This is a genomic window from Pseudomonas sp. GW821-FHT05D12 (genome assembly GCF_059419825.1).
In genome coordinates this window covers 1-56,083 of sequence record NZ_JBWKSN010000016.1, presented here as the reverse complement: position 1 = coordinate 56,083, position 56,083 = coordinate 1, and the positions used below count along the sequence as shown (strand labels likewise).

The 56,083-nt window shown below is 59.2% G+C and carries 52 protein-coding genes, 1 tRNA gene and 2 pseudogenes; 30 read left to right on the top strand and 25 right to left on the bottom strand.

The genetic code is table 11. The annotated features are described in order from the left end of the window. Positions 1–183: 183 nt before the first annotated feature. From AC07SI_RS25950 to AC07SI_RS25885, 14 genes are all read left to right on the top strand, one after another. On the top strand, positions 184–933 hold the full coding sequence (locus AC07SI_RS25950; RefSeq protein ID WP_016973648.1) for an electron transfer flavoprotein subunit beta/FixA family protein: 750 nt from the start codon (positions 184–186) through the stop codon (positions 931–933). A 2-nt stretch (positions 934–935) separates the two neighbouring features. After that, entirely contained in the window at positions 936–1,865 is a 930-nt protein-coding gene (locus AC07SI_RS25945) for an electron transfer flavoprotein subunit alpha/FixB family protein (protein WP_065909352.1), read from the top strand. 117 nt (positions 1,866–1,982) lie between these two features. After that, complete coding sequence (locus AC07SI_RS25940) at positions 1,983–2,801, top strand: substrate-binding periplasmic protein (RefSeq protein ID WP_495006773.1); 819 nt, start codon at positions 1,983–1,985, stop codon at positions 2,799–2,801. A 9-nt stretch (positions 2,802–2,810) separates the two neighbouring features. Further along, complete coding sequence (locus AC07SI_RS25935; protein ID WP_065909356.1) at positions 2,811–3,173, top strand: DUF4398 domain-containing protein; 363 nt, start codon at positions 2,811–2,813, stop codon at positions 3,171–3,173. Then, positions 3,170–3,985 (top strand): OmpA family protein, encoded by an 816-nt coding sequence (locus AC07SI_RS25930; protein ID WP_065909360.1) that lies wholly within the window; start codon positions 3,170–3,172, stop codon positions 3,983–3,985. The genes AC07SI_RS25935 and AC07SI_RS25930 overlap by 4 nt, the downstream gene beginning before the upstream one ends. A gap of 273 nt (positions 3,986–4,258) precedes the next feature. Beyond that, the gene (locus AC07SI_RS25925) at positions 4,259–5,698 is read left to right on the top strand and encodes an aminotransferase-like domain-containing protein (RefSeq protein ID WP_017527404.1); all 1,440 of its coding nucleotides are present in this window, start codon (positions 4,259–4,261) and stop codon (positions 5,696–5,698) included. Positions 5,699–5,802: 104 nt separating this feature from the next. Then, complete coding sequence (locus AC07SI_RS25920; RefSeq protein ID WP_495006772.1) at positions 5,803–6,294, top strand: translation initiation factor 2; 492 nt, start codon at positions 5,803–5,805, stop codon at positions 6,292–6,294. A 162-nt stretch (positions 6,295–6,456) separates the two neighbouring features. After that, positions 6,457–6,711 carry a YkgJ family cysteine cluster protein gene (locus AC07SI_RS25915; protein WP_065909363.1) on the top strand — a complete coding sequence of 85 codons (255 nt, stop codon included), beginning with the start codon at positions 6,457–6,459 and terminating at the stop codon, positions 6,709–6,711. 41 nt (positions 6,712–6,752) lie between these two features. Next, the gene (locus AC07SI_RS25910; RefSeq protein WP_065909364.1) at positions 6,753–7,358 is read left to right on the top strand and encodes an START domain-containing protein; all 606 of its coding nucleotides are present in this window, start codon (positions 6,753–6,755) and stop codon (positions 7,356–7,358) included. Between the two features lie 103 nt (positions 7,359–7,461). After that, a complete protein-coding gene (locus AC07SI_RS25905; protein WP_065909365.1) occupies positions 7,462–7,698 on the top strand; it encodes a hypothetical protein in 237 nt (78 codons plus the stop codon). Positions 7,699–7,911: 213 nt separating this feature from the next. Further along, on the top strand, positions 7,912–8,253 hold the full coding sequence (locus AC07SI_RS25900) for a ribonuclease E inhibitor RraB (protein ID WP_015885395.1): 342 nt from the start codon (positions 7,912–7,914) through the stop codon (positions 8,251–8,253). 433 nt (positions 8,254–8,686) lie between these two features. Continuing rightward, entirely contained in the window at positions 8,687–10,096 is a 1,410-nt protein-coding gene (locus AC07SI_RS25895; protein ID WP_120449513.1) for a circularly permuted type 2 ATP-grasp protein, read from the top strand. A gap of 3 nt (positions 10,097–10,099) precedes the next feature. Continuing rightward, positions 10,100–11,050, top strand: coding sequence for an alpha-E domain-containing protein (locus AC07SI_RS25890; protein WP_282397955.1), 951 nt, complete (start codon positions 10,100–10,102; stop codon positions 11,048–11,050). Then, complete coding sequence (locus tag AC07SI_RS25885; protein WP_495006771.1) at positions 11,047–11,850, top strand: transglutaminase family protein; 804 nt, start codon at positions 11,047–11,049, stop codon at positions 11,848–11,850. The genes AC07SI_RS25890 and AC07SI_RS25885 overlap by 4 nt, the downstream gene beginning before the upstream one ends. 318 nt (positions 11,851–12,168) lie before the next feature. On the opposite strand, the gene AC07SI_RS25880 is transcribed toward AC07SI_RS25885, so the two are convergent. Then, positions 12,169–12,975, bottom strand: coding sequence for a c-type cytochrome (locus AC07SI_RS25880; RefSeq protein WP_065909373.1), 807 nt, complete (start codon positions 12,973–12,975; stop codon positions 12,169–12,171). A gap of 649 nt (positions 12,976–13,624) precedes the next feature. Between AC07SI_RS25880 and AC07SI_RS25875 the strand changes: the two genes are divergently transcribed. From AC07SI_RS25875 to AC07SI_RS25865, 3 genes are all read left to right on the top strand, one after another. Next, positions 13,625–14,830, top strand: a complete 1,206-nt coding sequence (locus AC07SI_RS25875; protein ID WP_495006770.1) for an acetyl-CoA C-acetyltransferase — start codon at positions 13,625–13,627, stop codon at positions 14,828–14,830. A gap of 16 nt (positions 14,831–14,846) precedes the next feature. Next, on the top strand, positions 14,847–16,991 hold the full coding sequence (locus AC07SI_RS25870) for a 3-hydroxyacyl-CoA dehydrogenase NAD-binding domain-containing protein (protein ID WP_495006769.1): 2,145 nt from the start codon (positions 14,847–14,849) through the stop codon (positions 16,989–16,991). Positions 16,992–17,085: 94 nt separating this feature from the next. Next, complete coding sequence (locus tag AC07SI_RS25865) at positions 17,086–17,811, top strand: amidotransferase (RefSeq protein WP_065909379.1); 726 nt, start codon at positions 17,086–17,088, stop codon at positions 17,809–17,811. Here the strand turns inward: AC07SI_RS25865 and AC07SI_RS25860 are convergent. From AC07SI_RS25860 to AC07SI_RS25850, 3 genes are all read right to left on the bottom strand, one after another. Further along, the gene (locus tag AC07SI_RS25860) at positions 17,808–18,779 is read right to left on the bottom strand and encodes a magnesium and cobalt transport protein CorA (RefSeq protein WP_065909380.1); all 972 of its coding nucleotides are present in this window, start codon (positions 18,777–18,779) and stop codon (positions 17,808–17,810) included. The genes AC07SI_RS25865 and AC07SI_RS25860 overlap by 4 nt on opposite strands. Positions 18,780–18,905: 126 nt before the next feature. Then, positions 18,906–19,646, bottom strand: a complete 741-nt coding sequence (locus AC07SI_RS25855) for a lysophospholipid acyltransferase family protein (protein ID WP_495006768.1) — start codon at positions 19,644–19,646, stop codon at positions 18,906–18,908. 221 nt (positions 19,647–19,867) lie between these two features. Then, positions 19,868–20,560 carry a crotonase/enoyl-CoA hydratase family protein gene (locus tag AC07SI_RS25850; protein WP_201145717.1) on the bottom strand — a complete coding sequence of 231 codons (693 nt, stop codon included), beginning with the start codon at positions 20,558–20,560 and terminating at the stop codon, positions 19,868–19,870. Between the two features lie 336 nt (positions 20,561–20,896). Here AC07SI_RS25850 and AC07SI_RS25845 point away from each other — a divergent pair. Continuing rightward, positions 20,897–20,986, top strand: a tRNA-Ser gene (locus AC07SI_RS25845). A 244-nt stretch (positions 20,987–21,230) separates the two neighbouring features. Then, the gene (gene gapS1, locus AC07SI_RS25840; protein ID WP_495006767.1) at positions 21,231–22,820 is read left to right on the top strand and encodes a GapS1 family protein; all 1,590 of its coding nucleotides are present in this window, start codon (positions 21,231–21,233) and stop codon (positions 22,818–22,820) included. Between the two features lie 105 nt (positions 22,821–22,925). On the opposite strand, the pseudogene AC07SI_RS25835 reads toward gapS1, so the two are convergent. After that, positions 22,926–23,832, bottom strand: a pseudogene (locus tag AC07SI_RS25835) (tyrosine-type recombinase/integrase); the annotation flags it as partial. On the opposite strand from AC07SI_RS25835, the pseudogene AC07SI_RS25830 reads away from it, so the two are divergent. Beyond that, a pseudogene (locus AC07SI_RS25830) lies at positions 23,829–24,128 on the top strand (phage portal protein); the annotation flags it as partial. The pseudogenes AC07SI_RS25835 and AC07SI_RS25830 sit on opposite strands and share 4 nt — an antisense overlap. Before the next feature lie 158 nt (positions 24,129–24,286). Here the strand turns inward: AC07SI_RS25830 and AC07SI_RS25825 are convergent. From AC07SI_RS25825 to AC07SI_RS25780, 10 genes are all read right to left on the bottom strand, one after another. Further along, complete coding sequence (locus tag AC07SI_RS25825; RefSeq protein WP_495006766.1) at positions 24,287–25,204, bottom strand: hypothetical protein; 918 nt, start codon at positions 25,202–25,204, stop codon at positions 24,287–24,289. After that, complete coding sequence (locus AC07SI_RS25820; RefSeq protein ID WP_495006765.1) at positions 25,204–26,958, bottom strand: ORC-CDC6 family AAA ATPase; 1,755 nt, start codon at positions 26,956–26,958, stop codon at positions 25,204–25,206. Before AC07SI_RS25820 ends, AC07SI_RS25825 begins: the two co-directional genes overlap by 1 nt. A 10-nt stretch (positions 26,959–26,968) precedes the next feature. Beyond that, positions 26,969–28,210, bottom strand: coding sequence for an N-6 DNA methylase (locus AC07SI_RS25815; protein WP_495006764.1), 1,242 nt, complete (start codon positions 28,208–28,210; stop codon positions 26,969–26,971). Between the two features lie 963 nt (positions 28,211–29,173). Further along, positions 29,174–29,551: a c-type cytochrome gene (locus AC07SI_RS25810; RefSeq protein WP_495006763.1), complete on the bottom strand. Its 378-nt coding sequence runs from the start codon at positions 29,549–29,551 to the stop codon at positions 29,174–29,176. Positions 29,552–29,623: 72 nt separating this feature from the next. After that, complete coding sequence (locus AC07SI_RS25805) at positions 29,624–29,959, bottom strand: hypothetical protein (RefSeq protein WP_065909457.1); 336 nt, start codon at positions 29,957–29,959, stop codon at positions 29,624–29,626. A gap of 101 nt (positions 29,960–30,060) precedes the next feature. Next, complete coding sequence (locus AC07SI_RS25800; protein WP_495006762.1) at positions 30,061–30,414, bottom strand: gamma-glutamylcyclotransferase family protein; 354 nt, start codon at positions 30,412–30,414, stop codon at positions 30,061–30,063. A gap of 17 nt (positions 30,415–30,431) precedes the next feature. Beyond that, entirely contained in the window at positions 30,432–31,091 is a 660-nt protein-coding gene (locus tag AC07SI_RS25795; protein ID WP_106802921.1) for a M24 family metallopeptidase, read from the bottom strand. Positions 31,092–31,224: 133 nt separating this feature from the next. Then, positions 31,225–31,803 (bottom strand): DUF4337 domain-containing protein, encoded by a 579-nt coding sequence (locus AC07SI_RS25790; RefSeq protein WP_495006761.1) that lies wholly within the window; start codon positions 31,801–31,803, stop codon positions 31,225–31,227. Positions 31,804–31,886: 83 nt separating this feature from the next. Continuing rightward, positions 31,887–32,243 (bottom strand): DUF2784 domain-containing protein, encoded by a 357-nt coding sequence (locus AC07SI_RS25785; RefSeq protein WP_106802922.1) that lies wholly within the window; start codon positions 32,241–32,243, stop codon positions 31,887–31,889. A gap of 28 nt (positions 32,244–32,271) precedes the next feature. Next, a complete protein-coding gene (locus tag AC07SI_RS25780) occupies positions 32,272–33,168 on the bottom strand; it encodes a LysR family transcriptional regulator (RefSeq protein WP_201145715.1) in 897 nt (298 codons plus the stop codon). A gap of 98 nt (positions 33,169–33,266) precedes the next feature. On the opposite strand from AC07SI_RS25780, the gene AC07SI_RS25775 reads away from it, so the two are divergent. Then, positions 33,267–34,115, top strand: coding sequence for an oxidoreductase (locus AC07SI_RS25775; protein ID WP_262133419.1), 849 nt, complete (start codon positions 33,267–33,269; stop codon positions 34,113–34,115). 105 nt (positions 34,116–34,220) lie between these two features. Next, positions 34,221–34,910: an HAD-IA family hydrolase gene (locus tag AC07SI_RS25770; protein WP_106802925.1), complete on the top strand. Its 690-nt coding sequence runs from the start codon at positions 34,221–34,223 to the stop codon at positions 34,908–34,910. 86 nt (positions 34,911–34,996) lie between these two features. Here AC07SI_RS25770 and AC07SI_RS25765 read toward each other — a convergent pair whose 3' ends face one another. After that, positions 34,997–35,743 carry a 3-oxoacyl-ACP reductase family protein gene (locus AC07SI_RS25765; RefSeq protein WP_106802926.1) on the bottom strand — a complete coding sequence of 249 codons (747 nt, stop codon included), beginning with the start codon at positions 35,741–35,743 and terminating at the stop codon, positions 34,997–34,999. Positions 35,744–35,849: 106 nt separating this feature from the next. Here AC07SI_RS25765 and AC07SI_RS25760 point away from each other — a divergent pair, with 106 nt between their 5' ends. Next, positions 35,850–36,773, top strand: coding sequence for a LysR family transcriptional regulator (locus AC07SI_RS25760; protein WP_495006760.1), 924 nt, complete (start codon positions 35,850–35,852; stop codon positions 36,771–36,773). Positions 36,774–37,099: 326 nt separating this feature from the next. Here AC07SI_RS25760 and AC07SI_RS25755 read toward each other — a convergent pair whose 3' ends face one another. The 3 genes from AC07SI_RS25755 to AC07SI_RS25745 all read right to left on the bottom strand — a co-directional run bounded on the left by AC07SI_RS25755 (position 37,100) and on the right by AC07SI_RS25745 (position 40,520). After that, a complete protein-coding gene (locus AC07SI_RS25755) occupies positions 37,100–37,828 on the bottom strand; it encodes an aspartate/glutamate racemase family protein (RefSeq protein ID WP_201145713.1) in 729 nt (242 codons plus the stop codon). A 13-nt stretch (positions 37,829–37,841) separates the two neighbouring features. Continuing rightward, complete coding sequence (locus AC07SI_RS25750) at positions 37,842–39,368, bottom strand: NCS1 family nucleobase:cation symporter-1 (RefSeq protein ID WP_495006759.1); 1,527 nt, start codon at positions 39,366–39,368, stop codon at positions 37,842–37,844. Positions 39,369–39,785: 417 nt separating this feature from the next. Next, the gene (locus tag AC07SI_RS25745) at positions 39,786–40,520 is read right to left on the bottom strand and encodes a phosphoadenylyl-sulfate reductase (RefSeq protein WP_495006758.1); all 735 of its coding nucleotides are present in this window, start codon (positions 40,518–40,520) and stop codon (positions 39,786–39,788) included. Positions 40,521–40,673: 153 nt separating this feature from the next. Between AC07SI_RS25745 and thrH the strand changes: the two genes are divergently transcribed. Continuing rightward, positions 40,674–41,291, top strand: a complete 618-nt coding sequence (gene thrH / locus AC07SI_RS25740; RefSeq protein WP_106802930.1) for a bifunctional phosphoserine phosphatase/homoserine phosphotransferase ThrH — start codon at positions 40,674–40,676, stop codon at positions 41,289–41,291. 74 nt (positions 41,292–41,365) lie between these two features. Here thrH and AC07SI_RS25735 read toward each other — a convergent pair whose 3' ends face one another. The 6 genes from AC07SI_RS25735 to rloA all read right to left on the bottom strand — a co-directional run bounded on the left by AC07SI_RS25735 (position 41,366) and on the right by rloA (position 46,791). Next, positions 41,366–41,722, bottom strand: coding sequence for a helix-turn-helix domain-containing protein (locus AC07SI_RS25735; protein ID WP_106802931.1), 357 nt, complete (start codon positions 41,720–41,722; stop codon positions 41,366–41,368). Further along, positions 41,722–42,024 (bottom strand): type II toxin-antitoxin system HigB family toxin, encoded by a 303-nt coding sequence (locus AC07SI_RS25730; RefSeq protein WP_065909487.1) that lies wholly within the window; start codon positions 42,022–42,024, stop codon positions 41,722–41,724. Before AC07SI_RS25730 ends, AC07SI_RS25735 begins: the two co-directional genes overlap by 1 nt. Before the next feature lie 208 nt (positions 42,025–42,232). Then, positions 42,233–43,576: an aminodeoxychorismate synthase component I gene (pabB, locus tag AC07SI_RS25725; protein WP_495006757.1), complete on the bottom strand. Its 1,344-nt coding sequence runs from the start codon at positions 43,574–43,576 to the stop codon at positions 42,233–42,235. Positions 43,577–43,733: 157 nt separating this feature from the next. Further along, positions 43,734–44,720: an alpha-L-glutamate ligase-like protein gene (locus tag AC07SI_RS25720; RefSeq protein WP_106802933.1), complete on the bottom strand. Its 987-nt coding sequence runs from the start codon at positions 44,718–44,720 to the stop codon at positions 43,734–43,736. Continuing rightward, positions 44,720–46,252, bottom strand: a complete 1,533-nt coding sequence (gene rloB / locus AC07SI_RS25715) for an osmotic stress tolerance membrane protein RloB (protein WP_065909494.1) — start codon at positions 46,250–46,252, stop codon at positions 44,720–44,722. Before rloB ends, AC07SI_RS25720 begins: the two co-directional genes overlap by 1 nt. A 5-nt stretch (positions 46,253–46,257) precedes the next feature. After that, entirely contained in the window at positions 46,258–46,791 is a 534-nt protein-coding gene (rloA, locus tag AC07SI_RS25710; RefSeq protein ID WP_065909496.1) for a retropepsin-like aspartic peptidase RloA, read from the bottom strand. Positions 46,792–47,061: 270 nt separating this feature from the next. On the opposite strand from rloA, the gene AC07SI_RS25705 reads away from it, so the two are divergent. The 6 genes from AC07SI_RS25705 to prpD all read left to right on the top strand — a co-directional run bounded on the left by AC07SI_RS25705 (position 47,062) and on the right by prpD (position 55,516). Further along, positions 47,062–47,766 carry a GntR family transcriptional regulator gene (locus AC07SI_RS25705; protein ID WP_065909498.1) on the top strand — a complete coding sequence of 235 codons (705 nt, stop codon included), beginning with the start codon at positions 47,062–47,064 and terminating at the stop codon, positions 47,764–47,766. Positions 47,767–47,769: 3 nt separating this feature from the next. After that, positions 47,770–48,663 carry a methylisocitrate lyase gene (gene prpB, locus AC07SI_RS25700; protein WP_065909500.1) on the top strand — a complete coding sequence of 298 codons (894 nt, stop codon included), beginning with the start codon at positions 47,770–47,772 and terminating at the stop codon, positions 48,661–48,663. Between the two features lie 93 nt (positions 48,664–48,756). Next, positions 48,757–49,884: a bifunctional 2-methylcitrate synthase/citrate synthase gene (prpC, locus tag AC07SI_RS25695; RefSeq protein ID WP_120449478.1), complete on the top strand. Its 1,128-nt coding sequence runs from the start codon at positions 48,757–48,759 to the stop codon at positions 49,882–49,884. 138 nt (positions 49,885–50,022) lie between these two features. Continuing rightward, positions 50,023–52,617, top strand: a complete 2,595-nt coding sequence (acnD, locus tag AC07SI_RS25690) for a Fe/S-dependent 2-methylisocitrate dehydratase AcnD (protein ID WP_495006756.1) — start codon at positions 50,023–50,025, stop codon at positions 52,615–52,617. An 11-nt stretch (positions 52,618–52,628) separates the two neighbouring features. After that, entirely contained in the window at positions 52,629–53,819 is a 1,191-nt protein-coding gene (prpF, locus tag AC07SI_RS25685; RefSeq protein ID WP_065909506.1) for a 2-methylaconitate cis-trans isomerase PrpF, read from the top strand. 212 nt (positions 53,820–54,031) lie between these two features. Next, a complete protein-coding gene (prpD, locus tag AC07SI_RS25680) occupies positions 54,032–55,516 on the top strand; it encodes a 2-methylcitrate dehydratase (protein ID WP_495006755.1) in 1,485 nt (494 codons plus the stop codon). The last annotated feature ends 567 nt before the right edge of the window (positions 55,517–56,083 follow it).

Sequence of the window (56,083 nt, the reverse complement as noted above, 5' to 3'; positions counted from 1 at the left end):
TGGCGCGCAGTTTACACGCTGCGATAAAGAATGACCTCTCAGTCACCACTGACGAACGGTCGTCACTTCCCGTGAGCAAGGTCACTCGCCGAGGTTTTTGGAGGTGCCCTTGTGTGCCGATGAGCATCAACCGCCAGGTTCGCCTAGGCGACTTTCTTTTCACCGGAGAGTAACGAGGAATCCATGAAGGTTCTTGTAGCTGTCAAACGCGTTGTCGATTACAACGTGAAAGTTCGCGTCAAGGCGGACAATTCCGGCGTCGACCTCGCTAACGTCAAGATGTCGATGAACCCTTTCTGCGAAATCGCCGTGGAAGAAGCCGTACGCCTGAAAGAGAAAGGCGTGGCGACTGAAATCGTCGTGGTTTCCATCGGCCCTACCACTGCTCAAGAGCAGTTGCGTACCGCACTGGCACTGGGCGCCGACCGCGCCATCCTGGTTGAATCCGCTGAAGAGCTGACCTCCCTGGCCGTGGCCAAGTTGCTCAAAGCCGTTGTCGACAAGGAACAGCCTCAGCTGGTGATCCTTGGCAAACAGGCCATCGACAGCGACAACAACCAGACTGGCCAGATGCTGGCTGCACTGACCGGTTACGGCCAGGGCACCTTCGCCTCCAAAGTCGAAGTGAGCGGCGACAGCGTGGCTGTGACCCGTGAAATCGACGGCGGCGCACAGACCGTTTCGTTGAAACTGCCGGCCATCGTCACCACCGACCTGCGTTTGAACGAGCCGCGCTACGCGTCCCTGCCAAACATCATGAAAGCCAAGAAGAAGCCGCTTGAGTCGGTGACTCCAGACGCTTTGGGCGTTTCCACCGCCTCCACCAACAAGACCGTCAAAGTCGAAGCGCCTGCTGCACGCAGCGCGGGTATCAAGGTCAAGTCGGTGGCTGAACTGGTCGAGAAACTGAAAAACGAAGCGAAGGTAATCTAAACATGACTATCTTGGTAATCGCTGAACACGACAACAAGGTGCTGGCCCCGGCTACCCTGAACACTGTGGCGGCCGCTGCGAAAATCGGTGGCGACATTCACGTATTGGTAGCAGGTCAAGGCGCTGGCGCCGTGGCTGACGCCGCTGCGAAAGTGGCTGGCGTGAGCAAAGTATTGCTGGCCGACAACGCCGCCTACGCGCACCAACTGCCGGAAAACGTTGCCCCGCTGGTCGCGGAACTGGGCGCTGGCTACAGCCACATCCTGGCTGCCGCTACGTCCAACGGCAAAAACATCCTGCCACGCGTTGCTGCGCAGCTGGATGTTGACCAGATCTCCGAGATCATCTCGGTAGAAAGCGCTGATACCTTCAAGCGCCCGATCTACGCCGGTAACGCCATTGCCACCGTGCAATCGACCGCTGCCATTAAAGTGATCACCGTACGTGCCACCGGTTTCGACCCGGTTGCTGCTGAAGGGGGTTCGGCTGCGGTTGAAGCTGTTGCTGCTGCCCACGACGCTGGCACTTCGAGCTTCGTTGGCGAAGAGCTGGCCAAGTCCGATCGTCCTGAGCTGACCGCTGCCAAGATCGTCGTTTCCGGCGGCCGTGGCATGCAGAACGGTGACAACTTCAAACACCTGTACGCCCTGGCCGACAAGCTGGGCGCTGCGGTCGGCGCTTCCCGCGCTGCCGTCGACGCAGGTTTCGTACCCAACGACATGCAGGTCGGCCAGACCGGCAAGATCGTTGCGCCACAGCTGTACATCGCGGTCGGTATCTCCGGCGCGATCCAGCACTTGGCCGGTATGAAAGACTCCAAAGTGATCGTCGCGATCAACAAGGATGAAGAAGCACCGATCTTCCAGGTGGCTGATTACGGCCTGGTAGCGGACTTGTTCGAAGCCGTTCCTGAGTTGGAGAAGCTGGTCTAATCCAGTCGCTTCACTTATAAAGAGCCCGGTCCTTGTGACCGGGTTTTTTTTTGCCTTTGTAGATACCGACTTGCCGGCGCCTACAAGGGATGCGTTTTGTGATGGGGAGAGTCTGTGATGGAATTGCGTCGTTGGGTGGTGCTGTTGCTGGGTGTGTCACTGCTTCCGAGCCTGACGCTGGCGGCGGGCAAATGTGAGCGCCTGGTGATCACCGGCAGCCCGGACGCACCGCCGTTGCTCTGGCGTGATCCCCAGGACCCCACGCACCTGATCGGCGCCACCGCCGATGTGTTGCAGCAAGTCGCCAAGGACCTCGGCTTGAAGGTCGACCTGCTCTACGGCGGCAAACGTTCCCTGGCCCTGGATGAAGTGCGCAGCGGGCGCATGGACATCCTCGCCGACGCACCGCTGAACCTGGGCGAGCTGGAGACCCTCGACTACATCCACCCGGCGCTGGTGCAGACCGACTATCTGGTGTGGACACGCAAGGACTCGGCACTGGTCTACAACACGGCCGCCGATTTGCAGGGCCACAAGGGCGCAGTGTCGGAGCGGGCACGCTTGAGCCGTGAGTTCGAAACCCTCGCCGATCAGCAACTCACCCTGCAACGTCTACCGAGCCTGACGCCGGCTTTCCAGAAACTGTTGCTGGGCGAGGTGGATTACGTGCTGGCCGGGCGTTACTCGGGCATGGCCATGGCCCAGACATTGGGCATGAGCAATGACCTGGTCGCTCGCGAAACGCCGATCGATCAGCCCGGCCTGTACCTGGCGATTTCCCACAACTCGGCCTGCAATGATCCGTGGTTGCGCGGACAGCTCGCCAAAAAGATGACAGAATTGCCCGGGTCTGGTGTGGCGGAAGCCGCGCTGCAGCGCAATCTCGAGCGTTGGAAAGCGCAATTGCAACAACCCGTCGGCACCCCAACAAAGTAGGGATTTTCAGTGACTCTTCGACCTCTTTTCGCGGCCCTCGCCGTTGTCGCTCTGGCGGGATGTGCAGCCGATCCTGCGCCGAATGAACAAATACGCCTCACCCAACAAGCCTTGGAACAAGCCAGCGCCGTGGGCGCCAGTACTGATGACTCGCCCGAATTGAAACTGGCCGAAGACAAGTTCGCCCAGGCCAAGGCCGACATGGCCGATGAATCCTACAAAGATGCGCGCATGCAGGCCGAACAGGCCGAGCTGGACGCGCGCCTGGCTGAAGCCCGGATATTGACCCGCAAGAGCCAGGAACAACTCAACGTGCTCAACACCCGCATCACGCGTCTGCGCAAGCAATTGCAGTTGGGAGAAGCCCAATGAGCCCGATGATCCGTGCCGTGAGCTGTGTGTTGCTGCTGGGCAGCGCCGTGTTGGGCGGTTGTGCCAGCCATCCCAATGGCGAGCAGGCGCTGCAACAGGCCGGCAACGACTTCCAGAAGGTAAAGGAAGACGCCAATGTGCTGCGCTTCGCCCCCAAGGACGTGATCCGCGCCGGTGAGTCCCTCGCGCGTGCCGACCGCTTGTCCAGCTACTGGGGCAGCGGTGCTGACGTGGTGCATTACGCCTACCTGAGCCAGCGCTACAGTGCCATCGCTCGCGAGCACACTGAGCAGGCGCTCAACCAGGAGCGTGGCGCCAAGCTTGAATTGGAGCGCCAGCGCCTGCAGTTGGCCCTGCGTGAAAACAAGCTGATCAGCGTGCAGCAGCAGGGCAAATGGCTCGAAGAGCAGATCGCCAGCCTGGCCACCACCCAGACCGATCGCGGCCTGGTGATGACCCTGGGCGACGTGCTCTTCGATACCGGTGACGCCGAGCTGAAAAACTCGGCCAACCGCACAGTGCTGAAAATCGTGCAGTTCCTGCAACTGAACCCCAAGCGCGTGGTGCGCATCGAGGGCTACGCCGACAACACCGGCGGCGAGCAGGAAAACCTCAAGCTGTCGCGTGACCGTGCGCAATCGGTGGCCGATGTACTGGTCGACCTCGGCATCGATGAAAAACGTATCCAGGTCGAAGGCTACGGCGACCAGTATCCGGTCGAGGCCAACGCCTCCGAGCGCGGCCGCGCGCAGAACCGTCGAGTGGAAATTGTATTCTCCGACGAGAAGGGCCAACTGGGCGCCGCCCGATAAGGCGCCAGCGCTGATCAAAATGTGGGAGCGGGCTTGCTCGCGAAGGCGGCGTATCAGTCACCCTTTAAGTGGCTGATGCACCGCTTTTGCGAGCAAGCCCGCTCCCACATTTCGTTTCAGTGCAGAGCTGAAATTCTATTCCCCCACCCCTACAGTTTTTACTGTCACTCCCGCCCGCGCTCGACTATTGTGGCAACTGTCCCCGTACACTTCTAAACTGTGCCGGTATGTTTCACACAAAAATAAAATACCCGTGAAATCGAGTGCTGCGTCATGACCAATCTGTTGCTTTACCAACGTATCGCCCAGCAACTGGCTGAGGACATCCGGCGCGGTGTCTATCAACCGGGTGAGCGCGTGCCTTCGGTGCGCAAGATGAGCTCCCAGCTCAACGTCAGCCATGCCACGGTGTTGCAGGCCTACGCCAACCTGGAAGACCAGGGGCTGATCCGGGCGCGGCCGCAATCGGGCTACTACGTGCACCAGACGCCGGCGCTGACGGCGCCGACGCCGGACATTGCCCGTGTCGAGCGTCCCGGGTTGGTCACCCGCAGCAGCATTATCCAGCAGGTATTGGGCGAGTCGCGCCGTGAAGGCGTGTTTCCGCTGGGCGCCGCCGTGCCGAGTGTCGACTACTTGCCGGTCCGCGCGCTGCACCAGCAGCTGGCCAAGGTCACCCGCTTCCAGAGCCCGCGTGCGTTCAGCTACATGTTCAGCCCGGGTTTCGAGCCGTTGCGCCGCCAAGTGGCGATTCGCATGCGCGACGCCGGTGTGGTGGTGGACCCTTCCGAGGTGGTGATCACCCACGGTTGCGTGGATGCGTTGCAGATGTCGCTGCGCGTGCTCACACGCCCAGGCGACCTGATTGCCGCCGAATCACCGACCTACTATGGCTTGCTGCAACTGGCCGACCTGCTCGGCCTCAAGGTCATCGAGATCCCCAGTGACCCGTCCACCGGCATGAGCCTGGAAGCCCTGCAATTGGCGGCCAACCAATGGTCGATCAAAGCCCTGGTGTTGACCACGCGCCTGAGCAATCCCCTGGGCGGCACCATGCCCGAGGAGCGACAGAAACAATTGCTGCGACTGGCCTCGGACTTCGATATCCAGATTGTCGAGGATGATATCTACGGCGAGTTGATGTTCGAACTCGGTCGCACCAAGGCCCTCAAGGCCTATGACCGCCTCGACCGGGTCATCTACTGCTCGAGCTTTTCCAAGACATTGTCGCCAGGGGTGCGCATTGGTTGGATGATCGCCGGCAAATACCAGCAGGAAATCCAGCGCCTGCAGATGTTCAGTACCCATTCCGCCTGCAGCGTGACCCAGATGGGGGTGGCGGCGTACCTCGAGAACGGTGGCTACGACCGCCACCTGCGCTACATCCGCCAGGAATACCGCAAGAACCTCAGCGCTTTCCAGCTGGCGGTGCAGCAGTATTTCCCGGAAGGCACCCAGATGACCCGCCCGACCGGCGGCTTCATCCTGTGGGTCAGTTTGCCCGGACGGGTCAATACCCAGGAACTGCACGTGCGTGCCCTGCAACAGGGCATCAGCATTGCGCCGGGGTTGATCTTCAGCAATACCGAGCAGTTCAACCACTGCATCCGCCTCAATTGCGGCACGCCGTGGAACCGCGAGGCAGAGAGGGCGCTGATGACGTTGGGGATGCTGGCCAGCCAGTTGTGCCAGGAGACGGCAGCCGGCTTTTGAGCGGCGTATTGGGGACAACTCCGATAGCTGGCTAATCACCGCGCTTGTCATGCCGCGCACAACAAGCGAGCATATGGCCCTCTGCCGTTAATGCTGTAGGCGATATGACCTCAATTGTTCGTGCTGCTTTGGTGATTGGCCTGTTAAGCCTGTGTAACGTCAGCCCCGTGCTGGCGGCCATGCCTGTGACTGACGCCCAGCCCGCCGCCAGCAACCAGCAGAAAACGCCTGCGAAAAAACCGGCACCGGCGCAAAAAGCCGCCGCGACCAAGAAAAAAGCCGCCACGGTGAAAAAGCGTGCACCGGTAGCGAGCAAGTCAAAATCGGCCCGCGAAGTCGCCCAAACCCAACTGGCACCGGCACAGTTGGACCTGACACTGCCTACGGACATGGTCCGGCACCTGCAGCCCCTGGGCACCATGCCCAAGCCCAAAAGCGTACCGCTGCTGCCGCCGATGTTTGGTGACAAGCCCACTGACAACAGTGCCTTCCAGATCAACGGGCGCCTGCTCAGCAATGAAATGAAACTGCAACTGCGCAACGAAGAGCGCCGCGATGTTGAAGGCGCGGCCTTGGAGTTCGAGTTCAAGCAATAAACTTTTCGCCCTAACGTGACGTCACCCCTCGACCATCTGTCGCAGACTGGTCAGTCACTTTTGTTTTCTGCGAAAAACCCCTGTTAGACCATTTTAAAACGGCTGTTTAAGGGCGTACTCTAGCCCGGCCATCCACATTGAGTCGTCGAGGACCTTTTGGTCATGAAATGCCGTGAAGGCTGTGGCGCGTGCTGCATCGCCCCCTCCATCAGTTCGCCATTACCGGGCATGCCACACGGCAAACCGGCCGGCGAACGCTGCCTGCACCTGTCGGTCGAACAGCTATGCCAGCTGTTCGGCCGGCCGGAACGCCCGGCGGTGTGCAGTGATTTCAAGGCCGATATCGAGGTCTGCGGCACCGACCAGGCCGATGCAATCCGGTTGATCGGCTGGTGGGAGCAGATGACGGCGGCTTGATGGGCTTTACTATCGGAACTTCAACAATAAGGAATACAACAATGGGTTCGCTGAAACGAATGGCTGTGTTGTGCGGTTTTACGCTGGTGTTTGCTGCCACTGCCCAGGCTGAGGATTGGCAAGTCGCCAAGGACGAAGACGGTATCAAAGTGTCCCTGAGCGAAATTGCCGGCTCCAAGTACAAGGCCTATCGCGGTGTGACCGTGATCAAGGCGCCCGTGGCCAAAATCGTCGCCCTGCAGGAAGACGTGGCCGGTGCCTGTGCCTGGATCCACGAGTGCAAGTCCCAGAAGCTGGTAGACAAGAAAGGCGACGAGAGCTGGACCTACACCCAATTCAAGGCCCCGTTCCCCGTGACGGACCGCGATTCCTACCTGCATATCACCACGACCAAGGCGGCCGACGGCACGCTGACCCGTAAGCTCGAGGGCGTCCCGACCTACAAGCCTGAAGAAAAAGGCTACGTACGGGTTGCCCAGGTCGATGGCTTCTGGAAACTCGTGCCAAAAGGCGACAACCAGACCGAAGTCACTTACCAGGTGCACACCGAGCCAGGTGGCAGCGTGCCGTCGTGGTTGGCCAACAAGTTTGTGGTGGACGCGCCGTTCAACACCTTGAAAGCCTTGAAAGAACACGCTGAAAAATAAGCGCAGTTGATCCGGTGCCTCCTGACTTGAGTGGAACGTTTGGCGAACCCTCAAGGTCCAGATAGTGGTAAGCCCACACACGGGTTTTATCGAGGAGGCACCGATGCAAAAGTGGCAGATTACCTTCGTTGATGATCACGGCGTTCAATCCGTCGAGCAGTTCACCTGCGATCAGAAGCCCAGCCTCGAAGATGCGGCACACATGATTCGCAACAAACTGGTGCCCATCGCCGCTGAACTGGACCTCAATGACCTGGAGGGCCGCAAGCCTGAGCCTACGGTCAAGATCCTCAAAGACCAGAACAGTATCCAGATCCTCGACATCTCTCCCGCCGCCTGAATATTCCCTGTACACACTTAAAGCGCCTCTGGTGGAGGTGATAGCTTCGCGCTACTCTGCAAGTGAGATCAGCGAACGAATCGCTAAGGTCTGGTCTTGTCAGCTACATGCTTGTTTTCCAGCGGTGATGTTTTTGCCGTAGCTCCCACGCCAGTACGGCGTGGGCTTCGGGAAGCACGGAAAGTCTATCCATCAATTCGAGGAGCACTTTTCATGAGCACAGCCTATCAAGAAGACATCAGCACCAACGTTCTGCGCCGCATGAAAGAAGGCGGCTTCGACTTCTCGCGTTTCCACCCCATTGAGTTCTACGCCATATTCCCGGATGAGGAACGGGCGCGCAGGGCTGCGGGTGAATTTCGTGGGGAATCCCTGAATGCCCAGGTCAGCGCGCGCGACGATGGCGCCTGGTACCTGGAACTGAGCAAAATCATGTTTGCAACCTACGACGGCATAGGAGACTTCGAGCAGGACTTCGAGGCGGTGGTCGAGCCTCTGGGCGGCATCATCGAGGGATGGGGCGTCAAGCAGGAGGTGCGTGGGTTACCCATGTAGCAGTATGAGAAACACAGCGTATCGGCTGACCTTCGGGTCGGCCGATTTTGTTTGTGGCCAGCCCTAATCGCTGTCCGGTTCGGCAACCTCACTATCACCCCACCTACACAGCATTTCTCCAGCCAAAAAAAAGCCACCCGAGCAGGGTGGCCTAAAGGGAAGAGCGTTGCGCTGAAGCGGTAGGACGCACCCTGTTCAGCAGATGGTTGCGATTATCCGCAAGCGCGAACGGGCAGTGAAATCAACTCTGACTATGCTGTTGATAGCCAAAGCGCGCATTGCGATGAAGCGTGCGCCTGTGCGCGGGGCATTCTGCGCACCAGGACGGTGCGAGCAGATCCCTTTGGTTATTCAACGCACTGATTTTTAAGTGTTTATGCCGCTGGCACGGGCCTTGCGAAGGTTCAAGCGTCCGGGTGACAAGGAGTTCGGCATGATCCGCACTTATTACGACGAAATGTACGACGGGGCAGGGCAGGTTCGCCCCCATTACCGCGAGTTCGCCCGCTGGTTGGCTGATACCCCTGTTGAACTGCTGGCCCAACGCCGGCGCGAAGCCGATTTGCTGTTTCACCGCGCCGGGATCACCTTCACCCTGTACGGCGACGAGCAGGGCACCGAGCGCCTGATTCCCTTCGACACCATCCCGCGCAGTATTCCCGCCAGCGAATGGCGGATGGTCGAGCGCGGCTGTATCCAGCGGGTCAAGGCGCTGAACATGTTTCTCGCCGACCTGTACCACGAGCAACGCATCATCAAGGCCGGCATCATCCCCGCCGAGCAGGTGCTGGCCAACGAGCAATACCAACTGGCGATGCAGGGGCTGAACCTGCACCGCGACCTGTATTCCCACATCTCCGGGGTCGACCTCGTACGCGATGGCGACGGCACTTACTACGTTCTCGAAGACAACTTGCGTACACCGAGCGGCGTCAGCTACATGCTCGAAGACCGCAAGATGATGATGCGCCTGTTCCCCGAACTGTTCGCCGCCCAGCGCATCGCACCCATCGATCATTACCCCAACCTGCTGCTCGATACCCTGAAAAGCTCCAGCCCCCTGGATAACCCCAGTGTGGTGGTGCTGACCCCGGGCCGCTTCAACAGCGCGTTCTTTGAACACGCTTTCCTGGCCCGCGAAATGGGGGTGGAGCTGGTGGAGGGCGCCGACCTGTTCGTGCGTGATGACCGTGTGTTCATGCGCACCACCGACGGCCCCAAGGCCGTCGATGTGATCTATCGCCGCCTCGACGATGCGTTCCTCGACCCGCTGGCGTTCAACCCGGACTCCATGCTCGGCGTGCCCGGCCTGCTCGCCGCGTATCGCTTGGGCAATGTGGTGCTGGCCAACGCGATTGGCACCGGAGTGGCGGATGACAAGTCGGTGTATCCCTTCGTCCCCGAGATGATCCGTTTTTACCTGGATGAGGAACCCATCCTGCAGAACGTGCCTACCTTCCAATGCCGTAAGCCCGACGAATTATCCCACGTGCTGGCCAACCTGCCGGACCTGGTCGTCAAGGAAACCCAAGGTTCCGGCGGCTACGGCATGTTGGTCGGCCCGGCTTCGACGGCGGCTGAAATCGAAGCCTTTCGCGCACGCATCAAGGCCAAGCCCCACGCCTATATCGCCCAGCCGACCCTGTGTTTGTCCACCTGCCCGACCTTCGTCGACAACGGCATCGCCCCGCGTCATATCGACCTGCGCCCATTCGTGCTGTCCGGCAAGGAAACCCGCGTGGTGCCTGGCGGGCTGACCCGCGTGGCGTTGCGCGAAGGGTCGTTGGTGGTCAACTCGTCCCAGGGTGGCGGCACCAAAGACACCTGGGTGGTCGAGGATTGAATTATGTTGAGTAGAACTGCCTCGGATTTGTACTGGATGTCGCGCTACCTGGAGCGTGCGGAAAACCTCGCGCGCATGCTCGATGTCAGCTATTCGCTGTCGTTGATGCCCCAGGATGGGCGCGGCGATGGCCTGCACGAATTGGCCATGCCGCTGTTGATCACCGGCACGCTGGAAGATTACCGCGAGCGTCACGGCGAACTGCACGCCGAACACCTGCTGCATTTCTTCGCCCTCGACGCGGCCAACCCGGCGAGCATCTACAGTTGCCTGGGCTCTGCGCGGGCCAGCGCCCATGCCGTGCGTGGGCGAATTACTGCGGACATGTGGGAAAACATCAACGCGACCTGGCTGGATATTCGCGATATCGCCCAGCAGGGCTTGAGCCGCTACGGCATGAGCCGGTTCTGCGAATGGGTCAAGGAGCGCTCCCACCTGTTTCGCGGGGCGACCTACGGCACCATCATGCGTAACGATGCCTTCCGGTTTATTCGCCTGGGGACGTTTATCGAGCGTGCCGACAACACCCTGCGCCTGCTCGATGCACGTTATGAAATGGCCGGCGACCGCGCCGAAGCTGTCACCGACGGCACGGCCCACGCCTACTATCAGTGGAGTGCCTTGCTGCGCGCGTTGTCGTCGTTCGAGGCCTACACCGAGATTTACCGCGACGCCCCCGGCGCGCGGCAAGTCGCGGAACTGCTGCTGTTGCGTGCCGATGTCCCGCGTTCGCTGCGCGCCTGCAGCGAAGAGATCGACCAGATCCTCGCCAGCCTGCCCGGTCTCAACGGCCGCCCGGCCCAGCGCCTGGCCGCCGAAATGGACGCGCGCCTGCGCTTTACCGCTATCGATGAGATTCTCGAGGAAGGCCTGCACGCCTGGCTGACCGACTTTATTCCCCTGGTCCGCCAACTCGGCGACGCCATCTACAGTTCCTACCTGGAGGCCGCATGAGACTCTCCATCAGCCACGAAACCACCTACCGCTATGAAGACCAGGTGCGCAACAGCATCCAGTACCTGCGCCTCACGCCCCACGACAGCGAGCGCCAGCATGTGCTCAGCTGGCAGTTGGACCTGCCACGTCCAGTGCGTGCGCAGGTGGACCCGTTCGGCAACATCCTGCATGTGCTGACCCTGGACGAACCCCACGACGCCATCATCATCGGCGCCCGTGGCCAGGTGGATATCGACGAACTGCGCGAGGCCGAACATGAGAGCCAGTCGGCCTTCCCATTCCTGCGTTGCACACGTCTGACCGAGCCCGACGAGGCCTTGCGCGGTTTTGCGCAACAGCATTGCCATCAGCGCCGCGATCGTACGGCGCTGATCGACCTGATGCACGCCCTGCACCAGGCGATGGTCTACACGCCGGGCTCCACCGAAGTCGACACCTGCGCCGCCCAGGCCTTTGCAGGGCATGCGGGTGTGTGCCAGGACCACACCCACGCGTTCCTGGCCTGCGCGCGCAGCCTGGGGATTCCTGCGCGTTATGTGTCGGGATATTTGTACACCGAAGACACCGCGCACCTGGCCAGCCACGCCTGGGCCGAAGCCTGGCTGGATGACGCCTGGTACAGCTTTGATGTGACCAACCAACTGACCCGGCCGGAGCGGCACTTAAAACTCGCGGTGGGCCTGGACTACCTCGACGCCTGCCCGGTGCGCGGCATGCGCCGTGGCGGCGGGCATGAGCAGATGCATGCCAAGGTGTTCGTTGCGCCGACGCCGGTGATTTCCGTCCAGCAGCAGTAAACGACTGCTCGAAGCTCTGCTGCTGATGTTTGTGGTGAGCGGGCTTGTTGTGGCAGGCGGGCTTGTTGTGGTGAGTGGGCTTGTTGTCGTGAGCGGCTTGTTGTGGTGAGCGGGCTTGCCCCGCGTTGGGCTGCGCAGCAGCCCTAAAACCCTGCACTGAGGAGTGCCTGACACCGTGCATTCTGCTTTATCGGGGCTGCTGCGCAGCCCAACGCGGGGCAAGCCCGCTCGCCACAACAAGCTAGGTTGACACAACAATTTCAGTTACCACAGCCAACTCAGTTGCCAGAACAAGCCCACCTACCCATCACCCAGCATTCACGGCTGCTGCTTACGCCCCGCCATATGCTTCAAATAACCCACCAATAAATCCAACTCGCTGTCTGGCAACACGCTGGCGGCGAATGCTGGCATCTTTGCCTGTGGCCAATGCCGCAGGCTCTGTGGGTCGCGGATATAACGCTTGAGGAAGTCGGCGCCGAAATACTCGGTGGGGTTGTAGGGAATATTCAGGTCCGGCCCCACCTGCGCATCGCCGGCGCCATTGAGGCGATGGCAGGCCAGGCAGTTTTTCTGGAACAACGCGAAGCCCTGATTGACCGGGTCATTCGCGGCCAGCGCCGGGTCGGGCAGCAGCGCGGGGAAGCGCTCGGCCACCGTCTTCAACTGTTTGATTGTGGAGATCTGGAACGGCCATTGCTCAGGGCTGATATGCCCGGCTTGCGGATCGGTCCACACCAGGTAGAACGGCCCCGCACTCGGCTTGCCGTCGGCCAGCGCGGGCCAGGGGTGAGCCGGGTCTTCCACGGCCAGCCAGGCGCGGGCGCCGCGAGTTTGCAGCAACGGCGCCGCCGCCAGTTCGGCGGCAAACCCATCCAGGGCAACGGCTTGCAGATGAGCTTCAGGCGTGAGACCCGGTAGGAGCACGGCCAGCGGTACCGCGCGATAAGTCATATTGCGCTTGTAGGACACGTCGTCGACGATCTGCACGGTCTGCGCGTCCGGATGCTTGAGCAGGTCGGCGGTCTGCCAGGTCTTGCGCGTGTGGTCGAGTTCGATGCTCAACGAGGCTGCCGTGGCAGGTACGGCAATGAACAAGGCGAGAAGGGCGAGAATCAATTTCAACGGATAAGCCCGATGCGAGGGGACGATGGGGCTCACGATATCGCAAATTCGCACGCAAAACGGCAGCGCCTGCAACAGGACCGCTATACGCAATGTCCCGGCAGGTGCTGCCAAAAACTGCAGTCCTGGTGCTGTGTGTGCACGGAATGTGGGGAGTGAGTGGTCACCCAATGACCTTGGTCAGGTTGGGCAGGATCAGAATCAGTGTGGTGGCGAAAAGAATAAGTCCCGCCTGACGTACTTTCGAATGTTTGAACATGGCTGACTGCCTTTTGTTGTTATTCCTGAGCGTCAAATGCGTGCCGGTAAAATCTACTATGCCGTTATGACGTGTCGCTTTTCTTACAGTTGCTCCAGCAAAACCCGGCAGCAACTTCCTACTGATTGAACCTTAGAGCCCTCGTTCTGCGTGGCTTAGATCCATTTAATATCAGCTAATCAGGATTTCAGCTTAAAACGCTATGAGGCCTATCGCCATCTTGGCGCCAATGCCTTGGCTAGACAGCTAAAACGATTAATCAAGCAATACGCGCGTAAGCCTACCGTTCGTCCGAGCGTGGTGGTCAAAAGCAATGAGCGCATCCGTCATTGAAACCGTGTCAATCGGGCCTAAGGTAGGGGCACACATGCACAGCGGTTCGAGGATGTCATGACCCAAGCTTTGATCTTTGATGCGATACGCACGCCCCGGGGCAAAGGCAAGGCCGATGGTGCCTTGTACAGTGTCAAACCGGTCGACCTGGTGGCCGGTCTGCTGACAGCGCTGGCGCAACGCAGCGACCTCGACACGCACCAGGTGGATGACATCGTGCTCGGCTGCGTCACGCCCGTGGGGGACCAGGGCGCGGACATCGCCAAGACCGCCGCGCTCGTCGCGGACTGGGCCGTCAGCGTCGCCGGCGTGCAGGTCAACCGCTTCTGCGCCTCGGGCCTGGAAGCGGTCAACCTCGGCGCGATGAAAGTGCGTTCCGGCTTTGAGGACCTGGTGGTGGTCGGCGGCGTCGAGTCCATGTCCCGCGTGCCCATGGGCAGTGATGGCGGCGCCTGGGTACTCGATCCGCACACCAATATGCACAGCCACTTCACGCCCCAGGGCATCGGCGCCGACCTGATTGCCACCCTCGAGGGCTTCACGCGCGAGGACGTCGATACCTTTGCCCTGCAGTCCCAGCAGAAAGCAGCCAGGGCGCGCGCCGACGGTTCCTTCAGCAAGTCGCTGATCGCAGTGCAGGACCAGAACGGCATTGTGCTGCTCGACCAGGATGAATTTATCCGCGGTGACTCCACCCTTGAAGGCCTCGGCAAGCTCAAGCCGAGCTTCGAAATGATGGGCCAGATGGGCTTCGACGCGACCGCGCTGCGGGTCTACAGCCATGTGGAGCGCATTCACCATGTGCACACGCCGGGCAATAGCTCCGGGATTGTCGACGGCGCTACGCTGATGTTGATCGGCTCCGAGGCCAAGGGGCGCGAGCTGGGCCTGCAGCCGCGGGCGCGAATCATCGCCACGGCGGTGACCAGCACCGATCCGACCATCATGCTCACCGGCCCGGCGCCGGCTACCCGCAAGGCCCTGGCCAAGGCGGGTTTGCGCGTTGAAGACATCGACCTGTTTGAAGTCAACGAAGCGTTTGCGTCTGTCGTGCTCAAGTTCATCAAGGACATGCGCATCGACCCCGCGCGGGTCAACGTCAACGGCGGCTCCATCGCCATGGGCCATCCGCTGGGCGCCACCGGTTGCGCGATCCTCGGCACCCTGCTCGACGAACTGGAGGCGCGCCAGCAACGTTACGGCCTGGCCACCCTGTGCGTGGGCGGTGGCATGGGCATCGCCACCATTATCGAACGCCTCTGAGCCGAAGGAATTTGTCATGACCGAAGCCATTCGTTACGAAAAAGGCCAGGACCAGATCGTGGTGCTGACCCTCGATATGCCCGGCCAGAGTGCCAACACCATGAACGGCGTGTATCGCGAGGCCATGGCGGCCACCGTCACGCGCCTGGAAGCGGAAAAGGAGCAGATTGCCGGCGTGATCATCACCTCGGCAAAGAAAACCTTTTTTGCCGGCGGCGACCTCAATGAACTGATCAAGGTCGACAAGGCCCACGCCAAGGATTTCTACGACGGCGTGCGGGTGCTGAAGGCGCAACTGCGACGCCTGGAAACCCTGGGCAAACCGCTGGTCGCCGCGATCAATGGCGCCGCGTTGGGCGGCGGCTGGGAGATTTGCCTGGCGTGCCACTACCGCGTCGCGCTGGATGACAAATCGGTGCAGCTCGGCTTGCCGGAGGTGACTCTCGGCCTGCTGCCGGGCGGCGGCGGGGTGGTGCGCATGGTGCGTATGCTCGGCCTGGAAAAAGCCCTGCCGTATCTGCTGGAAGGCAAGAAAGTCCGCCCACAACAGGCGTTGCAGGCTGGTTTGATCCAGGCGCTGGCGCTGAACCGCGATGAGCTGCTGGCTAAATCCCGCGCGTGGATTCTGGCTAATCCAGAGGCCAGGCAGCCGTGGGACACCAAGGGCTATCAGCTTCCAGGCGGCACGCCGTCGAACCCCAAGGTTGCGCAGATGCTGGCAATAGCGCCGTCGATTTTGCGCAGCAAGACCCAGGGCTGCTTCCCGGCTCCGGAGAAAATCCTCTGCGCCGCCGTCGAGGGCGCCCAGGTGGATTTCGACACCGCGCACCTGATCGAAACCCGCTATTTCACCGAGCTGGTCACCGGGCAGGTGGCGAAAAACATGATCGGCACCTTCTGGTTCCAGCTCAATGAGATCAACGCCGGTCGTTCCCGACCCGAGGGCTTTGCGCCTTATGTGACGCGCAAAGTCGGCGTGCTCGGCGCCGGGATGATGGGCGCAGGCATCGCCTATGTCAGTGCTTGCGCCGGCATTGAGGTGGTGCTCAAGGACATCAACCAGGCGGCGGCCGACAAGGGCAAGGCGCATTCGGCGGCGTTATTGGACAAGAAGGTCAGCCGTGGGCAACTGACCCCGGATCAGCGCGAAAGCACCCTCGCGCGCATTCATCCTACGCAGGATGACGCCGACCTGGCCGGTTGCGACCTGATTATCGAAGCCGTGTTCGAAGACCGCGAACTCAAGGCCAGGGTTTCTGCGGCTGCGCAACAGGTGGTCGGTGCCGAAGCGGTGATCGCCTCCAACACCTCGACCTTGCCCATCAGCGGCCTGGCCACGGCGGTGCCCGACCCAGGCAAGTTTGTCGGCCTGCATTTCTTCAGCCCGGTGGACAAGATGCCCCTGGTAGAAATCATCAAGGGCGCGCACACCTCGGACGAAACCCTCGCCCGGGGGTTCGATTTCGTACTGCAGATCAAGAAGACCCCGATTGTGGTCAACGACAGTCGCGGCTTTTTCACCTCGCGGGTGTTCGGCACTTTCACGAATGAAGGCATCGCCATGCTTGGCGAAGGGGTGGCCGCCGCCATGATCGAGACCGAGGCGCGCAAGGCGGGGATGCCGGTGGGACCGTTGGCGGTATCTGACGAAGTGTCTCTCAGCTTGATGAGCCATATCCGACAGCAGGCGGCCAAGGATCTGCAGGCGGAAGGTAAAAGCGTGCCGAGCCATCCGGCGACGGTGGTGATTGACCTGTTGGTGAACGAGTACAAGCGCGCGGGCAAAGCGGCGGGGGGCGGTTTTTACGAGTACCCGGCGGGCGGGCAGAAGTATCTCTGGCCGGAATTGAAAAGCCGCTTTGAACAGCCCGGGCAACGGATTTCGGCACAGGATGTACGCGACCGTTTGCTGTTTATCCAGGCTATCGAAACCGTGCGTTGCGTGGAGGAGGGCGTGTTGCTGTCCACCGCCGACGCCAACATCGGGTCGATTTTCGGCATCGGCTTTGCGGCCTGGAGCGGTGGCGCGTTGCAGTTTATCAACCAGTACGGCCTGAACGACTTTGTCGCCCGCGCCCGTTATCTGGCCGAGCAATATGGCGAGCGGTTCTCGCCGCCGGCGTTGTTGCTGGAGAAAGCGGCACAGAACGCGACGTTCTGACGGTTTTGGGTATGCGCGGGGCTTGCCTTGTCAGGGTATTTCAAGGCAGGCTCTGGGGTGTGCATTATTCCCATCACCGTGTCAGGTATTTTTTATGTCGCTACGCGTCTGTATCCTGGAAACCGATATCCTGCGTCCAGGCTTGATCGATCAATACCAAGGGTATGGGCAGATGTTCAAGCGCCTGTTCTCCAAGCAGCCGATTCCCGCCGAGTTCGTCGTGTACAACGTGGTGCAGGGCGAATACCCCGCGGACGATGAAGTGTTTGACGCCTATCTGGTGACCGGCAGCAAGGCCGACTCCTTCGGTACCGACCCGTGGATCCAGACCCTCAAGACGTACCTGCTCGAACGCTACGAGCGTGGCGACAAGTTGCTCGGCATTTGCTTCGGCCACCAACTGCTGGCGCTGCTGCTGGGCGGCAAGACCGAGCGTGCCGGCCAGGGCTGGGGCATGGGCATCCACGACTACAAACTCGATGCCAAGGCGCCGTGGATGAGCCCTGAAGTGGAAGAGCTGACGCTATTGATCAGCCACCAGGACCAGGTCACCACGTTGCCGGACAACGCCACGGTCATTGCCTCCAGCGATTTTTGCCCGTTCGCCGCGTACCACATCGGCGACCAGGTGCTGTGCTTCCAAGGCCACCCGGAGTTTATCCACGACTATTCCCGTGAACTGCTGGAGATTCTTCAGACGACCCTGGGCGAAAAGGTCTACACCAACGGTGTGTCCAGCCTGGAGCGTGACCACCACGGCGTGACCGTGGCGGAATGGATGATGCGCTTTGTGGCGCACAAGCCCGAGGCCCGGGTTTAAAGCCAGCCCGAGCGCTTGAAACTGGCCCACAGGCTGGTGCAGCCCACCGCGATAAACCCGAGCACGGCAAAATAGCCGTAGTGCCATTGCAGCTCGGGCATGTTCTGGAAGTTCATCCCGTAAATCCCCGCCACCGCGGTGGGAAACGCGAGAATCGCCGCCCACGCGGCGAACTTGCGCTGCACCACGCTCTGGCGCGACGCCTCCAGCAACACCCCGATTTCAATGGTCTGGCTGGCGATGTCGCGCAGGGTGGTGAGATCTTCCATCTGCCGCGTCACGTGGATTTGCACATCACGAAAATACGGGCGCATGTTCTTGTCGATAAACGGGAAGCTCAGCTTCTGCAGCTCCTGGCTGATCTCCACCATCGGCGCCACGTAGCGCTTGAGCCGCAGCACGTCGCGGCGCAGGCCGTGGAGGTTCTGGATATCGACTTCACTGAGGGAGTTGCACAGCACATTGCGCTCCAGCTCATCGATCTCGGCATGGATCGCCTCGCTCACGGGCTGGTAGTTTTCGGTGACGAAATCGAGCAGCGCATAGAGGACGAAATCTTCGCCATGCTCCAGCAACAGCGGCCGCGCCTCACAGCGCTGGCGCACATAGCCGTAGGACGCCGAGTGGCCGTTGCGTGCGGTAATGATGTAGCCGTTGCCGGCAAAAATATGTGTCTCGATAAACTCCAGCTTGCCGTTGTCGCGCACCGGTGAATAAGTGACGATAAACAGCGCATCGCCGAAGGTTTCCAGCTTGGGGCGGCTGTGTTTTTCCAGGGCGTCTTCGATGGCCAATTCATGCAGGTTGAACTGGCGTTGCAGGTTGGCCAGCTCCTGTGCGCTGGGTTCTTCCAGGCCGATCCACACAAAGTGGTCGGGTTTGGCGGCCCAGGCCGCGCCTTCGTCGAGAGTGATGTCAGTGACTTTCTTTCCGGCGCTGTAGACAGCGGCCGCAACAACTCTACCCATGATACTGATCACTTCTTATTGGGAGGACAGGTGTTGGGCAGCTTAGCCTGAATGGCGTTCCCTTGTGGCCGTTGGCGCAGCGTGCATTTTTATCCGCAGCATGGGGGGCGGGGTGGCCCCACAAAATCACAAAGGCGCGGGTGTCCAGGCGGTTTGCAGTTCGCGGTCCATCCCTGCAATGCATTCATCCATCTGCGCCTGGCAGGCCTGCATCAACTGCGGGATGTCGTCTGCAGTCAGGCCTGTCGTAGGAATCGGCGGCAGCGAGCGTATGAGCACATCACCGCTGTTCCAGCGATTGAGCTGCATGTGGGTCACGTAATTGCTCACGCACACCTGCACGATTGGTACACCGGCGGCAATCGCCATATGGAACGCGCCTTTCTTGAACGGCAACAGGCCTTTGCCCAGGTTGCGCGTGCCTTCCGGAAACACCCAGATCGACGTGTCCTCATGCTGCAAGGTGTGAGTAGTGGTAAGCATCGCGCGGCGCGCCTTGTGCGCGTTGCCGCGATCAATCAGCACATTGCCCGCCAGCCAGAACAGCTGGCCGAACAGCGGCACCCACTTGAGGCTTTTCTTGGCGATACACACCGTGCGGTGCGGCACCACGGTGCCGAACACAAACAGGTCATAGTTGGACTGGTGGTTGGCAATGATCACGCACGTACCGGGCTTGTTGCGCAGCGAGTCCACCTCGGTCTTCACATTCAGGCGCAGGATCCACATGGCTGGCAGCGCGTAGAGGCGAGCACATAAACGGCTGTTATCCGGGTTGAACGGCCGGCAGACACCGATCAGCATGCCCAGCACGCCGGCGACCATAAAGTGCAGGCCCATCAACAACATACGCAACAGAAAAAGCATCGAAACAGCCCATCGGGACAAAAGGTGGCGCAGTGTACGGTTGTGCACTGTATTCGGCAATTACCCCTGTAGAGGGTGGAGATAGGCGATGTTTAAGTACATGTTTCAACATCTGCTGACATCTGCTGACATCGGCAGGCTAGAGCGGCTGAGGATGATTCGAATTTATCTGTAAGAAAAAGCCCGACTCAAGGTCGGGCTTTTTTATGCGGCTGCAGGCTTTAGCTGAGGATATGGCCCTGGTCCTGGATGATCGCATCGTCCAGCGCTTCCAGCAGCGCTTTGCGCACCTTCAACTTGGTGTGCTTGTGGGCGTTCATATTCAGCTTCTTCAACTGACGGGCCGCTTCCAGCGCTGCAGCATGCAGCTCTTGCGGTGCGACCACCTTGTCGAGGAAACCTGCGCCCAAGGCGCCTTGCGGGTCGAACATCTCGGCGTTGATCACCGAACGATGAAACGCGGATTTGCGCAGCCGATCCCGCGCCAACTCGATCCCGGCGTGGTGCATGGTCATGCCGATTGCCACTTCATTCAGGCCAATGCTGAACGGCCCTTCCACACCAATCCGGTAATCCGCCGACAACAACAGGAACGCGCCCTTGGCGACGGCATGCCCAGGGCACGCCACAATCACCGGAAACGGGTGCGACAACAGGCGACGGGCCAACGTCGAGCCCGACGTCACCAGGCCGATCGCCTCTTTAGGGCCGGCCGTCATCACTTTCAAATCATAACCACCCGACAAAATCCCCGGCGTCCCGGTGATGATCACCACCGCGCGGTCCTTCTCGGCCTGGTCCAGCGCTGTATTAAACGCACTGACCACATCGGGAGAAATGGCATTCACCTTGCCGTTGCTCAAGGTCAGGGTCGCGATACCGTCTTCGAGGTGGTAAGCAATCAACTCACTCATGACACGGTTCCTTGTAGGACTTGTTATAGATAGGCTGTTTATAGAAGCGTATGCACAGACGTTACCCACCACGCCCGCCCCGGTAAAGCGCCGTGACTGACTACCCAGTCAGACTTTTCCGGCATGCCGGTCGCCCAATAGCCTAGGGCAGGGCGCAATCGCCATTCCAGACGCGTGCTGCCCATGCCCAAGAATGGCAGAATCACCACCCGTTACCGGGCACCTCCCGATATAGCGGTCTAAGCGCATGAAAATTCTGAAAAAAACCTTTGCCATCAGAAAGGCTTTCGACTACATTAGCGCGCCTCGACAGACTGAACTGGTTTGACGAGATACGGTGAAGTGTCCGAGTGGCTTAAGGAGCACGCCTGGAAAGTGTGTATACAAGAAATTGTATCGAGAGTTCGAATCTCTCCTTCACCGCCACATTAAGTAAACACAAACCCCCGGTTTTCCCAGAGAAAACCGGGGGTTTGTGGTTTCTGGCGTCTGAAAAAGGGCGATATGGGAACATTCATGGGAACGCCACGGCGACTCCAAATGACGAGTCCGACGGGGAAGGATCCGGAACCCAGAAGCCTGTTGTATCTGGGATAACGGTGTTGCTGACCAAATAGGTGCACGCCTCCCATCCTCTAAGCATTTGTTTTTTCTTTAAGGGACTATGAGAATGACGGCAGAAAAATATGACGCGCAGATACAAAAAATAAGACGTGAGATAAGTGTTTATAAGCCGGACTCTGTTCTTCAGTGTGTGATTGATCACCTTCACTGGTCCCAAACGCTTGAGCGCCCTGCCAGTGGTATGCCGTGGATTTGTCTGTTCTTACTAAAAATCGCCATGCAGGAGTGCGGTGGCGGTTACCGAGACATGTCGAAAGCTGAATTCGGTGTGCTTGCTAACAGATTATTCCGTATTCAGCACTTGGCTTGCCCAATCGGGTTGGGTGATGTGCATTTAATGGTCCGTCCGATGGTTCTACAGCAAGCCTGGTATCAGGGGCAGATATTTCCCGATATTAAAGCCATGACTCGACAGATGATTTGGTATTCAGGTGAAGAAACTCCGTTCGCTGAGAAGTTTTTAGAGTTGTATGGACTGTCTCTCAAAAATTTTTATTTGATCAGTTTGTATTTGGATGTTTGTGTTGCGGATGGTGCTAAGGGGGTTGTTGGAATTAATTTATATCACATGATATTTTTTCTAACTCCTAGTATTTCCTTAAAAAGCATAATCCAATATTTTTTATTGGTTGCTGTTCGAAGCCAAGATCTCCCGGTCTTTTTTCAGGACCATAAGGTTAACGGTGATTTGCATCAGCAGAGTGAGTATTTCCAAACTACTCCTCTCAGAAAAAAGCCAGTCTTGTTGGATGGCGATAATCTTTTTATTTATAATTCTAAATTGTTCTCCAGATCGGTTGGGATGCTAGTTCCAGATTTGTTTAAGAAAGTTAAGGGATGGAGGTATAAAGATTTTTTTGGTCCTACCATGGAGCAATATATAGGTAGCCTGCTCGCGACCTCAGGACTCCCTTTTCATACGGAGGAGGCCCTTAAACAGTGTTGCCGAGACAATAGTGTCGTCAGAGGTAAGATGTCTGATTTCATGGCTACTGGTGACGTAAACGTTATTTTCGAATCTAAAGCCATTGAACCTGGTGATATTGTCTCGTCTGTATTTGATCCGGAAGTGCTGAAAAAAATGTTGGCTGATAGCTTTATAAAAGGTATAGAGCAGTGCCAGGAAAGTATTTATAGATTAAGAATGACTAAAGAATATGCCAATGCAAGCTTCGCTTGCATTGTTGTTACACATGAGGATTTTTGGTTTGCCTCAGCTGAGGATGTAGTTAGGGCTATTGATCCGGAGCTTGAAGCTAGGGTGGCTGCTAAGTATGGTAGCGTTCCGGTGCCTTTCGAGACTATTTTGTTTGTGACTATTGATGCCGTAGAAAATATTTTGCAGGCTGTAGCTGAAGGCGAGATTCGGTTAGGTAATTTTGTTGTGGAGTGCGCTCAAGCGCTTCAAACGCCTGAAGGGAAGCGCTTTACAATGGATCATATGATTCAAGATAAGCTCGCTGGAAAAGTTAACGGGAATCCGGTCATCACTAAGAAGGCAGATGAGTGGTTGACTTTCTTTCAGACAGAGATAGACGCTAATAAAGCCGCCTGGCAGGGTTTGTCAGCAGAGCTGATTCGTCAGCGTATGTTGGTAGTAGATGCATTACGTAGAAAGTTTAATCAGCTAGTTTGATAGTAGCGTGGGAATATGAGTCGGTTTGTGATATGTCTCAAGCGCATTGTTAATCGGCTAAAAACGTGAATGGAGTGGACTCTGTCATTAGAAGGTCAATTTTTCCTATTGTAGGATGTTGGTATTTGCGGATTTAATCATAGGTTGTAGGTTGAGCGCGATTTGTAGCATGGCAACAACGTTCGGTCCGTCCTCATTGATCCACATTCCGTAGTGCTGTCGGATCATGTTTGCGCTGGTATCGCGCAACTGCTCGGCAATCCAATCCACTGAAGCCACGCCTGTGGTGAGCAACTGGCTGGCGTAGGTATGTCGGCACTGGCCAGGACCGCGACAACGAACGCTGGCCGCTTTCAAGTGCGTCTTGAAAAATCTGCCCCTTACGACAAAGTCGCTGACATGCGGCAAGCCGCGCTTTGTGTTCAGGAACACGAAGTGCAGCTTGTGCCTGCGGATGGTCTTGTTGTCTCGCTCGACGACATCCACAGTGTCCACCGTCTTAAGCTGGTTGATTGCGTCCAGCCTACGTAGGGCATTCCATGCCGGCTCCAGCAAACTCACTTTGCGCGTAGAACGCCGGGTTTTGGTCACGCGCTAGGCATCGCGTACCTTGGAACGCCTGAAAGTCACCATCCCCTGTTTCAGATCGAAGTCCTCCCAAGCCAGCGCGATGGTCTCCGACACCCGTGGCCCTGACCAAATCATGAACTGCGCCACCAGTAGCTCCTGGGTGCGGCTTGTTCGTGTCGAGGACCTGCTTGATTTCCGCCCTGGTGAACGGTGAACGAGTACGGTGCCTCTGGATTAAGCAGACGAACGAATAACCCGTGGGTCGGATCGTGGGCGAGCTTCTTCCGGGTGCGGTACAGCCGGAACACCTGGCGCACGTTGCTTATGATGTCGCAGATGGTCTTGTATTTAGACGTTTCGACAGCGGCCCCTGAATCCATTCTTGCAGGTCCAGGTGGTCAATCTGATCTATCTGAATGTCACCCCAGCGCGGCCGCATATGCGCCCGCCGGGAAGAAGGATGGCATTCAACTTATCCCGGCCAGCGAAGTGGCGGCCAAGGATGAATTCAGCTCGATCAAGAACATCAGCCGTGACGGTCTGCTCGCAGCATTACGCATTCCGCCGCAATTGATGGGAATCGTGCCGCAGAACGCGGGCGGGTTTGATTCGTTGCGGGAGGCTGCTGAGGTTTGGGCGGTCAACGAACTGGAGCCGTTACAGGGGAGGCTGGCCCAGGTAAACGAGTGGCTGGGTGAGGAAGTCGTCAGCTTCAAAGAATTTGACCTCCCCACGGGGGGAAACGAGGCGCCGAGCTGGTGCGATAACACCCGCTCGGCGCTGAATCACTCGAACATCCACATGACTTCATGCAACGCCTAGTCCCCAATGTGAGGGGGGTAGAAAGGCCGGTTTGATTAAACTAGGTCAGATGAATATATATCATGAAAAATGATTTATCTTTTTTGGGGTTTTGAGTCGTGATCTTGTGCAAACGCCAAGAAAGCATTGTACACATCCTCAATTAAAGATGATTTCAATGGTCCTTCACTAGCGGAAAAAATGGAGTAGTAACTCTTAAAACGTGTGAAGTCGGCGTCAAAGTCCATTTGCCAGCTTTCAGTATAAAGTTGCTTCTCTCGAGAGCCTGGTCCTGCTGTGTGAGTTCTTCTTATTATGTCGTTGAAGCAATAGGAGTTGACTGCTCTGATAAGAGCTTCTATTGCCTCTGCGATATCTTGTAGCTGTATCACTGTTAGTTTTAGAGGCTTCTCGAGCAGTGGTCCATGTGTATCCATGCCGAGTTTTAAGGCTTGTTGGCTACCAAGTTTTCCGAATCTATGAATTCCGCAGTGCCTGATCTGGCATATGGCTTCGAAATTGTCAAAAAGAGTTTCAAGCTGAGGAGGGACACCTCCCTCCTTTGTCATTTTTGTGACGCTGCATAGCGTTTTTAGCTCTACCGCGACATTTCTCTTTGACGCAAAAGAAGCATTTTCGAGTAATGCCTCAGGTAAAAGATTTGCTTCGTGATGAACAGCTGCGCCGTATGTCACTAGGCGGCTGGAGGCATTTTTTGCGCACACGTCGTCTACAAGAATTAGTCGCCGTAGAAGAGAGCGAAAATAGCTTTCCGCAGCTGAGACCATACCTAGATACGCGAGCGATCCTAATATTGGTACGTATTCACCGCTGTTGTCTGCGCCCAAATACAGCCTGTTGATAGCGTAGAGATTATCAACGAATTCGTCGATCGGTGAGCGCTCAGTGTATGGGTGCGCACTATCAAACCACGCCGCAGTATCCAGTTTTGAGGTGGAAGGAGCTCCGGCGGGAGTGAGTGTTGTTAAAAGTACCTCTTCATCATTAGTCATTATGAAAGATACTCTTCCAGATAGGATTCAACGGCATTGATTACGGTCAGTGCACGAGCTTCGCCAATTCGGTGGATTGTCCTCAGTGCTGTGCCTCTATCTTGCAATGCTAAGAACTCACCGATGGTTTTCGGTACCGAGGTAGACTGGCTGATTTTTCTACGTTGCCAATTAGTTAGTCCAGGTACGTCAGCGAGTGATGATTGCATGATGCGATCATAGGAGGACTCCTCCGTAAGTTTTGCTCCACATGAAACACAGTATTTCGCTCCTTCGACTCGCTTGCTACCACAATTGAGACAGTTGGGAAGATCTAGCCCCAAATCTTCAAGGATCCCTGCAGAGAGTGTTGTAGCAATAGAGCGTCGCACTGGATGCTTGGAATCTGGGCGCTGAATCATTTCGACTGAAAGCTTAGGCGAGTAGGCGCCTTTGTTCGTAAAGGCGCGTTTTCTCTGAAGCTCTGCGAGATGCGGCACATAACGCAAGTAATCTCGATCTCCATGAGAAACCGTGGAGTACTTGTAGATCATTCCGACCTCCTGTAGAAGACGCAACATGCGTTCTACATAGGGTTTTTGATCAATACCATCTGCCTGAATACCAATGAAAATCTGACGATACTTTTTCAGGGCCAGTTCTTGGCTTGCGCCCGCTACTTCTGTAACGACAGAGTTAAACCATTCCGCTCCGGCGGAAATTATTGTCGCTAGTTGTGGCTTCTTTTCACGCAAACTTAAGTATTCGACCATTTTTTCAGAGCAAAAGTCCTCTATAACTTTGTTGAGCGTGCTCTGACCTGTAGTTTTTGTAGAGGATGTTTTTCTTAGTTTATTGTAGTTGCGTGCTAAAGACATATACGATCTAGGTACTCCGAAAGCCGCGTATGCCAAAAGCTTTTTGGTATCCTCTGGTATGTCTTCAAAGTCGGGGAAGCGCATACTGCCAATTTGCTGCATGTATGCAAGGTAGTTCTCATCAGTGACTGCTTTCCACACAAAGACAGAATCTGCTTCATGCGCGGCGTGAAAACTTGGTCCGTACTCTGTAGTTCCTGGATATACCGAGGCTTTCGGAGAGATACGTGCGGATTTTAGCGCTCGAAAAATATCAAAAAAGTGCGCTAAATATTCTGGAGTCAAAGTAAGTGCAGCGTCGTCTAGCAGTAAGACGGACTTTTTTCGGCCTAATGCATCTGTAGCTCTGACAATGAGAACCTTGATTCTATCCAAAGTGAGAAGCGATGCAAGGGTGTCTTCATCGTCGCCTAACGTACGTGACTGTTCTAGTGTACCTATAAGATTTCGAACGTCATCCACCTTAAACTCAAGGAGAGTGTCAGTGTCAATCGCGAAACTTACCTTGCTTGAGAAGTCCTTTAAGGCATCGTGTAGCCCAACAAATATATTTGACATGATCCATGTGTAAAACATGGTTATAGCGTCGGGCCGTTTTCTTAAAAGTGGTTCAAGCCTGTAGTATCTATTTAGGTTGGTGTATATGGAGAAGGGCTTGTCATCAATTTCTTTGCACTGGGAATACGCAAAGCGCATTAAGTGAGTTTTTCCACAACCGCGGGGGCCAACTAATAATTTTGCACCTGGGCTGGTCAGCGCACTAACCCAATCTTCTGTGTCTGTGGTTAAAACTGTGTTGTTCGCGAATGATTCAGCTTCGAGGTGGTCGGCTCGCTCCTCGTAAAACTGGGATACTTCTTGCTCTTCAGTCTGAGTTAGCTTTTCATTAACGTTCACGGCGGTTATCTCATTCGTAACTCAGAGGAAAGTTCAAAAGGTCGCCTTTACATATGTGTCTGGCAGCGACGCCGTAAGCGTGCATTTCCAACCAGACTTGTCCGGCTGGAGATGATAATTCATGTAGTAACGCCTCTTGATGCTCCGGCTTTACTCGTAATCGATAAAGGCAGTCGCTAAGGGGGATGTGGCCGTTGGCAACGCCTATGACTTTCTTAGCAGCATTACGGCCAACCCTCGCGATGATAATGTCGCCAGTAGTTGCACTGGCTGTGACAACTTTTTTCTCGTTGTCTATGCCTGAGTACCCTTTAAAATCAATCCATTGGCCTGACATGTCGTCCGTGATGTCCGTAGTATGAAGAATGAAGTTTGAGTTAGCTCTAACTTGAGCGCTATTTAAGTTGCCTCGCCTCAAATCTAATGTGATATCGCTTAGTCTTTTAGATGAGAGTTTAGCGGAGGTTTTTGCTGCATGAAATGTGTAATCAAGCCGCTGTATTGCTTGGTCTCGTGCGACTTTTATTTCTTCCAAAATACCTTGTGTGGTTGAGAAACAGGACAAGCGCACAGTATCTGAGGAAGGGCGGCTATTAGTAATTACTAAAATATGAGCAAGAGCATCTGTGCCGACGAAGGATCCCCTAGGTAGGCGGATTGCTTGAACAATGTCATATTTATGCAACAGGGCAGCACGAAAGCACTTATATTTTTCGGCGCATACCAGAGAGTCCGGCACAATAATTCCTAGAGTTCCCCCATTCGCGAGAAGTCTGAGATTCTGCGCCAGAAAAATCACTGCTGCATCGGTAGATGTGATAGCTGGAAGTGCACCGCTAAAACCGGCCTCTTCCAAAATTTGGCCATACCCCTTGCGCCATCTTGGGACAAGAAACGGGGGGTTACAAACTGCCACGCTGGGAGGGCTAATTTCACGCGCACTCAACAACGATCTGACGCGTAAGCTCAAAGCGTCACTTGGGAGATGATGATGCCTGCCGCGGAATTTTCCCTCTAGCAGACGCCGGGATAGAATTTCAGACGCGGCATTGTCAACATCGATAGTAATTAGCGCTGCATCGGACCATTTTGAGGATGCCGCAATAGATAGCGAGCCTTCTCCTGCACCGAGGTCTAGCACGGACGCAGGCATCTCCACTGGAAGCAACCCCACCAGCATCTGGCTGACTGCGTTTTGCGTGTAATAGCGACCGAGATGATCGGTGGCTTTCGCATGTTCATATGTTCGCATCGTTGCTCTCAAGCACCCGCTAAAAGGCCACGCTTTTGACAGCTATTGCTGCCTAGCCTAGCGAGGCGAGTTTACGGAACCCCCCACCAAACAACAACTTCGCCTTGCTGCAACCGAACAGCTTTCTGCTGTTCCCACTCGGCTGGCAATCACGCATTCAGGTCCGGGCCAGGAGCAATGGTCGCAGTCCGTCCTATCGATACCATTTTATCCCGGCGCGCGCCGTCGTCCCCCCACCTCGCCTGCGGGCTAAATGGGTCGTTTTTTCTGCGCTCATGCGGACCACTCGCGGCTGTTCAGGCTGGGCGCTCGCTTGGCGTTGTGGGTAGGTTGAAATCCTGCGGAACCCTGCACTAAAAGGGTATTTCTTCGAAAGGTCTGGATGGTTGCTGTGCAGGTAGAGGGGGTACTCCAAAAAGAGTAATTTCAGTAATCACGTCTGGGCAATGGGCTGGAGGCCGCGTGTTCCGTGGCGCTCGGTATTACAAGAAGGAGTAACAGAGAAGTGATTGAAAAGGTAATTATTTGCCAACCTGTTGTTTTTAAAGGGTTTTTATAAGAATGAGAATTACATTTATAAAGAGTAATCAGATTACTTCAATATTACTTAAAAATTACCTTTTGGTCGAAACGTAAAACCCTTTAATTTCAATGGTTTGAGCTTGAAAAATGGTCAAGATTACTTATGTTACTCTTTTTTTTTCCCCCCTCTAGATTTCGAACTCCAGCCCCCTATACGTGTGACGCGCACGCGTAGCGCGGTGCAATCTGAGGTCCGTGGGAATGGCGTGGGAACGCTTTCGCGCAACCGGCACCGCTGGAGCCCTTGTATTCTGGGGCTTCGGCTGCGAGATCGCGGGTGCGGGTACTCTCGAATCTCTCCTTCACCGCCACATTAAGTAAACACAAACCCCCGGTTTTCCCAGAGAAAACCGGGGGTTTGTGGTTTCTGGCGTCTGAAAATTACCTCGCTTTCGAAATCACGCCACTCATGTACTGATTCAAATCACGCAGATCCTGGATGCTCCAGGCGTGCGGCGCCAGCTTTACGCCGTTCTCTCGTAACGTTCTCGGGATCAAGTCGCCGTTAGGGCGAAGTATTATCGAAGAAACGATAACGCCCGGATAATCACTCAGGCGCTTCTTGAAAGCGGCGGTCGTGAGGTCAGGTGTGGGAGGTGTGCTTTTATGCGCCAGCGGGCCTGTGGCCTTGATGTCTGCGCCGTGACACATCGCGCATCGTTGCAGGTAGAGGTTTTTCCCGTTGGTGTTTTCCGCGACGGCCAGGGGTGTTTGGGCCAGCGATAAGAGCCCCAGCGAAGCAATGACCAAGATTTTCATTTTTATCAGGCCTTATTGCATGAAAAAGCCGCTTTCTCCCGAAGAGATAAGCGGCTTTTTCACGTCGTGCGCTTACTGTGCGGTTTTCAGCTTGATCACATCACCGGAAATCTTGGTGGTGTAACCGCTCAGTACCCAAGCCCAGAACCAGTTTTCCTGGACTTGGGTGTTGATCAGCGCGTCGCCGCCTTTTGCCTTGATTGCGGCATCCTGGGCGCGGACGAAGCGGCTGTTCTGGCCGATCGGGATGACGCCGAAGAGCATGATGCCGGTGGCGCTGGCTTCGCTGTGACCGAGAACGGTGTATTGGCTGCTGTCGTATTGCGGGGATTTGATGGCGGTGCCGGTGCAGCCTGCGAGGGTGAAACCGAGAACAGCTGCTGCAACCACTTTACTGACGTACTTCACGGGGTAACTCCATGGGCTAAAAATCGAGATTCAATTCTCGAAGGCGCGCCACTCTAATCTCCGGCCTGTGAGATTGAAATCATTTACCGGAAATTTCATCTTCAGGCTTGTACATACACCCATGCCGTCAGGCCTGACGCCAGCGCCACCGACACGCGCTTGTAGTCCGACACTTCATACGCATCGGCGGCGGCCAATTCCTGCTGGGTAATCTGAAACACACTGCCCTCGACTTGGGCACCTGGCTCGGTGGTCGGCGCCACGATCGGGTGATGGGTCTTGCCACTGCTTGCCAGCACCTCTGGGTTGGTGATCTCGACCCAGCTTTGCGAATAGCCGAGCATGGCGTCCTGCTGGCCTGTCAGCTCGCGGCCGAAGTTGGCCAGTTGCACGGCTTTGTCTTGCAACGTGCCGTAGGAAAACAGCAGCACGGGGTGTTCGGTGGAGCGGTCCATGGATGTTCCTTAAAGGGTCAGGCGAGTAAGTCTTCGTAGAAGGCGCCATACGGCTTGGTCGGGTGGGCGATCTGGATTTCCAGGATCCACAACCCGGCGTTCGGGTAGTGCTCGAAGTCGCCCAGGTCTCCGCCGCGATGGACGGCGTGGGGGAAATCGCTGACGCGGTGGCCCTTGATGTCGAGGTTGAGTCGCCAGCCCATGGCCTGGGCTTGTTCTTCGGCGTAGCGGTACAGCTCGAGGCCGACGACCTTGGCGTTTTTCCAGCGGGCCTGCACGCGGTCGAACAGCTCTTTGGCGGCGCTGGCGCAGGCGAGCATTTGCGGATCGTTGCCGGTGGCGAAGGTCGCGCCGGCATCACCTTCGTGGCCTTGCCACACGGCGCCCATGTCGATGAAGAAGATATCGTTTTCGCCCAGCACCGGGTCGCCGTCGGAGCGTTGGTTGAAGGCCTTCAGGGTGTTGGCGCCGAAGCGCACCAGCAGCGGGTGCCAGATGCGTTGCATGTCGAGGTCGGCGAGCACCTGCTTGCCCAGCTCGCGAGCTTCGGACTCCAGCATGCCGGGGCGGATGCGCTGGGAAAGCTGTTCGATGGCTTGCCAGGTCATGGCCTGGGCAAAACGCATGGAGTCGATACTGTAGGCGGCGCCCACGGCTTCTTTGGGTTGTGTGGACACCGGCTTTTCCTCGCGTTGAGCAGCATCAGGCGCTGTGCATTTTACTATATAGCGATAGAGCGGAGCAGCCAAAGTGCAAACGCGCTGTGTGCCGACATTTTCTGTCGACAGCACACTGCTTGCGCCTGCAGGTTCAGACGTGCAGCCACGCCAGGCCGCCCAATACCAAGGCGATGCCGCCGGCCGTGTAGGACATCCGTTTAAGCCACTCCTTGCGCGTCAGCAAGGTGATCGCCGCCAGCGAAATCGCGATCTGGATCGCGGTCATCGCCTGGGCCCAGCGGTGATGCTGGTGCAGCGCCTGTTCGGATTTCTCGTCCCATTCCTTCGAGGTGGCTTCAAGTTTCTCCGCCTGCTTGCGCACGTCTTCCTTCTGGCTTTTGTAGCGCTCGATCTCATCCTTGTAATGCGTAGCGTCCACACCGGGGATATGCGTGGCCAGTTCCGCCAGGTTTTGTCGGCTGGATTTGGCCTGGTAGTAGTTCCATTGGTTGGCCGCTTCAGTCTTGATGATGGCGGCGTTGTTCTTGTCCATCGCCGCTTCGCTTTCGGTGGAACCGGCCTGGTAGCTGAGCATGGCACCGAGGGTGGCCATGAGCGCGGTCATCACGGCGATGCGGCTGGCGAAATTATCCCCGCGGCCGTGGGCATGTTCGGTGGTGTGTTCGAGGTGTTTTTCGTGGGGGCTGGGGACTTCGAAGGCTTCGGACATGGGCGCGTCTACGAACGGAATGAGGGAGTCTGATTCTTCACCACGCCAGCTGTCTCAATCCTGTACGTAACGCTGCAAATTTCCTACCTGCGCCTGATCAAGCGCACATACACCGCCGCGTTGATCAGCAGCACCAGCGCGCCCAGCCCCAGCTGGATCTGTGGCGTCAGCCCGGCCGGGTAGATCAGCGTGAGGATGTAGTGCTCGATGAATCCGCCGGCATAGCCGTCCTGTCCGGCGAGGTGGCGAAACAGGTTTTCCCAGCGGGTCAGCGGGCAGGGCAGGTGGAACACCTCCACCGCCACGCCCCACGCGGCGGCGGGCAGGTGCAGCCACATCACGGGCCGCCACTTGAGGGCCAGCAGTCCGCCGAACAGCACGAACAGGATGAAGCACAGGTGAAACAGCACGAGGCCGTCGGCTATAACGCGATAGAGCATGATGGGTTCGCTTTTAAGTGGGCCTGGGTCAGTCGCCGAGTTGTTGTTGCAGGTAGTCGATAAACACCCGCAGTTTCTTTGGCGTGTTGCTGCGGTTGAAGTAGTACAAATACAGCGCGCTGTGGGTAATCCAGTCGCCCAGGACTTCCACCAACTCGCCGCTGTGCAAATACGCCTCGACACTGGAGCGCGCCACGTAGGCAAAGCCGAAGCCGTCGAGTGCGCCCCTGATCATCAGTTCGATGTCATTGGTCGCCAGTCGGCCCTTGACCGTGACCCGCAGCGGTTTGCCGTCTTTTTCGAAATCCCAGCGGTGCATCAGGCCGGTTTGCGCACTGCGGTAGTTGACGCATTCATGCTCGAGCAAATCGTGAGGATGGGTCGGCACGTTGCGCCCCTGCAAGTAGCCGGGAGTGGCGACAATCACAAAGCGCAGTTGCCGGGCCACCGGGATCACCACCATGTCCTCGGCCAGCACGTGGTCGTAGCGGATTCCCGCATCGAAGCCCTGGGCGACGATATCGACCAACGCGTTATCCACGGCCACTTCCAGATTGATCCCCGGGTGTTTGTGCAGGAAACCCTGCAACAGCGGTTGCAGCACCATGCGGCTGGCGGTGGAGGGGATGTTGAGGCGCAAGGTGCCGCTGGCCTCGACGGTAGCGGCGGCGACACTGTGCAAACTGGTTTCCAGCTCTTCGAGCAGCGGCGTGATTTTTTCCAGCAGCTGTGTGCCGGCCTCGGTCAGGCTGACGCTGCGGGTGGTGCGATTGAGTAGGCGCACACCCAGCTGTTTTTCCAGGGCGCCGACGCGCTGGCTGACGGTCGACACCGACAGGCTGACGGCATCCGCCGCCTGGGTGAAGCTTTTGGTGCGCGCGACCTGTAGGAACAGGCGCAATTGCTGGAAATCCGGCGCGTCCATTGTGTGGTTTTTCCGAAAGGGGCTTGCGGATTATGCATCTTTTTAACAAGAACACCCGCGCGCATACTTTTTTCCTCACCTCACGAGGAATGCCCTTCATGACCGATTCAACTGCAAAACCTGTCTGGTTTATCACCGGTTGCTCCACCGGTTTCGGCCGTCAATTGGCGTTGCACACCTTGAGCCTCGGCTACCCGACGGTGGTGACCGCGCGCAATCCGCAACAGGTGCAGGACATCGTTGCCGGCCACGAAGACCACGCATTGGTGCTGACCCTGGACGTGACGGACCAGGCCCAGGTCGAGGCGGCGGTGCAGGCGGCGCACGCGCACTTCGGGCATATCGATGTGCTGGTCAACAATGCCGGGATCGGTTACTTCGGCGCGTTCGAAGAAAGCCAGTTGGATGAAGTGCGCCGCATGTTCGAAATCAACGTGTGGGGCCTCAGCGCCATGACCCGCGCGGTACTGCCCGGCATGCGTGCGCGGCGCTCGGGCACGGTGGTGAATATTTCTTCGGTGGGCGGTATTGCTGCGTTCCCTTCCCTGAGTTTCTACAACGCCACCAAGTTTGCCGTGGAGGGTTTGTCCGAAGCGCTGTCCCAGGAAGTCGCGCCGCTGGGGATCAAGGTCCTGCTGGTGGAGCCGGGGCCGTTCCGTACCGACTGGGCTGGACGTTCGGCCAACGAGGCCGCGCACGCCATCGATGACTACCGCGATACCGCGGCGGCCCGTGCCAGCACCGTGCGCAATTACAGCGGCAAGCAACCGGGTGATCCGGTGCGCGCGGCGATTGCCATCGTCAAGGCAGTGGAGGCCGAGCAGCCGCCGCTGCGCTTGCTGTTGGGCAAGGCTGCACTGGGCTTTGCACGCTCCAAGGTCAAGGCATTGAGTGCCGACTTTGAAGCGTGGGCGGACGTGACGCAGGGGGCGGATTTTCCTGAGTGAGCCTTGGGGGGGACGAAGGTAATCGTGGCCGCGGTGGTTGCTTGCAGGCAACCCGGGCCGCTATTGTGCTGAATCCTTTTAGTCCTTCCCCAGGGTGTTTTACTGATGAATGCGCCGCGTACTGCAGTCGGTCCGATCAAGGCCGTGATTTTTGATATGGACGGATTGTTGCTGGACACGGAAGGCATCTACACCGAAGTCACGCAGATCATCGCCGAACGCTACGGGCGTACCTACGACTGGGGCATCAAGCAGCACATCATCGGACGCGGTGCCCAGGACCTGGCCGATTATGTGGTCAAGGCGCTGGACCTGCCGATTACCCCGGCCGAGTTTCTCGAGATCCGCGAACCGCTGATGAGCGAGCGCTTTCCCAAGGCCCTGGGCATGCCTGGCGCCGAAGCGCTGGTGCGGCACTTGAAGGCGCACAACATCCCGATTGCCGTGGGCACCAGTTCGTCGCGCAATTCGTTTGGCCACAAAACCACGTTGCACCGCGAGTGGTTCGGGTTGTTCGACACCATTGTGACGGCTGACGACCCGGAAGTCGGTGCCGCCAAGCCAGCGCCGGATATCTTCCTCACCGCCGCGCGCCGACTCGGCGTGGCGCCTGAAGATTGCCTGGTGTTCGAGGATTCGCCGTTCGGTGTGACCGCCGCGAAGGCCGCCCACATGACCGCCATTGCGGTGCCCGACGAAGCCATGGCCGACAGCAAGTACCACCACGCCGACCAGATCATCCGCAAACTCGCGGAGTTTGACCTGGCTGCGTATGGCCTGCCGCCGTTCAATTAAATCCCACAATCAACTGCAGGAGCCCGGCTTGCCGGCGATGGCGTTCTCAAGATCGCCATCGCCGGCACGCCGGGCTCCTGCAAGGGTTATGCGCTGAAACCGCCATCAATGGTCAGGCTTGCCCCGGTGATGTAACCGGCCTCAGGCCCGGCGAGATACGCGACGAAACTCGCAATCTCTTCGACATGCCCGTAACGGCCCACGGCCATCAAGCCGATCAGGCTTTCGGCGAAGTCACTGTCTGCAGGGTTCATGTCGGTGTCCACCGGACCCGGCTGCACGTTGTTGATGGTAATGCCCCGTGGCCCCAGGTCGCGCGCCAGGCCTTTGGTCAGTCCCACCAGCGCCGCCTTGCTCATCGCGTACGGGCCACCGCCACCAAACGGCATGCGCTCGGCATTGGTGCTGCCGATATTGATCACCCGGCCGCCTTCGCCCATGTGCCTGGCCGCTTCTTGGGTCGCGATAAATACACTGCGCACGTTGATCGCCAGGGTCTGGTCGAAATCCTCCAAGGTGAAATCTTCCAGCGGCGCGATGGCCAGTACGCCGGCGTTGTTCACCAGGATATCCAGGCGCCCGAAGGCTTCGACGGTGGCATTGACGGCGTTGCGAATCGCCGTGGCATCGGCGCTGTCGGCGTGAATCGCCAAGGCCTTGCCGCCTTCGCTGATTACGCTGTCCTGCAGGGCTTGCGCCTTGGCGGCCGAGCTGACGTAAGTAAAGGCGACCGCTGCGCCTTGTGCGGCCAGGCGCTTGACGATGGCGGCGCCGATGCCGCGAGAACCGCCTTGGATCAAGGCGACTTTGCCGGTGAGGTTTTGTGTAGTCATGTCGATCTCCGAGTAGTTGATGAGGCGAGTATCGACCTCACCCCGGCCACCCGGTAGACCGTGATTGCTATAGTCTGTGTAAACCAAAAGTTTTGAATGGGTTGATATGGAAAGCTTTGGCAGTATCGAATGCTTCGTGCGCAGCGCCGAGGGCGGCAGTTTTGCCGAGGCGGCGCGACACCTGAGCCTGACTCCGGCAGCGGTCGGCAAAAGCGTCGCCAAGCTGGAAGCGCGCCTCGGCGTGCGCCTGTTCCAGCGCAGCACCCGGCGCCTGACCCTGACCGAAGCCGGCAAACTGTTCCTCGAAGAAGTCAGCGCCAGCCTTACCACCATCCAGAATGCCGTGGCCAACCTGGCCAGCGCCGAAGGGCGGCCGGTAGGCACGCTCAAGGTCAGCATGGGCACGGTGTTCGGCAATCGGTATGTGGTGCCACTGCTGGGAGAGTTCATGCGGCGCTTTCCGGACATCAGCCCGGACTGGCATTTCGATAACCGCCAGGTCGACCTGATCGGCCAAGGCTTTGATGCCGCGATCGGCGGTGGTTTCGAGCTGCCGCAAGGGGTGGTCGCCCGCAAGCTGTCGCCGGCGCATCGGGTGCTGGTGGCCTCGCCGGATTACCTGGCGCGGCGCCCGCCGGTCCTTTCGCCTGAAGACCTGGCCCGCTGCAAGGGCATCCTGATCCGCTCGCCGCAAACCGGGCGCATTCGCTCCTGGCAACTTACCAGTATCGGGCGCGAACAGCGCCCGTTGGTGCTCAAGCCCGGCATGACCATGAGCGACTCGGAAGCCGCCTGCTGCGCCAGCGCCCAAGGCCTGGGCATCGCGCTGGTGAGCATGCCGATGGCCGTGCCGTTTCTCGACAGCGGCGAGGTCGTGCGGGTGCTGCCCGACTGGTACGTCGATGACGGCACTATCTCGATCTACTACGCCGAACACAAACTGCTGCCGGGCAAGACCCGGGCGTTTGTGGACTTCATCATCGAGCAGTTTGCCGAGCGCCAGTTGGGCCAGCGATTCAGCGCGATTTGACCCGCCCTTGAACCGCGGCGACGCCATCGCGGGCAAGCCCGGCTCCCACAACCGACCCCATTCCAATGTAGGAACTGGCTTGCCTGCGATATCCCCACCTCGGTCTACCGATCAAACCTGCCCTGTCGACACCATTCCAATGTGGGAGCTGGCTTGCCTGCGATAGCCTCACCTCGGTCTACCGACCGAACCTGCCCGGTCGACACCATTCCAATGTAGGAGCTGGCTTGCCTGCGATACCCCCACCTAGGTCTACCGGCCAAACTTGCCCTGTCGACCCCATTCCAATGTGGGAGCTGGCTTGCCTGCGATAGCCCCACCTCGGTCTACCGACCCAGCCTGCCCGGCCAGCCGATAACTTTCTTCGGCCGCGGCGTGGCATACGTACGAATCTTCGACGTCGACAACCCCAGCCGCACCAGGGATTCGGCGATGGTCACCGCCGCCGTCACGCCATCCACCACCGGCACCCCGGTGCGCTGGCGAATCTGCTCATCCAGCCCGGCCATGCCGCCGCAACCCAGGCAGATCACCTCGGCCTTGTCCTCGCTGATGGCCAACTCTGCCTGGCGCACAATGGCTTCCATGGCCGCCAGCGGGTTTTCTTCCAGCTCCAATACGGCCATGCCACTGGCGCGCACCGAGGCGCAGCGCTGGTACAGGCCGGCGAGTTTCAGGCGGTCCTCGATCAGCGGCACGGTACGGTCCAGGGTGGTCACCACCGAATAGGCGTGACCGAGAAACATCGCGGTGCTGGCGGCCGCTTCGGTGATGTCCACCACCGGCACGTTCAACAATTCCTGCAAACCTTCACGGCCGTGTTCGCCGTAGCCGGCCTGGATCACCGCATCAAACGGCTGGTCGTAGGCCATCACGCGGTCCATCACGGCGATGGCGGCCAGGTAGCTTTCAAAGTTGCCCTCCACCGACTCCGCACCGAAGTACGGCGTGAGCCCGACAATCTCGGTGCCCGGTGCCGCCACAGCGCGTGCCTGCTGGGCAATGGTCTCGGTGATGGATTCGGTGGTGTTGACGTTGACCACGAGGATACGCATGGAAGGTCCTTGATTAATGACTGACGTTATCGACTGCAATGCTTTCGCCGCTGATATCGGCGTAGAACGCCTGGCGCTTGGCGATCAGCAGGTACAGCAGCCCTGCAATACCGGCGCCAAACAGCCAGGAAAACGGCGAGACGCTGGCAAATCCCGGCAACAGCGCCAACAGGATGGCGATCACCGCTGCAGGAATGAACGCCGCGACCGCACGCATATTCACCCCACGGCTGTAGTAATAAACGCCTTTCGGGTCTTCGCTATACAGCTGCGGCACGTCCACCTGGCTTTTACGGATCAACCAGTAATCGACCATGATCACCCCGTACAACGGCCCCAGCAGCGCGCCCAGGCCAGAGAGGAAATACACGATCACCAGCGGGCTGTTGTAGAGATTCCACGGCAGGATCAGCACCGCCACGGTGGCGCTGATCAACCCGGCGCGGCGGAAGTTCAGGTACTTGGGCGCCAGGTTGCTCAGCACAAAGGCCGGCGCGACAAAGTTGGCCATGATGTTCACCGCCACGGTGACGATCAGGAACGCCAGGCAACCGAGCACCAGGAAAAACGTATTGGGGATGGCCGCGATGATTTCGGTGGGGCTTTCGATCACCCGGCCATTGAGCTGGAACTGCCCGCCGCAGAGCAGCACGGTGATCGCCGCGAACACCAGGATATTCACCGGCAGGCCCCAGAAGTTGCCGACCAGGATGGTCTTGCGGCATGGCGAGGAGCGGGCGAAGTCGCAGAAGTTGAGGATCAGCGTGCCGTAGATCGCCAGCCACAGCGCGCCACCGGCAAAGATATTGCGCCACATCTCGCCGCCGCTCAGCGGTTCACGGATCGACCAGGCAATGTTGCCGCCCGCCTGGAAGTACATCCAGCCGGCCAGCGAGGCCACCGTCAGCAGAATCACCGGCCCGGCGAAGCCTTCATAGCGCCGCACCATCTCCATGCCGTAGGCCAGGATCACCAGCTGTACCAGCCAGATCGCGACAAAACACGCCCAGCCAAGGGACGACAGGCCCAGGATCGAGTTGTGGTCATAGGCGGCGAAGCCTGGATGAATGGCGGTAAGCAACACGCGGAAAACGACCGAGGCCAGGTAGGTCTGGATACCGAACCAGGCAATCGCAATCACCGCGCGGATCAGTGCCGGGATCTGCGCGCCATGGATGCCGAAACTGATACGGCTGATCACGGGAAACGGCACGCCGGTCTTCTGCCCCATGTACCCCGACAGGTTCATGAAGAAATACACCAGCGCTGCGCCGATTCCCAGGGACAACAGGATCTGCCAGCCACCCAGGCCCAGGGCGTACAAGCCAATGGCGAACGAGTAGTTGGCAATGTTGTGCACATCGTTGGTCCACAGCGCAAAGATGCTGTAGCGGCCCCAGCGCCGGCCTTCGACCTTGGTGGGCGCCAGGTCCTTGTTGTGCAGGCGCGGGCTCAGTACCAGCGGGCCGGGACCTGTGGTCTCGGAGCTCAGGGAGGAGGGCAGATCCAGTGCGATATTATTGGAGAGACTAGTACGCATTCCGGCAGGCTCCAGCACATCGGCAGGCAAGCCGCTGATGGCAAAGTGTATGTAGGTTTTGTATTTATTGTATACAAAGCGTTTTTCACCTTAAGCCACATGCGTGCCAGTTTTCGTTCTATGAAAACGTCGGGTAATTTCGTTTTTGCAGGGTTGGTAAATAACTAGCTGAATCTAAAGCGATATAAATTGACCGTTCGAACAGCTATTTATTTTTACGCTGCCTGGGGTCGATTCAGGAGGGGAAGGGAAGGGCGTGTCGAGGTGTTACGTTATGGTGCGGGCTCAGAAAAAGTTGCACACATAAATGGCACCGATGGTTACATCTGTGTGTACATGATTGCTGGTAATAAACAACAAATGTAGGGCGGGCTTGCTACGGCGAGCCCGCTCCCAGATTTTTAACCAAGTCGGCCCTCAGGCCTTGCTGATGATGTTCCCGGCGTGCAGCCCGCATTCCTTCTGCGTGGCTTCTTCCCACCACCAGCGGCCTTCGCGCTCGTGCTGGTTCGGCAGCACCGGGCGGGTGCAGGGTTCGCAGCCGATGCTGATGAAGCCGCGTTCGTGCAGGCTGTTGTAGGGCAGTTCGAGCATGCGGATGTAGCCCCAGACTTCTTCGCTGGTCATCTGGGCGAGCGGGTTGAACTTGTACAGGGTGCGTTCCGGGGTGGAAAACGCCGTATCGATTTCGAGTGCCGCCACCTGGCTGCGTGTGCCAGGGCTCTGGTCACGGCGCTGGCCGGTAGCCCAGGCGCTGACGCCCGAGAGCTTGCGACGCAACGGCTCGATCTTGCGCACGCCGCAGCATTCGCCATGGCCGTCCTTGTAGAAGCTGAACAGGCCTTTCTCTTTGACGAAAGGTTCCAGTTTGCTCTGGTCCGGCGAGATCAGTTCGATATCGATCTTGTAGAAATCGCGCACCTGCTCGATGAACCGATAGGTCTCCGGGTGCAGGCGGCCGGTGTCGAGGCTGAACACCTTGACGTTCTTGTTGAGCTTCCAGGCCATGTCCACCAGCACCACGTCCTCGGCGCCGCTGAAGGAAATCCACAGGTCATCAGCGAACTGGCTGAAAGCCAGCTTGAGAATATCCTGGGCGGATTTGTTGGTGTAAGTCGCGGCGAGTTCAGCGACGTCGAAGGCTTGGTTCATCAGGACGGTTCCTACAGGTCAGTGGCGCTGAGCGCTCTATAGGGAAGTGATGGTATCAAAATCCGCCCTGCGTTGCGGCGGCGGGCTTGAATCGCTAGAGTTCGGCAGTCCTTTTTTGCTGGCTCAATTCAATAAAACCAATGGGAGCGTCTTGTGGAAATTGCCTGTCTTGACCTGGAAGGGGTGTTGGTTCCGGAAATCTGGATCGCCTTCGCCGAAAAAACCGGTATTGAATCTTTGCGGGCCACCACCCGGGACATTCCCGACTACGACGTGCTGATGAAGCAACGCCTGCGCATCCTCGACGAACACGGGCTGAAACTCGCAGACATCCAGGAAGTGATCGCCACCCTCAAGCCGCTGGACGGCGCCATTGAGTTCGTCAATTGGCTGCGCGAACGCTTCCAGGTGGTGATCCTGTCCGACACCTTCTACGAGTTCTCGCAGCCGCTGATGCGTCAGCTGGGCTTCCCGACGTTGTTGTGCCACCGCCTCATCACCGACGAAAACGACCGCGTGGTCAGCTATCAACTGCGCCAGAAAGACCCCAAGCGCCAATCGGTGCTGGCGTTCAAGACGCTCTACTACCGCGTGATCGCCGCTGGCGATTCCTACAACGACACCAGCATGCTGGGCGAAGCCGACCGTGGGATTTTGTTCCATGCGCCGGAGAATGTGATTCGTGAGTTCCCGCAATTCCCGGCGGTGCATACGTTCGAGGATTTGAAGAAAGAGTTCATCAAGGCCTCGAATCGGCAGTTGAGCCTGTAACGACTATCCCTGGCAAGCCGGCGCCTGCAGGTCATGTGTAATCCATGTAGGCGCCGGCTTGCTGGTGAAAGATTCTATGCCCCTGCCAGCAGCCGCTCGTAAGGAATGCACAGGCCTTCATGCAAGCGCTTGATCATCGAAAGGCTCAGCTTGCGCTTGTGATTCAGCACTTCGGAAACTCGCCCGCTCGTCCCAATGAAGGGCTCAAGATCACGGGCGGTCATGCCCAGTTGCTCCATGCGAAATTTGATCGCCTCCACCGGGTCCGAAGGCGGCATTGGAAAATGCTCCGCCTCGTACTTTTCGATGAGTATTGCGAGGATTTCCAGCTCGTCACCCTCAGGTGAGCCCATCGCTGCTCCCCAGATCTGTTCCACGCGGGCAAGCGCAGCGGTCAGGTCCTCCTGGGAATGTATCGGTTTGATGTTCATCACACGGTCTCCGCATTGATCTGGTCGTAGTGCGAGTGAGTCCCTACGAAACGTATGAACCCAAGCTGTCGCTGATAATCGATCGCCATGATCACTCGATATTTGTTGCCACCCACGTTGAACACCACCCTGCCGCCCTTGAGAATGCTCGCGGTCCTGAGCTCGGCCTTGAGTGCTTGTGGCGTTGGGTAAACGGCCTTTTCCATATGACGATACAACTCGATCAGCGGCGTTTTGGCGTCTGCCTGGGCGGGATGGCTTTCCCAGAATATTCGTAAGGTAGAGAGGGCGATTATCCGCATCGCTGTAACCTCCCAATTTGGGAGATCATAGGTGCAGGTAGGCAGAGATGCAATCGCGGAAATGATTTCTGACGAGCTGGCAGTCGCTTCATGTGATCCTTCACAGTGGGCTGGTGGACGGTTGACGCTATCCGCCCGCCCATGCGCCGTCCACAACGACTCTGATTCAGGTTTTTGCCAGGGTGGCCAGGAGGCCGGAAAGACCGCCCTACAGGTTTTCCAAAGTGTGTAACAACACCCGTACCTTGGTCAGCGACTCTTGATATTCGGCCTCCCACTGCGAGTCCGCGACGATCCCGCCGCCGCCCCAGCAGCACACCTGCCCGTCCTTGACCAGCAAACTGCGGATGGCGATGGAGCTGTCCATCTCGCCGCGCACGTCCAGGTACACCAGCGAGCCGCAGTACAGGCCGCGTCGGGTCGGTTCCAGCTCGTCGATGATCTGCATTGCGCGAATCTTCGGGGCGCCGGTGATGGAGCCGCCGGGGAAGCTGCCGGCGATCAGGTCGAGGGCATCCTTGGTGTCGGCCAATTCGCCGGTCACGCTGCTCACCAGGTGGTGCACGTTGGGGTAGCTTTCCAGGCTGAACAGTTCCGGGACATGCACCGAGCCGGTACGGCAGGTGCGACCGAGGTCGTTGCGCAGCAGGTCGACGATCATCAGGTTCTCCGCGCGATCCTTGGGGCTGGCCAGCAGTTCGGCGGCGTTGGTCGCGTCTTCCTCTGGCGTGAGGCCCCGGGGGCGGGTGCCCTTGATCGGACGGGTTTCGACGCGGCGCTCGCTGATGTGCACGAAACGCTCCGGCGACAGGCTGAGTAGCGCGCCGTCATCCGGCAGGCTCTGGAACCCTGAGAATGGCGTGGGGCAGGCTTCGCGCAACGCGCAGTAAGCCGCCCAGGGATCGCCGGTGCACGGCGCGCGGAAACGCTGGGCGAAGTTGACCTGGTAGCAGTCGCCGGCCTGGATATAGTCCTGGATGCGCACGATGGCTTGGCGATAGGCCTCGGCGCTGAGGTCCGGCGCCATTGGCCCCTGGAGTTTGAAGGTCGCGGCGGTGTCGACAACGCCCTGGCTGAACAGCGCCGTCAGCCGTTGGCGCTCGCTGTCGGCCAGCGAGGGATGAAACACCAGTTGGCTGGTCTGCTTCAGGTGATCACTGATCAGTGCCCAGGCGTACAGCCCAAAGCGTGCGTCCGGCAGGTGCAAATCGTCCACGGCCAGCTGCGGCATGTGTTCCAGATGCCGGCCAAAGTCGTAACTCAGGTAGCCAATCAGGCCTCCGGCAAACGGCAGCTCCAGACCTTGGGGAATCGCCGCCTCACCCAGCTGTGTCAGGTTTTCGCGTAGACGCTGCAGGAAATCGCTGCCGCTTTCGTCAGGTTGTACCGTCAACGTCGCCAGTGGCCAGGCGCTGAGCACGTCGTAACGACCGCGCTCGGCTGAGGGGCGGCCGCTGTCGAGCAGCACCGCGCCAGGGGCATGGCGGATCGCCGCAAAATACTCGGCGGGGTTGGCCCGGTAGGGCACTGGGTGTACGGAGCAGGTCGACATGCGGGGTGGATCAGCCGTTGGCTTGGAGGGAGGGGATTGTAGTCTTCTGTAGGATCTCGTCCTAGGGGGGATGTCGGGGATAGTTAGATCGAGGACCTATCCTGAGCGCTTCATTGCTACCCAGGCTGCTATCGCCGGCAAGCCGGCGATGATGCCCTCAGCCTTCCACCAGCGGTATATGCCCGAACATCTCCTGCACAAACTTCACTCGCTCCTCGGCGGTTTCCGTCACGCCGGCGGCTTTGAGTGTTTCCAGTCGCGCTTCGACCGCGTGGGTGCGCAGGGTCAGGCCGCAGTCGTTGGCGATCTGGATATTCAGCCCCGGCCGCGCATTCAGTTCCAGAATCAGCGGCCCTTTCTCCTGGTCCAGCACCATGTCCACGCCGATATAACCCAGCCCGCACAGCTCATAGCAGCCGGCCGCGAGCTTCATGAAACCGTCCCAGTTGGGCAGTTGCACGCCATCCACCGCGTTGGTGGTGTCGGGGTGTTTGGTGATGATGTTGTTCAGCCAGGTGCCGCGCAAGGTCAGGCCGGTGGCCAGGTCGACACCCACACCGATCGCGCCCTGGTGCAGGTTGGCCTTGCCGCCGGACTGGCGGGTCGGCAGGCGCAGCATGGCCATTACCGGGTAGCCCATCAGCACGATGATGCGGATATCCGGCACGCCTTCGTAGCTGATGCTCTTGAAGATCTGGTCGGGCACCACGCGGTATTCGATCAGCGCACGGTCGCGGTGGCCGCCCAGGGAGTACAGGCCGGTGAGGATGCTGGAAATCTGGTGCTCGATCTCTTCATGGCTGATGATCTTGCCCGACACCGTGCGGTAGCGGCCCTCAAAACGGTCCGCCACCACCAGGATGCCGTCGCCGCCGGCGCCCTGCGCCGGCTTGATCACGAAGTCGCTGCGCCCGCCGATGATCTCGTCGAGCTTGTCGATTTCCTTCTCGGTGGAAATCACCCCGTACATTTCCGGCACGTGGATGCCGGCAGCCATGGCCCGTTCCTTGGTAATGATCTTGTCATCCACGATCGGGTACAGGCTGCGCTTGTTGTACTTGAGCACGTAGTCGGCATTACGCCGGTTGATGCCCATGATCCCCCGCGCTTCGAGGGCCTTCCAGGTCTTCCAGAAGCCGAACATTACGAGTCAGCCTTCAGGAAAGCCTTGAAGCGCACCAGTTCGGTCAGGCGGTAGCCGCGATAACGCCCCATGGCCAGCATGAAGCCCACCAGGATCAGCAGGATCGCCGGGAAGGTGAACACGAAGTAGACCAGCTCCGGCACGCTCATGATCAGGTGCGCCAGGGAGGCGGCGAACAGCGTGCCGATCGCGACTTTCAGCGCATGGTTGGCGCCGCGTTCTTCCCAGGTGATCGACAGTCGTTCGATGGTCATGGTCAGGATCACCATCGGGAACAGCGCCACCGACAGGCCGCGCTCAAGCCCCAGCTTGTGGCTGAACAGGCTGATGGCGGCGATCAGCACCACCACGAAGGTCAGCACCACCGAGAGCCTCGGCAGCATCTGCAGCTTCAAGTGTTCCAGGTAGGAACGCAGGGACAGCCCCAGCGCGGTAATAATGGTGAACAGCACAATCCCGAAGCCCAACTGCGTCTCGCGGAACGCCAGGGCGATCAGCACCGGCGTGAACGTGCCGAGGGTCTGCAGGCCGATCAGGTTGCGCAGGATCAGGATCACCAGCACGCCGATCGGGATCATCACCATGATCATGAAGGTCTGCTGGGTTTGCAGCGGCAAGCCGTACAGCGAGTACTCGAGGAAGTTGGCGTCGGTGTTCTCGTCGGTCAGCTTGGCCAGGCGAATGGCGTTCATCTCGCTGTTGTTCAGGCTGAAGGTGACCATGGCTTTCTTGCCGCCATCCACGGTGATCAGGTTTTCATCGCCGGTCCACCACAGCAGGCGGTCGGCGGGCAGGCCTTGCTCGCCGGTCTCCGGGTTGAAGTACAGCCAGTCATTGCCATTGAAGCTGCGCAGCCACAGTTCCGGGGCTTGCGGCTGGTCGGCCACCAGGCGAATGGTGTGGACTTTTTCCACCGGCACATGGGCGATGGACAGCAGCAACTCGACGATCTTGGCCTTGTGCGGCGTCGACGGGTCGCCCGCCAGCAGCAGCTTGACGTTGTCGTCGTTGAGGTTGTTGGTGCGCTTGATGGCTTCGCTGATAAAGGTCTCGACGTCGGCCGAGTGCTGGCGAATCGGCGCCAGCAGGGCTTCGGCGGCGATTTTTTCCGGGCCTTCCACGGCAATGCTGTCGCGGAAGGTCGGGCCCTTGACCTTGACCTTTTCGCCGCTGTAGCGCTTGGTCAATACCAGGCGATAGTAGAGGGTCTGGTTGCCCTTGGCCCGACGCGCGGACCAGGTGACCTTGCGGTTGCCGTCGATGCGATTGACGCTCACCCCATAGTTATTGGAGATGAAGCTTTCATTGAGGCTGACGAAGTCGCGGCTCAGCGGCGGCACGAACATCTGGATCTTCACCGGGTCCTTGGGGTTGGCGACGAACTCGACCTTGGCGTCGATGTTCCACAAGTCGTCAGTGGCGTCCTCGGTAACGGGAATCCCCAGCACGAAGATCTGGTAGGCGGTGACCGAAATACCCAGCACCACCAGGATGGTGATGAGGATTTTCAGGTGCAGGGTCAGAGAGCGCATTCGGTTTACTCGGCGGTATGAGCGTCGGCGGCGCAGGCGGGTTTGCCTGCTGCATATTTAAGACTGGGGTCGACCAGCGCATCAAAGCGTTTCAACGCTTCGGAGCCGATCAGCAGCGGGTATTGGAAGGCGCTGCGGTCAGTCAAGTTCACTTCGATGCTGCGTAAAGCGGTGCCCATGCAGATGTCGAGCGCAATCACCGGGCGGGCAGTGTAGTTCTTGTCCTCATCGGGGTCGTAGTCACCGGCGCGGCGCTTGATCTTGCTGACGCGGGCCAGGGGGCGTTCGATGGGATGGGAGTGGGCGGTGTCGATCGCCAGGTAGAAGCGCACCCAGGACTCGCCGTTGCGCTTGAAGCGCTTGATGTCACGGGCGCTGAGGGACGCGGTCTTGGCGCCCGTGTCCAGCTTGGCCGCGACTTCGAGGTCGATGCCGGCCAATTGGGCGTATTCGTTGAGGCCATACACGGTCTTCTCGGCGGCAATGCCAAGACCGGGGACGAACAGTAGGCAAAACAGGGGGAAGGGCTTGAGTCTCATAGATCCTGAGGCGGTGCAGTGCGATGTTCCATTCATGGCGACTGGCATTGCTGCTCAATCTCTGGTGCGCCGTTTCATCAAGCGATGTCAGGCAAATGCGGCGGGCATTCTAACATGATGCTTTTTTGGCGCCAGCGCTGGCAGCCGGCCATGCCGGGGGCGGGTGCATCAAGGGTTATTAGACGATTGTCGACAATGTGGATTTATTCTTTGACTAAGCAGGCCTGATTAGCTAGTTTTTGCGGCATTGCTTTTGAAGGTGTCGACAATATGCTGGGTCAGCCAGAAGCTCCGATAATCGCGTCGGACGAATCCCAAACGATGTCGGAGAACGTCTTTCGCCGTATCCAGGCCGCCATCGTCAAGGGTGAGATCGCCCCCGGCAGCAAGATTTCCGAGCCGGAACTGGCGCGCACTTACGGCATCAGCCGTGGCCCGTTGCGCGAGGCGATCCACCGCCTGGAAGGCCAGCGCCTGCTGGTGCGCGTGCCCCACGTGGGCGCCCGGGTCGTGTCGTTGAGCCATGCCGAGCTGATCGAACTGTATGAAATCCGCGAGTCGCTGGAAGGCATGGCGTGTCGCCTGGCCGCCGAGCGCATGACCGACGCGGAAATCGAGGAGTTGCGCCAGGTGCTGCACACCCATGAGCGCGACGAAGCGTTCCAGGCCGGCCTCGGCTACTACCAGCAGGAAGGCGACTTCGATTTTCATTACCGGATAATTCAAGGCGCCGGTAATCGCACCCTGACCCAAATGCTCTGCGGCGAGCTGTACCAATTGGTGCGCATGTACCGCATCCAGTTTTCCGCCACCCCCAATCGTCCACGCCAGGCCTTCGCCGAGCACCATCGCATCCTGGATGCGATTGCTGACCGCGACGGCGAACTGGCCGAATTGTTGATGCGCCGGCACATCGGCGCTTCCAAACGCAACATTGCCCGTCATTTCCCCGACGGCGCCCCCCTGAAGAGGTGAGTCATGAGTTCTAACAACAAAAGCACTCCAGGCCAGCGTTTCCGTGACGCGGTCGCCAGCGAGCAGCCGCTGCAGGTGGTCGGTGCAATCAACGCCAACCACGCGCTGCTGGCCAAGCGCGCCGGTTTCAAGGCGATCTACCTGTCGGGTGGCGGGGTGGCTGCCGGTTCCCTGGGCGTGCCGGACCTGGGCATCACCGGCCTGGACGACGTACTCACCGACGTGCGCCGCATCACCGACGTGTGCGACCTGCCGCTGCTGGTGGACGTGGACACCGGCTTCGGCTCCTCGGCGTTCAACGTGGCGCGCACCGTCAAGTCGATGATCAAGTTTGGCGCCGCCGCCATCCACATCGAAGACCAGGTGGGCGCCAAGCGCTGCGGTCATCGTCCTAATAAAGAAATCGTGTCGCAGCAGGAAATGGTCGACCGCATCAAGGCCGCCGTGGATGCACGCACCGATGACAGCTTCGTGATCATGGCGCGCACCGACGCGCTGGCCGTCGAAGGCCTGGAATCGGCCCTGGAGCGTGCCGCCGCGTGCATCGAGGCCGGCGCCGACATGGTGTTTCCGGAAGCCATCACCGAGTTGGACATGTACAAGCTGTTCGCCTCCCGCGTGAAAGCCCCGATCCTGGCCAACATCACCGAGTTCGGTGCGACCCCGCTGTACACCGTCGAACAGTTGAAATCTGCCGATGTTTCCATCGTGCTGTACCCGCTCTCGGCTTTCCGCGCCATGAACAAGGCCGCCGAGAATGTCTACACCGCGATCCGTCGCGACGGCACCCAACAGAACGTGATCGACACCATGCAAACCCGCATGGAGCTTTACGATCGCATCGACTACCACACCTTCGAGCAGAAGCTCGACGCACTGTTTGCCGCGAAAAAGTAATGCCTGCCAACCCTGCAGGAGCCGGCAAACCGGCTCCTGCAGGGTCGAGGTTGACGAACGCCTCCCGAATAAATTCAAGATTGGAGAACAGACATGGCTGAAGCAAAAGTACTGAGTGGCGCTGGCCTGCGTGGCCAGGTGGCCGGGCAGACCGCACTGTCGACCGTGGGCCAGGCGGGTGCCGGCCTGACCTATCGCGGCTACGACGTGCGCGAACTGGCCGCCGATGCGCAGTTTGAAGAAGTTGCCTACCTGCTGCTGTACGGCGAGTTGCCGACCAAAGCCGAGCTGGCCGCCTACAGCGCCAAGCTGGGCAAGCTGCGCGACCTGCCGCAAGCGTTGAAAGAAGTGCTGGAGCGCATCCCCGCTGACGCACACCCGATGGACGTGATGCGCACCGGTTGCTCGTTCCTGGGCAATATCGAACCCGAAAAAGACTTCAGCGTGCAGCGCGACGTGACCGATCGCCTGCTCGCCGCGTTCCCGGCGATCATGTGCTACTGGTACCGCTTCAGCCACGACGGCAAGCGCATCGACTGCGTGACCGAAGAGCCAACCATTGGCGGCCACTTCCTGCACCTGCTGCACGGCAAGAAGCCGAGCGAGCTGCACGTGAAAGTCATGAACGTGTCGCTGATCCTCTACGCCGAGCACGAGTTCAACGCCTCGACCTTCACCGCCCGCGTGTGTGCCTCGACCCTGTCCGACCTGTATTCCTGCGTCACCGCCGCCATCGGCTCGCTGCGTGGCCCGCTGCACGGCGGCGCCAACGAAGCGGCGATGGAAATGATCGAGCGCTTCGGTTCGGCCGAGGAAGCTGTCGAAGGCACCCTCGGCATGCTGGCGCGCAAGGACAAGATCATGGGCTTTGGCCACGCGATCTACAAAGACAGCGACCCGCGTAATGAAGTGATCAAGGGCTGGTCGAAAAAACTCGCCGACGAAGTAGGCGACAAGGTGCTGTTCCCGGTGTCCGAAGCCATCGACAAGACCATGTGGGAGCAGAAAAAGCTGTTCCCGAATGCCGACTTCTACCATGCCTCGGCGTACCACTTCATGGGCATCCCGACCAAGCTGTTCACGCCGATCTTCGTGTGCTCGCGCCTCACTGGCTGGGCTGCGCACGTGTTCGAACAGCGCGCCAACAACCGCATCATCCGTCCGAGCGCCGAGTACATCGGCGTCGAGCAGCGCAAGTTCGTGCCAATCGAACGTCGCTGAGTGAGGTAACCGGCTATCCGGGAATGGGTATGAGGTCAAGTGTGGGAGGGGGCTTGCCCCCTCCCACATTTTGATCACATTCCAATTCTGGATCTGCTTCGGTTCTTCTTTTGTAACTACCGTGACCGAGTCCTGATGATGAACACTGAATTTCGCAAACCGCTCCCCGGCAGCCGCCTGGATTTCTACGACGCCCGCGCGGCTGTCGATGCAATCAGCCCCGGTGCCTACGCCACCTTGCCCTACACCTCCCGCGTGCTTGCGGAGAACCTGGTACGCCGTTGCGACCCGGCAACTCTCAACGCCTCCCTGAGCCAATTGATCGAGCGCAAGCGCGACCTCGATTTCCCGTGGTTTCCGGCGCGTGTGGTGTGCCATGACATCCTCGGCCAGACCGCGCTGGTGGACCTCGCCGGCCTGCGCGATGCCATCGCCCTGCAAGGCGGCGACCCGGCCCAGGTCAACCCGGTGGTGCCGACTCAGCTGATCGTCGATCACTCCCTGGCGGTCGAAGCCGGTGGTTTTGACCCGGACGCCTTCGAGAAAAACCGCGCCATCGAAGACCGCCGCAACGAAGACCGTTTCCACTTTATCGAGTGGACCAAAAAGGCCTTCAAGAACGTCGACGTGATCCCGCCAGGCAACGGCATCATGCACCAGATCAACCTGGAGAAAATGTCCCCGGTGATCCAGGTGCGCGACGGCGTGGCCTTCCCCGACACTTGCGTCGGCACCGACAGCCATACCCCACACGTGGATGCCCTCGGCGTGATCGCCATCGGCGTCGGCGGCCTGGAAGCCGAGAGCGTGATGCTCGGTCGCGCGTCGTGGATGCGCCTGCCGGAAATCATCGGTGTAGAGCTGACCGGCAAGCTGCTGCCGGGCATCACCGCCACCGACATGGTGCTGGCGTTGACCGAGTTCCTGCGTCACCAGAAAGTCGTCGGTGCGTGGCTGGAATTTTTCGGCGAAGGCGCCTCGAAGCTGACCCTGGGCGACCGCGCGACCATCTCCAACATGGCGCCGGAATACGGCGCCACCGCGGCCATGTTCTATATCGATCAGCAAACCATCGCCTACCTGAAACTCACTGGCCGCGAAGACGAGCAAGTCACCCTGGTCGAGCAGTACGCTCGCCACACCGGCTTGTGGGGCGATGACCTCAAGGGCGCGCAATACGAGCGCGGCCTGACCTTCGACCTGTCCAGCGTCGTGCGCAATATGGCCGGCCCGAGCAACCCGCACGCCCGCGTCGCTACGCGCGACCTGGCTGCCAAAGGCATTTCCGGCCAATGGGATGAAGTGCCGGGGCAAATGCCCGACGGCGCGGTGATCATCGCCGCCATCACCAGTTGCACCAACACCAGCAACCCGCGCAACGTGATCGCTGCCGGCCTGCTGGCGCGCAACGCCAACAAGCTCGGCTTGACGCGCAAACCGTGGGTCAAGTCGTCGCTGGCCCCGGGCTCGAAAACCGTGGCCATGTACCTGGAAGAAGCCGGCCTGGGCCATGAGCTGGAAAAGCTTGGCTTCGGCGTGGTGGCCTTCGCCTGCACCACCTGCAACGGCATGTCCGGTGCACTCGATCCGGTGATCCAGCAGGAAATCATCGACCGCGACCTGTACGCCACCGCCGTGCTGTCGGGCAACCGCAACTTCGACGGGCGCATCCACCCGTACGCCAAGCAAGCGTTCCTGGCCTCACCGCCGCTGGTGGTGGCGTACGCGATTGCCGGCACCATCCGTTTCGACATCGAAAAGGATGTGCTGGGCTTGGACGCCGAGGGCAAGGAAATCCGCCTGCAGGACATCTGGCCAAGCGATGAAGAAATCGACGCCGTGGTCAAGGCCTCGGTCAAGCCGGAGCAATTCCGCGCCGTGTACATCCCGATGTTCGCCATCCACGAAGACACCGGCCCCAAAGTGGCGCCGCTGTACGAGTGGCGCCCGCAGAGCACCTATATCCGCCGTCCGCCGTATTGGGAGGGCGCCCTGGCCGGTGCCCGTCCGCTCAAGGGCATGCGTCCGCTGGCGGTGCTGCCGGACAACATCACCACCGATCACCTGTCGCCGTCCAACGCGATCATGCTCGACAGCGCCGCCGGCGAATACCTGGCGAAGATGGGCCTGCCGGAAGTCGACTTCAACTCGTACGCGACGCACCGTGGCGACCACCTGACCGCGCAGCGCGCGACGTTCGCCAACCCGAAACTGTTCAATGAAATGGTGCAGGAGAACGGCAAGGTCAAGCAGGGTTCGCTGGCGCGTATCGAGCCGGAAGGCCAGGTCACACGGATGTGGGAAGCCATCGAAACCTACATGGAACGCAAGCAACCGCTGATCATCATTGCCGGCGCCGACTACGGCCAGGGCTCGTCCCGCGACTGGGCGGCCAAGGGCGTGCGCCTGGCCGGTGTGGAAGCGATTGCCGCCGAAGGCTTCGAGCGCATCCACCGCACCAACCTGGTGGGCATGGGCGTGTTGCCGCTGGAATTCCTGCCGGGCACCGACCGCCACACCCTGCAGATCGACGGCAGCGAAACCTATGACGTGGTCGGCGAGCGCACCCCGCGTGCGCGGCTGACCCTGGTGATCAACCGCAAGAATGGCGAACGTGTCGAAGTGCCGGTGACCTGCCGCCTGGACACCGCCGAAGAAGTGTCGATCTACGAGGCGGGCGGCGTGTTGCAACGTTTTGCCCAGGACTTCCTGGAATCGGCGGCGACCGCCTGAAGAGGATAACCATGGCACACGCAGCGCAAATCAAGATCCCCGCCACCTACATGCGTGGCGGCACCAGCAAGGGCGTGTTTTTCAGCCTCAAGGACCTGCCCGAAGCGGCACAGGTGCCGGGCGCCGCACGCGATGCCTTGCTGTTACGGGTCATCGGCAGCCCCGACCCCTATGACAAACAGATCGATGGCATGGGCGGCGCCACGTCGAGCACCAGCAAGAGCGTGATCCTCGCCAAAAGCACCCGCGCCGATCACGACGTGGACTACCTGTTTGGCCAGGTCTCCATCGACAAGCCGTTTGTCGACTGGAGTGGCAACTGCGGCAACCTGTCGGCGGCAGTCGGCTCGTTCGCCATCAGCGCCGGGTTGGTCGACCCGGCGCGCGTGCCTCACAACGGCGTGGCCGTGGTGCGGGTGTGGCAGGCCAATATCGGCAAGACCATCATCGCCCACGTGCCGATCACTGACGGCGCGGTGCAGGAGACCGGCGATTTCGAGCTGGATGGCGTGACCTTTCCGGCTGCCGAAGTGCAGCTGGAGTTCATCGATCCGGCGGCGGAAGAAGAGGGCGGTGGTGGCTCGATGTTCCCTACCGGCAACCTGGTCGACGACCTCGAAGTTCCGGGTATCGGCACCTTCAAGGCGACATTGATCAACGCCGGCATCCCGACGATTTTCATCAATGCCGAAGACCTCGGCTACACCGGCACCGAGCTGCAGGGCGCGATCAACAGTGACCCCAAGGCGCTGGCGATGTTCGAAACCGTGCGCGCCCATGGCGCGTTGCGCATGGGCCTGATCAAGCACCTGGACGAAGCCGCCCAGCGTCAACACACGCCGAAGGTCGCGTTTGTGGCTAAACCTGCGGATTACGTGGCGTCCAGCGGCAAGGCGATCAAGGCCGGCGATGTGGATTTGCTGGTGCGCGCACTGTCCATGGGCAAGCTGCACCACGCGATGATGGGCACCGCCGCGGTGGCGATCGGCACGGCAGCGGCGATTTCCGGCACGCTGGTCAACCTCGCTGCAGGCGGCATCGAGCGTAATGCCGTGCGCTTCGGGCATCCGTCCGGCACCTTGCGCGTCGGCGCGGAAGCGACCCAGGTGAACGGTGAGTGGGTCGTGAAAAAAGCCATCATGAGCCGCAGTGCGCGGGTATTGATGGAAGGCTGGGTGCGCATTCCCGGCGACGCTTTCTAACGTCAACACCGCTCCCTTGTGGGAGCGGGCTTGCCCGCGATGACGGCGTGTCAGGCCACACTTGTCTGAACTGACAAACCGCTATCGCCGGCAAGCCAGCGCCTGCAAAGGGGGCGAGGATTTGCGTAGGACCAAGGCAGGCAATCAGACCTGCCATGACACATCAACCTGACCCTGAGGATGGAACAACCCCTAACTTTTGGAGAACTGCCATGAGCGCCAACGTCGACCAGAACAACCGCCCTGACTACGACCAGGTGTTGCAGGACATCGCCGACTACGTCCTCGATTACCGGATCGATTCCGAGGCGGCACTGGACACCGCCCGCAACTGCCTGATGGACACCCTCGGTTGCGGGCTGCTGGCCCTGCGTTTCCCCGAGTGCACCAAGCACCTGGGGCCGATGGTCGAGGGCACGGTGGTGCCGTTCGGCGCGCGGGTGCCGGGCACGTCGTTTCGCCTCGACCCGGTCAAGGCGGCCTGGGACATCGGTTGCATCGTGCGCTGGCTCGACTACAACGACACCTGGCTCGCCGCCGAGTGGGGCCACCCGTCGGATAACCTCGGCGGCATCCTGGCCGTGGCCGATCACCTCTCGCAGAAACGCGTGGCCAATGGCGATACGCCGCTGACCGTGCGCGCGGTGCTGGAAGCGATGATCATGGCGCATGAGATCCAGGGCGTGATTGCCCTGGAAAACTCCTTCAACCGCGTCGGCCTTGACCATGTGCTGCTGGTGAAAGTCGCCTCGACGGCCGTCACCGCCAAGCTGATGGGCGCCAATCGCGAACAACTGCTGGCGGCGCTGTCTCACGCCTTTGTCGATGGCCAGGCCTTGCGCACCTACCGCCATGCGCCGAACGCCGGCTCGCGCAAATCCTGGGCGGCGGGGGACGCGTCGAGCCGTGGCGTACGCTTGGCGGACATCGCCCTGCGCGGTGAGATGGGCATCCCCGGTGTGCTGAGTGCGCCGCAGTGGGGGTTCTACGATGTGCTGTTCAGCCACACCAACAAGGACCTGGCCCTCAAGCCCGAAGACAAGCGTGCGTTCAGCCTGTCCCAGCCGTATGGCACCTATGTGATGGAGAACGTGCTGTTCAAAATCAGCTTCCCCGCCGAGTTCCACGCGCAAACCGCCTGCGAGGCGGCGGTGACCTTGCACCCGCAGGTCAAGGAGCGCCTGCACCAGATCGAACGCATCGTGATCACCACGCATGAGTCGGCGATTCGCATCATTTCCAAAGTCGGCCCACTGGCCAACGCCGCCGACCGTGACCACTGCCTGCAATACATGACCGCCGTGCCGCTGGTGTTCGGCGACCTGGTGGCCGAGCAGTACGAAGATGACTTCCACGCGGCGCACCCGATCATCGATGAACTGCGCGACAAGATGGTCATCGTCGAAGACCCACGCTACAGCCGCGAATACCTGGAAGCCGACAAGCGCTCGATCGCCAACGCAGTGCAGGTGTTTTTCAAGGACGGCTCCAGCACCGAGCAGGTCGCGGTGGAATACCCGATCGGACATCGTCGGCGTCGGGTGGACGGCATTCCGTTACTGGAGGACAAGTTCAAGGCCAACCTGGCCACACGCTTCACCGCGCAGCGCAGCGCCGAGATTTTTGCCTTGTGCAAAGACCAGGCACGGCTTGAAGCCACACCGGTAAACCGGTTTGTCGATTTATTCGTGATCTAGCCAGCGTGTCGGACCCGGCTTGTGTGGGAGCCGGGCTTGCCCGCGATGGCATCGCCTCGATACTTCTGATGTACCGAGGTGAATGCATCGCAGGCAAGCCAGCTCCCACAGGTGGTCGGTGTCGTGCAGACGGGCTTGCAGGCACGCCGGTAAACCGGTTTGTCGATTTGTTCGTGATCTAGCCAGCGTGTCGGACCCAGCTTGTGTGAGAGCCGGGCTTGCCCGCGATGGCATCGCCTCGATACTTCTGGGGCACCGAGGTGAATTCATCGCAGGCAAGCCAGCTCCCACAGGTGGTCGGTGCCGGACCCGGCTTGTGTGGGAGCCGGGCTTGCCCGCGATGGCATCGCCTCGATTCCCTGGGGACCGAGGTGAATTGATCGCAGGCAAGCCAGCTCCCACAAGTGGTCGGTGTCGTGCACACGGGCTTGCAGCCACACCGGTAAACCGTTTTGTCGATTTGTGGTGATCTAAAAAGCACCATCGATCCAATGTGGGAGCGGGGGGGGGGGGGGGGGGGGGGGGGGGGGGGGGGGGGGGGGGGGGGGGGGGGGGGGGGGGGGGGGG

Excerpts from the sequence above, each read along its gene's own strand:
- AC07SI_RS25950 (WP_016973648.1), top strand. The coding sequence starts at position 184 with ATGAAGGTTCTTGTAGCTGTCAAACGCGTTGTCGATTACAACGTGAAA.
- AC07SI_RS25905 (WP_065909365.1), top strand. The coding sequence starts at position 7,462 with ATGCAAAAGTGGCAGATTACCTTCGTTGATGATCACGGCGTTCAATCC.
- AC07SI_RS25945 (WP_065909352.1), top strand. The coding sequence starts at position 936 with ATGACTATCTTGGTAATCGCTGAACACGACAACAAGGTGCTGGCCCCG.
- AC07SI_RS25800 (WP_495006762.1), bottom strand. The coding sequence starts at position 30,414 with ATGGACCGCTCCACCGAACACCCCGTGCTGCTGTTTTCCTACGGCACG.
- AC07SI_RS25900 (WP_015885395.1), top strand. The coding sequence starts at position 7,912 with ATGAGCACAGCCTATCAAGAAGACATCAGCACCAACGTTCTGCGCCGC.
- AC07SI_RS25730 (WP_065909487.1), bottom strand. The coding sequence starts at position 42,024 with ATGCGGATAATCGCCCTCTCTACCTTACGAATATTCTGGGAAAGCCAT.
- AC07SI_RS25910 (WP_065909364.1), top strand. The coding sequence starts at position 6,753 with ATGGGTTCGCTGAAACGAATGGCTGTGTTGTGCGGTTTTACGCTGGTG.
- AC07SI_RS25865 (WP_065909379.1), top strand. The coding sequence starts at position 17,086 with ATGTCGCTACGCGTCTGTATCCTGGAAACCGATATCCTGCGTCCAGGC.
- AC07SI_RS25735 (WP_106802931.1), bottom strand. The coding sequence starts at position 41,722 with ATGAACATCAAACCGATACATTCCCAGGAGGACCTGACCGCTGCGCTT.
- AC07SI_RS25750 (WP_495006759.1), bottom strand. The coding sequence starts at position 39,368 with ATGCGTACTAGTCTCTCCAATAATATCGCACTGGATCTGCCCTCCTCC.
- AC07SI_RS25930 (WP_065909360.1), top strand. The coding sequence starts at position 3,170 with ATGAGCCCGATGATCCGTGCCGTGAGCTGTGTGTTGCTGCTGGGCAGC.
- AC07SI_RS25815 (WP_495006764.1), bottom strand. The coding sequence starts at position 28,210 with ATGCGAACATATGAACATGCGAAAGCCACCGATCATCTCGGTCGCTAT.
- AC07SI_RS25890 (WP_282397955.1), top strand. The coding sequence starts at position 10,100 with ATGTTGAGTAGAACTGCCTCGGATTTGTACTGGATGTCGCGCTACCTG.
- prpF (WP_065909506.1), top strand. The coding sequence starts at position 52,629 with ATGGCACACGCAGCGCAAATCAAGATCCCCGCCACCTACATGCGTGGC.
- pabB (WP_495006757.1), bottom strand. The coding sequence starts at position 43,576 with ATGTCGACCTGCTCCGTACACCCAGTGCCCTACCGGGCCAACCCCGCC.
- AC07SI_RS25785 (WP_106802922.1), bottom strand. The coding sequence starts at position 32,243 with ATGCTCTATCGCGTTATAGCCGACGGCCTCGTGCTGTTTCACCTGTGC.
- rloA (WP_065909496.1), bottom strand. The coding sequence starts at position 46,791 with ATGAGACTCAAGCCCTTCCCCCTGTTTTGCCTACTGTTCGTCCCCGGT.
- AC07SI_RS25790 (WP_495006761.1), bottom strand. The coding sequence starts at position 31,803 with ATGTCCGAAGCCTTCGAAGTCCCCAGCCCCCACGAAAAACACCTCGAA.
- prpD (WP_495006755.1), top strand. The coding sequence starts at position 54,032 with ATGAGCGCCAACGTCGACCAGAACAACCGCCCTGACTACGACCAGGTG.
- AC07SI_RS25920 (WP_495006772.1), top strand. The coding sequence starts at position 5,803 with ATGACCTCAATTGTTCGTGCTGCTTTGGTGATTGGCCTGTTAAGCCTG.
- AC07SI_RS25850 (WP_201145717.1), bottom strand. The coding sequence starts at position 20,560 with ATGAGTGAGTTGATTGCTTACCACCTCGAAGACGGTATCGCGACCCTG.
- AC07SI_RS25860 (WP_065909380.1), bottom strand. The coding sequence starts at position 18,779 with ATGGGTAGAGTTGTTGCGGCCGCTGTCTACAGCGCCGGAAAGAAAGTC.
- AC07SI_RS25745 (WP_495006758.1), bottom strand. The coding sequence starts at position 40,520 with ATGAACCAAGCCTTCGACGTCGCTGAACTCGCCGCGACTTACACCAAC.
- AC07SI_RS25770 (WP_106802925.1), top strand. The coding sequence starts at position 34,221 with ATGAATGCGCCGCGTACTGCAGTCGGTCCGATCAAGGCCGTGATTTTT.
- AC07SI_RS25825 (WP_495006766.1), bottom strand. The coding sequence starts at position 25,204 with ATGACTAATGATGAAGAGGTACTTTTAACAACACTCACTCCCGCCGGA.
- AC07SI_RS25925 (WP_017527404.1), top strand. The coding sequence starts at position 4,259 with ATGACCAATCTGTTGCTTTACCAACGTATCGCCCAGCAACTGGCTGAG.
- AC07SI_RS25720 (WP_106802933.1), bottom strand. The coding sequence starts at position 44,720 with ATGTTCGGCTTCTGGAAGACCTGGAAGGCCCTCGAAGCGCGGGGGATC.
- AC07SI_RS25755 (WP_201145713.1), bottom strand. The coding sequence starts at position 37,828 with ATGCGTATCCTCGTGGTCAACGTCAACACCACCGAATCCATCACCGAG.
- AC07SI_RS25765 (WP_106802926.1), bottom strand. The coding sequence starts at position 35,743 with ATGACTACACAAAACCTCACCGGCAAAGTCGCCTTGATCCAAGGCGGT.
- AC07SI_RS25885 (WP_495006771.1), top strand. The coding sequence starts at position 11,047 with ATGAGACTCTCCATCAGCCACGAAACCACCTACCGCTATGAAGACCAG.
- AC07SI_RS25940 (WP_495006773.1), top strand. The coding sequence starts at position 1,983 with ATGGAATTGCGTCGTTGGGTGGTGCTGTTGCTGGGTGTGTCACTGCTT.
- rloB (WP_065909494.1), bottom strand. The coding sequence starts at position 46,252 with ATGCGCTCTCTGACCCTGCACCTGAAAATCCTCATCACCATCCTGGTG.
- AC07SI_RS25775 (WP_262133419.1), top strand. The coding sequence starts at position 33,267 with ATGACCGATTCAACTGCAAAACCTGTCTGGTTTATCACCGGTTGCTCC.
- AC07SI_RS25705 (WP_065909498.1), top strand. The coding sequence starts at position 47,062 with ATGCTGGGTCAGCCAGAAGCTCCGATAATCGCGTCGGACGAATCCCAA.
- acnD (WP_495006756.1), top strand. The coding sequence starts at position 50,023 with ATGAACACTGAATTTCGCAAACCGCTCCCCGGCAGCCGCCTGGATTTC.
- AC07SI_RS25855 (WP_495006768.1), bottom strand. The coding sequence starts at position 19,646 with ATGCTTTTTCTGTTGCGTATGTTGTTGATGGGCCTGCACTTTATGGTC.
- AC07SI_RS25870 (WP_495006769.1), top strand. The coding sequence starts at position 14,847 with ATGACCGAAGCCATTCGTTACGAAAAAGGCCAGGACCAGATCGTGGTG.
- AC07SI_RS25760 (WP_495006760.1), top strand. The coding sequence starts at position 35,850 with ATGGAAAGCTTTGGCAGTATCGAATGCTTCGTGCGCAGCGCCGAGGGC.
- prpB (WP_065909500.1), top strand. The coding sequence starts at position 47,770 with ATGAGTTCTAACAACAAAAGCACTCCAGGCCAGCGTTTCCGTGACGCG.
- AC07SI_RS25875 (WP_495006770.1), top strand. The coding sequence starts at position 13,625 with ATGACCCAAGCTTTGATCTTTGATGCGATACGCACGCCCCGGGGCAAA.
- AC07SI_RS25780 (WP_201145715.1), bottom strand. The coding sequence starts at position 33,168 with ATGGACGCGCCGGATTTCCAGCAATTGCGCCTGTTCCTACAGGTCGCG.
- AC07SI_RS25810 (WP_495006763.1), bottom strand. The coding sequence starts at position 29,551 with ATGAAAATCTTGGTCATTGCTTCGCTGGGGCTCTTATCGCTGGCCCAA.
- AC07SI_RS25895 (WP_120449513.1), top strand. The coding sequence starts at position 8,687 with ATGATCCGCACTTATTACGACGAAATGTACGACGGGGCAGGGCAGGTT.
- AC07SI_RS25915 (WP_065909363.1), top strand. The coding sequence starts at position 6,457 with ATGAAATGCCGTGAAGGCTGTGGCGCGTGCTGCATCGCCCCCTCCATC.
- prpC (WP_120449478.1), top strand. The coding sequence starts at position 48,757 with ATGGCTGAAGCAAAAGTACTGAGTGGCGCTGGCCTGCGTGGCCAGGTG.
- gapS1 (WP_495006767.1), top strand. The coding sequence starts at position 21,231 with ATGACGGCAGAAAAATATGACGCGCAGATACAAAAAATAAGACGTGAG.